This window comes from Streptomyces sp. NBC_01077 (assembly GCF_045162855.1).
GTDB lineage: Bacteria > Actinomycetota > Actinomycetes > Streptomycetales > Streptomycetaceae > Streptomyces.
The window spans coordinates 2,389,932-2,446,182 of sequence record NZ_CP108669.1; the positions used below are offsets into that span (position 1 = coordinate 2,389,932).

General features: G+C 72.9%; 52 protein-coding genes (2 of these 52 only partly in view). 20 read left to right on the plus strand and 32 right to left on the minus strand.

The window, feature by feature from the left end:
- The 3 genes from argB to argC all read right to left on the minus strand — a co-directional run.
- On the minus strand, positions 1–455 hold the start of the coding sequence (gene argB / locus OG462_RS10610; protein WP_406056713.1) for an acetylglutamate kinase. The gene continues 469 nt to the left of window position 1, outside the view; 455 of the gene's 924 nt are visible here — the first part of the coding sequence; its start codon is at positions 453–455; the stop codon falls past the left edge of the window.
- Complete coding sequence (gene argJ / locus OG462_RS10615) at positions 452–1,618, minus strand: bifunctional glutamate N-acetyltransferase/amino-acid acetyltransferase ArgJ (RefSeq protein WP_406056715.1); 1,167 nt, start codon at positions 1,616–1,618, stop codon at positions 452–454. The genes argB and argJ overlap by 4 nt, the downstream gene beginning before the upstream one ends.
- Before the next feature lie 88 nt (positions 1,619–1,706).
- The gene (gene argC / locus OG462_RS10620) at positions 1,707–2,735 is read right to left on the minus strand and encodes an N-acetyl-gamma-glutamyl-phosphate reductase (RefSeq protein WP_406056717.1); all 1,029 of its coding nucleotides are present in this window, start codon (positions 2,733–2,735) and stop codon (positions 1,707–1,709) included.
- A 249-nt stretch (positions 2,736–2,984) separates the two neighbouring features.
- Here argC and OG462_RS10625 point away from each other — a divergent pair, with 249 nt between their 5' ends.
- The 6 genes from OG462_RS10625 (at position 2,985) to OG462_RS10650 (ending at position 10,403) form a co-directional block, all read left to right on the plus strand.
- Complete coding sequence (locus tag OG462_RS10625; protein ID WP_406056719.1) at positions 2,985–3,872, plus strand: metalloregulator ArsR/SmtB family transcription factor; 888 nt, start codon at positions 2,985–2,987, stop codon at positions 3,870–3,872.
- The gene (locus tag OG462_RS10630) at positions 3,869–4,468 is read left to right on the plus strand and encodes a dihydrofolate reductase family protein (protein ID WP_406056721.1); all 600 of its coding nucleotides are present in this window, start codon (positions 3,869–3,871) and stop codon (positions 4,466–4,468) included. Before OG462_RS10625 ends, OG462_RS10630 begins: the two co-directional genes overlap by 4 nt.
- A gap of 172 nt (positions 4,469–4,640) precedes the next feature.
- Positions 4,641–6,095, plus strand: a complete 1,455-nt coding sequence (argG, locus tag OG462_RS10635; protein ID WP_406056723.1) for an argininosuccinate synthase — start codon at positions 4,641–4,643, stop codon at positions 6,093–6,095.
- A 296-nt stretch (positions 6,096–6,391) separates the two neighbouring features.
- Positions 6,392–7,726 (plus strand): M48 family metallopeptidase, encoded by a 1,335-nt coding sequence (locus OG462_RS10640; RefSeq protein WP_406056725.1) that lies wholly within the window; start codon positions 6,392–6,394, stop codon positions 7,724–7,726.
- Positions 7,727–7,812: 86 nt separating this feature from the next.
- A complete protein-coding gene (locus tag OG462_RS10645) occupies positions 7,813–8,640 on the plus strand; it encodes a sigma factor-like helix-turn-helix DNA-binding protein (RefSeq protein WP_406056726.1) in 828 nt (275 codons plus the stop codon).
- Positions 8,641–8,804: 164 nt separating this feature from the next.
- A complete protein-coding gene (locus OG462_RS10650) occupies positions 8,805–10,403 on the plus strand; it encodes an ABC-F family ATP-binding cassette domain-containing protein (RefSeq protein WP_406056728.1) in 1,599 nt (532 codons plus the stop codon).
- A 135-nt stretch (positions 10,404–10,538) separates the two neighbouring features.
- Here the strand turns inward: OG462_RS10650 and OG462_RS10655 are convergent, their stop codons facing one another.
- Positions 10,539–10,958 (minus strand): MerR family transcriptional regulator, encoded by a 420-nt coding sequence (locus OG462_RS10655; protein ID WP_406056730.1) that lies wholly within the window; start codon positions 10,956–10,958, stop codon positions 10,539–10,541.
- A gap of 41 nt (positions 10,959–10,999) precedes the next feature.
- Positions 11,000–12,019 (minus strand): MDR family NADP-dependent oxidoreductase, encoded by a 1,020-nt coding sequence (locus tag OG462_RS10660; RefSeq protein WP_406056732.1) that lies wholly within the window; start codon positions 12,017–12,019, stop codon positions 11,000–11,002.
- Positions 12,020–12,149: 130 nt separating this feature from the next.
- On the opposite strand from OG462_RS10660, the gene OG462_RS10665 reads away from it, so the two are divergent.
- On the plus strand, positions 12,150–12,554 hold the full coding sequence (locus OG462_RS10665) for a VOC family protein (protein WP_406056734.1): 405 nt from the start codon (positions 12,150–12,152) through the stop codon (positions 12,552–12,554).
- Between the two features lie 92 nt (positions 12,555–12,646).
- Here OG462_RS10665 and OG462_RS10670 read toward each other — a convergent pair whose 3' ends face one another.
- The 4 genes from OG462_RS10670 to OG462_RS10685 form a co-directional block, all read right to left on the minus strand.
- Positions 12,647–13,813, minus strand: coding sequence for a methyltransferase (locus tag OG462_RS10670; protein ID WP_406056735.1), 1,167 nt, complete (start codon positions 13,811–13,813; stop codon positions 12,647–12,649).
- A gap of 147 nt (positions 13,814–13,960) precedes the next feature.
- Complete coding sequence (locus tag OG462_RS10675) at positions 13,961–14,536, minus strand: histidine phosphatase family protein (protein ID WP_406056737.1); 576 nt, start codon at positions 14,534–14,536, stop codon at positions 13,961–13,963.
- Between the two features lie 69 nt (positions 14,537–14,605).
- Complete coding sequence (locus OG462_RS10680) at positions 14,606–15,058, minus strand: GNAT family N-acetyltransferase (RefSeq protein ID WP_406056739.1); 453 nt, start codon at positions 15,056–15,058, stop codon at positions 14,606–14,608.
- Positions 15,059–15,171: 113 nt separating this feature from the next.
- The gene (locus OG462_RS10685; RefSeq protein WP_406056741.1) at positions 15,172–16,608 is read right to left on the minus strand and encodes a PLP-dependent aminotransferase family protein; all 1,437 of its coding nucleotides are present in this window, start codon (positions 16,606–16,608) and stop codon (positions 15,172–15,174) included.
- On the opposite strand from OG462_RS10685, the gene OG462_RS10690 reads away from it, so the two are divergent.
- Both OG462_RS10690 and OG462_RS10695 read left to right on the plus strand, forming a co-directional pair.
- Positions 16,607–17,641, plus strand: a complete 1,035-nt coding sequence (locus OG462_RS10690) for a DMT family transporter (RefSeq protein ID WP_406056743.1) — start codon at positions 16,607–16,609, stop codon at positions 17,639–17,641. The two genes, OG462_RS10685 and OG462_RS10690, sit on opposite strands and share 2 nt — an antisense overlap.
- Before the next feature lie 102 nt (positions 17,642–17,743).
- Positions 17,744–17,947 (plus strand): DUF1918 domain-containing protein, encoded by a 204-nt coding sequence (locus tag OG462_RS10695; RefSeq protein ID WP_406056745.1) that lies wholly within the window; start codon positions 17,744–17,746, stop codon positions 17,945–17,947.
- A gap of 13 nt (positions 17,948–17,960) precedes the next feature.
- Here the strand turns inward: OG462_RS10695 and OG462_RS10700 are convergent, their stop codons facing one another.
- Positions 17,961–19,220 carry a glycoside hydrolase family 10 protein gene (locus tag OG462_RS10700; protein WP_406056747.1) on the minus strand — a complete coding sequence of 420 codons (1,260 nt, stop codon included), beginning with the start codon at positions 19,218–19,220 and terminating at the stop codon, positions 17,961–17,963.
- A gap of 196 nt (positions 19,221–19,416) precedes the next feature.
- On the opposite strand from OG462_RS10700, the gene OG462_RS10705 reads away from it, so the two are divergent.
- Positions 19,417–20,277: a 3-hydroxybutyryl-CoA dehydrogenase gene (locus OG462_RS10705; RefSeq protein WP_406056749.1), complete on the plus strand. Its 861-nt coding sequence runs from the start codon at positions 19,417–19,419 to the stop codon at positions 20,275–20,277.
- 106 nt (positions 20,278–20,383) lie between these two features.
- Here the strand turns inward: OG462_RS10705 and OG462_RS10710 are convergent, their stop codons facing one another.
- From OG462_RS10710 to infC, 10 genes are all read right to left on the minus strand, one after another.
- Positions 20,384–20,914 carry an NUDIX domain-containing protein gene (locus OG462_RS10710; RefSeq protein WP_406056751.1) on the minus strand — a complete coding sequence of 177 codons (531 nt, stop codon included), beginning with the start codon at positions 20,912–20,914 and terminating at the stop codon, positions 20,384–20,386.
- Positions 20,915–20,976: 62 nt separating this feature from the next.
- Positions 20,977–22,317, minus strand: a complete 1,341-nt coding sequence (locus tag OG462_RS10715) for a transcriptional regulator (RefSeq protein ID WP_406056753.1) — start codon at positions 22,315–22,317, stop codon at positions 20,977–20,979.
- 330 nt (positions 22,318–22,647) lie between these two features.
- Positions 22,648–23,715: a PP2C family protein-serine/threonine phosphatase gene (locus OG462_RS10720; protein WP_406056755.1), complete on the minus strand. Its 1,068-nt coding sequence runs from the start codon at positions 23,713–23,715 to the stop codon at positions 22,648–22,650.
- A 287-nt stretch (positions 23,716–24,002) separates the two neighbouring features.
- A complete protein-coding gene (pheT, locus tag OG462_RS10725; RefSeq protein WP_406056757.1) occupies positions 24,003–26,531 on the minus strand; it encodes a phenylalanine--tRNA ligase subunit beta in 2,529 nt (842 codons plus the stop codon).
- On the minus strand, positions 26,531–27,658 hold the full coding sequence (pheS, locus tag OG462_RS10730) for a phenylalanine--tRNA ligase subunit alpha (RefSeq protein ID WP_406056759.1): 1,128 nt from the start codon (positions 27,656–27,658) through the stop codon (positions 26,531–26,533). The genes pheT and pheS overlap by 1 nt, the downstream gene beginning before the upstream one ends.
- 177 nt (positions 27,659–27,835) lie before the next feature.
- Positions 27,836–29,098 (minus strand): ATP-binding protein, encoded by a 1,263-nt coding sequence (locus OG462_RS10735; RefSeq protein WP_406056761.1) that lies wholly within the window; start codon positions 29,096–29,098, stop codon positions 27,836–27,838.
- An 81-nt stretch (positions 29,099–29,179) separates the two neighbouring features.
- Entirely contained in the window at positions 29,180–30,019 is an 840-nt protein-coding gene (locus OG462_RS10740) for a TrmH family RNA methyltransferase (RefSeq protein ID WP_406056762.1), read from the minus strand.
- Between the two features lie 215 nt (positions 30,020–30,234).
- Positions 30,235–30,621 (minus strand): 50S ribosomal protein L20, encoded by a 387-nt coding sequence (rplT, locus tag OG462_RS10745; RefSeq protein ID WP_024760684.1) that lies wholly within the window; start codon positions 30,619–30,621, stop codon positions 30,235–30,237.
- A gap of 106 nt (positions 30,622–30,727) precedes the next feature.
- Positions 30,728–30,922 carry a 50S ribosomal protein L35 gene (gene rpmI / locus OG462_RS10750; protein ID WP_030316087.1) on the minus strand — a complete coding sequence of 65 codons (195 nt, stop codon included), beginning with the start codon at positions 30,920–30,922 and terminating at the stop codon, positions 30,728–30,730.
- A 124-nt stretch (positions 30,923–31,046) separates the two neighbouring features.
- Positions 31,047–31,760, minus strand: coding sequence for a translation initiation factor IF-3 (gene infC / locus OG462_RS10755; protein ID WP_406066456.1), 714 nt, complete (start codon positions 31,758–31,760; stop codon positions 31,047–31,049).
- Positions 31,761–32,116: 356 nt separating this feature from the next.
- On the opposite strand from infC, the gene OG462_RS10760 reads away from it, so the two are divergent.
- A complete protein-coding gene (locus tag OG462_RS10760; RefSeq protein WP_406056765.1) occupies positions 32,117–32,503 on the plus strand; it encodes a DUF1844 domain-containing protein in 387 nt (128 codons plus the stop codon).
- Positions 32,504–32,658: 155 nt separating this feature from the next.
- Here the strand turns inward: OG462_RS10760 and OG462_RS10765 are convergent, their stop codons facing one another.
- From OG462_RS10765 to OG462_RS10775, 3 genes are all read right to left on the minus strand, one after another.
- Positions 32,659–33,390, minus strand: a complete 732-nt coding sequence (locus OG462_RS10765) for an SseB family protein (RefSeq protein ID WP_406056766.1) — start codon at positions 33,388–33,390, stop codon at positions 32,659–32,661.
- A 110-nt stretch (positions 33,391–33,500) separates the two neighbouring features.
- Complete coding sequence (gene mycP, locus OG462_RS10770; RefSeq protein ID WP_406056768.1) at positions 33,501–34,667, minus strand: type VII secretion-associated serine protease mycosin; 1,167 nt, start codon at positions 34,665–34,667, stop codon at positions 33,501–33,503.
- Positions 34,664–35,614: a hypothetical protein gene (locus OG462_RS10775; protein ID WP_406056770.1), complete on the minus strand. Its 951-nt coding sequence runs from the start codon at positions 35,612–35,614 to the stop codon at positions 34,664–34,666. Before OG462_RS10775 ends, mycP begins: the two co-directional genes overlap by 4 nt.
- 241 nt (positions 35,615–35,855) lie before the next feature.
- On the opposite strand from OG462_RS10775, the gene OG462_RS10780 reads away from it, so the two are divergent.
- The 3 genes from OG462_RS10780 (at position 35,856) to fabV (ending at position 39,129) form a co-directional block, all read left to right on the plus strand.
- Positions 35,856–36,023, plus strand: a complete 168-nt coding sequence (locus OG462_RS10780; RefSeq protein ID WP_406056772.1) for a hypothetical protein — start codon at positions 35,856–35,858, stop codon at positions 36,021–36,023.
- 498 nt (positions 36,024–36,521) lie between these two features.
- Positions 36,522–37,724 (plus strand): amino acid deaminase/aldolase, encoded by a 1,203-nt coding sequence (locus OG462_RS10785; RefSeq protein WP_406056774.1) that lies wholly within the window; start codon positions 36,522–36,524, stop codon positions 37,722–37,724.
- A 193-nt stretch (positions 37,725–37,917) separates the two neighbouring features.
- The gene (gene fabV, locus OG462_RS10790) at positions 37,918–39,129 is read left to right on the plus strand and encodes an enoyl-[acyl-carrier-protein] reductase FabV (protein WP_406056776.1); all 1,212 of its coding nucleotides are present in this window, start codon (positions 37,918–37,920) and stop codon (positions 39,127–39,129) included.
- Here fabV and OG462_RS10795 read toward each other — a convergent pair.
- The 4 genes from OG462_RS10795 to OG462_RS10810 all read right to left on the minus strand — a co-directional run bounded on the left by OG462_RS10795 (position 39,084) and on the right by OG462_RS10810 (position 44,149).
- Complete coding sequence (locus OG462_RS10795) at positions 39,084–40,382, minus strand: HAD family hydrolase (protein ID WP_406056778.1); 1,299 nt, start codon at positions 40,380–40,382, stop codon at positions 39,084–39,086. The genes fabV and OG462_RS10795 overlap by 46 nt on opposite strands.
- Positions 40,383–40,515: 133 nt before the next feature.
- On the minus strand, positions 40,516–41,337 hold the full coding sequence (locus OG462_RS10800; protein WP_406056780.1) for a 3-oxoacyl-ACP reductase: 822 nt from the start codon (positions 41,335–41,337) through the stop codon (positions 40,516–40,518).
- Between the two features lie 6 nt (positions 41,338–41,343).
- Positions 41,344–42,699: an aldehyde dehydrogenase family protein gene (locus OG462_RS10805; RefSeq protein WP_406056781.1), complete on the minus strand. Its 1,356-nt coding sequence runs from the start codon at positions 42,697–42,699 to the stop codon at positions 41,344–41,346.
- A gap of 85 nt (positions 42,700–42,784) precedes the next feature.
- Complete coding sequence (locus OG462_RS10810) at positions 42,785–44,149, minus strand: glutamine synthetase family protein (protein WP_406056783.1); 1,365 nt, start codon at positions 44,147–44,149, stop codon at positions 42,785–42,787.
- Positions 44,150–44,238: 89 nt separating this feature from the next.
- Between OG462_RS10810 and OG462_RS10815 the strand changes: the two genes are divergently transcribed.
- From OG462_RS10815 to OG462_RS10825, 3 genes are all read left to right on the plus strand, one after another.
- Positions 44,239–44,967, plus strand: coding sequence for a FadR/GntR family transcriptional regulator (locus OG462_RS10815; protein ID WP_406056785.1), 729 nt, complete (start codon positions 44,239–44,241; stop codon positions 44,965–44,967).
- Between the two features lie 117 nt (positions 44,968–45,084).
- Positions 45,085–46,539, plus strand: a complete 1,455-nt coding sequence (gene eat / locus OG462_RS10820) for an ethanolamine permease (RefSeq protein ID WP_406056787.1) — start codon at positions 45,085–45,087, stop codon at positions 46,537–46,539.
- A gap of 59 nt (positions 46,540–46,598) precedes the next feature.
- The gene (locus tag OG462_RS10825) at positions 46,599–47,300 is read left to right on the plus strand and encodes a gamma-glutamyl-gamma-aminobutyrate hydrolase family protein (RefSeq protein ID WP_406056789.1); all 702 of its coding nucleotides are present in this window, start codon (positions 46,599–46,601) and stop codon (positions 47,298–47,300) included.
- 61 nt (positions 47,301–47,361) lie between these two features.
- Here OG462_RS10825 and OG462_RS10830 read toward each other — a convergent pair whose 3' ends face one another.
- Positions 47,362–48,816, minus strand: coding sequence for a purine-cytosine permease family protein (locus OG462_RS10830; RefSeq protein WP_406056791.1), 1,455 nt, complete (start codon positions 48,814–48,816; stop codon positions 47,362–47,364).
- Between the two features lie 69 nt (positions 48,817–48,885).
- Here OG462_RS10830 and OG462_RS10835 point away from each other — a divergent pair, with 69 nt between their 5' ends.
- Positions 48,886–49,563, plus strand: coding sequence for a TetR/AcrR family transcriptional regulator (locus tag OG462_RS10835; protein WP_406056793.1), 678 nt, complete (start codon positions 48,886–48,888; stop codon positions 49,561–49,563).
- 103 nt (positions 49,564–49,666) lie between these two features.
- Entirely contained in the window at positions 49,667–51,295 is a 1,629-nt protein-coding gene (locus OG462_RS10840; RefSeq protein ID WP_406056795.1) for an amidohydrolase, read from the plus strand.
- A 34-nt stretch (positions 51,296–51,329) separates the two neighbouring features.
- On the opposite strand, the gene OG462_RS10845 is transcribed toward OG462_RS10840, so the two are convergent.
- The gene (locus OG462_RS10845; protein ID WP_406056797.1) at positions 51,330–52,328 is read right to left on the minus strand and encodes a LysR family transcriptional regulator; all 999 of its coding nucleotides are present in this window, start codon (positions 52,326–52,328) and stop codon (positions 51,330–51,332) included.
- 70 nt (positions 52,329–52,398) lie between these two features.
- Here OG462_RS10845 and OG462_RS10850 point away from each other — a divergent pair, with 70 nt between their 5' ends.
- Positions 52,399–53,571 (plus strand): TDT family transporter, encoded by a 1,173-nt coding sequence (locus OG462_RS10850; RefSeq protein WP_406056799.1) that lies wholly within the window; start codon positions 52,399–52,401, stop codon positions 53,569–53,571.
- Here OG462_RS10850 and OG462_RS10855 read toward each other — a convergent pair.
- The 3 genes from OG462_RS10855 to OG462_RS10865 form a co-directional block, all read right to left on the minus strand.
- Complete coding sequence (locus tag OG462_RS10855; protein WP_406056801.1) at positions 53,498–54,238, minus strand: helical backbone metal receptor; 741 nt, start codon at positions 54,236–54,238, stop codon at positions 53,498–53,500. The two genes, OG462_RS10850 and OG462_RS10855, sit on opposite strands and share 74 nt — an antisense overlap.
- Positions 54,235–54,786: a helix-turn-helix domain-containing protein gene (locus OG462_RS10860; protein ID WP_406056802.1), complete on the minus strand. Its 552-nt coding sequence runs from the start codon at positions 54,784–54,786 to the stop codon at positions 54,235–54,237. Before OG462_RS10860 ends, OG462_RS10855 begins: the two co-directional genes overlap by 4 nt.
- Before the next feature lie 175 nt (positions 54,787–54,961).
- Positions 54,962–56,251, minus strand: the 3' portion of a protein-coding gene (locus OG462_RS10865; protein ID WP_406056804.1) for an ABC transporter permease/substrate binding protein. Its footprint extends 522 nt past the window's final position; 1,290 of the gene's 1,812 nt are visible here — the last part of the coding sequence; its start codon lies beyond the right edge, outside the window — the gene reads right to left on this strand; the stop codon is at positions 54,962–54,964.

Below are 56,251 nucleotides of genomic sequence, written 5' to 3' on the forward strand. Positions count from 1 at the left end.
ACGACCGGCCTGTGCCGGGTGGCGGTGATGGTGTGGGCGTCCTCGCCGGTGAGACCGACGGCGAGCGGGCCGTGCTGGTTGAGCAGCCCGACGAGCTCGCGCTGGACCTGGCCGGCGAGGACCATCCGTACGACGTCCATGGCGTCCTCGGTGGTCACCCGCAGGCCGGCCTTGAACTCGCTCACGATGCCGTGCCGGTCGAGGGCGGCGCTGATCTGCGGGCCGCCGCCGTGGACGACGACCGGCTTGAGGCCGGCCTGGCGCAGGAAGACGACGTCCTGGGCGAAGGCGGCCTTGAGGTCCTCGTCGATCATGGCGTTGCCGCCGAACTTGATGACGACCGTCTTGCCGTTGTGCCGCGTCAGCCAGGGCAGGGCCTCGATGAGGATCTGGGCCTTGGGGAGCGCCTTGTGCTTGCGGGTCGTGCTTTCCGCCGGATCCCTGGGGTCGCTCATGACGAGTACGCGCTGTTCTCGTGGACGTAGTCGGCGGTGAGGTCGTTCGCCCAGATGACCGCGGACTCGGTGCCGGCGGCGAGGTCGGCGGTGATGGTGACCTCCCGGTAGCGCATGTCGACGAGTTCGCGGTCCTCGCCGACGGAGCCGTTCTTGCAGACCCAGACGCCGTTGATGGCGACGTTGAGCTCGTCGGGCTCGAAGGCTGCCTGCGTCGTGCCGATGGCGGAGAGCACCCGGCCCCAGTTGGGGTCCTCGCCGTGGATGGCGCACTTGAGGAGGTTGTTACGGGCGATGGACCGGCCCACCTCGACGGCGTCGTCCTCGGTGGCGGCGTTGATCACCTCGATACGGATGTCCTTGCTGGCACCCTCGGCGTCGCCGATGAGCTGGCGGGCGAGGTCGTCGCAGACCTCCCGTACGGCCTCGGTGAACGCGTCCTGCGCCGGGGTGACGCCGGAGGCGCCGGAGGCGAGGAGGAGGACGGTGTCGTTGGTGGACATGCAGCCGTCGGAGTCGACCCGGTCGAAGGTGACGCGGGTGGCGCCCCGGAGCGCGCTGTCCAGGCCCTCGGCGTCGACGTCGGCGTCGGTGGTGAGGACGACGAGCATCGTGGCGAGGCCGGGGGCGAGCATGCCCGCGCCCTTGGCCATGCCGCCGACCGTCCAGCCCTCCTTGGTGACCACCGACGTCTTGTGGACGGTGTCGGTGGTCTTGATGGCGATGGCGGCCTTCTCGCCGCCGTGCTCGGAGAGTTCGGCCGCGGCCTTCTCGACGCCGGGGAGGAGCTTGTCCATGGGGAGCAGGAGGCCGATGAGGCCGGTGGACGCGACGGCGACCTCGCCGGCGCCGACGTCCGTGCCCTTGGCGCTGAGGACCTCGGCGACCTTCTCTGCGGTGGCGTGGGTGTCCTGGAAGCCCCGGGGGCCGGTGCAGGCGTTGGCGCCGCCGGAGTTGAGGACGACGGCGGTCAGCTCGCCGTCGGCGAGGACCTGCTGGGACCAGACGACGGGGGCGGCCTTGACGCGGTTGGAGGTGAAGACTCCCGCGGCGGCGCGGCGGGGCCCGGTGTTGACCACGAGGGCGAGGTCCGGGTTGCCGTTCTGCTTGATCCCGGCGGCGATGCCCGCTGCCGTGAATCCCTTCGCTGCGGTGACGCTCACTGTGCTTCTCCGTTCGCTTCTCCGCCCGCGCGGCGCAGCGGTGCGGGCTTCGTCCTCGTCTGCGGACCGGTGGCCGAGCGTGCGTCGCTCACGGCGCGACTCCGATCGTGGAAAGTCCTGTGTCCTCGGGGAGCCCGAGGGCGATGTTCATGCTCTGTACCGCGCCGCCGGCGGTGCCCTTGGTGAGGTTGTCGATGGCGCTGATCGCGATGATCCGGTTCGCCGCCGCGTCGTACGCGACCTGTACCTGAACGGCGTTGGAACCGTAGACGGACGCCGTCGCCGGCCACTGCCCCTCCGGGAGCAGGTGGACGAACGGCTCGTCCGCGAAGGCCTTCTCGTACGCGGCCCGTACGGTTTCGGCGGTGACGCCCGGCTTCGCGGTGGCGGTACAGGTGGCGAGGATGCCGCGGGGCATCGGTGCCAGGGTCGGCGTGAAGGAGACGGTGACCCGCTCCCCCGCCGGTCCGCTGAGGTTCTGGATCATCTCGGGCGTGTGGCGGTGGCCGCCGCCGACGCCGTACGGGGACATGCTGCCCATGACCTCGCTGCCGAGCAGGTGCGGCTTGGCCGCCTTGCCGGCGCCGGAGGTCCCGGAGGCGGCGACGATCACGGCCTCGGGCTCGGCGAGCCCGTTCTCGTACGCGGGGAAGAGCGCGAGCGAGACGGCGGTCGGGTAGCAACCGGGCACCGCGACCCGCTTGGACCCCTCAAGGGCGGTGCGGGCACCCGGCAGTTCGGGGAGCCCGTACGGCCAGGTTCCGGCGTGCGGGGAGCCGTAGTACGTCTCCCAGTCGGCGGGCTCCTTGAGCCGGAAGTCGGCGCCCATGTCGACGACGAGGACGTCCGGGCCGAGCTGCTCGGCGACGGCGGCGGACTGGCCGTGCGGCAGGGCGAGGAAGACGACATCGTGCCCGGCGAGCTCGTCGGCGGTGGTGGGCACGAGGACGCGGTCGGCGAGCGGCAGCAGGTGGGGCTGAAGGGCCCCGAGTCGCTGGCCGGCGTTGGAGTGGCCGGTCAGGGCGCCGATCTCCACGTGGGGGTGGGCGAGAAGCAGACGCAGGAGCTCTCCGCCCGCGTATCCGCTCGCACCCGCCACTGCTACTCGTACCGTCATCGAAACCCTCCTCATGGATGGCATGACTATACGTGTCGTCGCAGTTTTATGCAACGACGTGCGGTGAGCGCCGGCCCCGCAGGCGCGCCCGGAGGTGCGACCCGCCCTCCACCTCCATTTTGGCGCGCGCCCGCCTTTCGCTCACGCCCGTCGCGGGACGCCGCGCCGCGCGACATCAGGCTGCTCACATCGGGCGGGAGCCCTTATATTCCTTGACAGGAATATTCTCTGCAGAGAATACTTGCCCTCATGGACGACGCCGACCCCCTCCTCGCCGCACTGGCCGACCCGGCCCGCTGGCGGCTCGTACGCCTGCTGGCCGAGCGGCCCCGCCCGGTCGGCGTCCTCGCCCAGCTCGCCGAGGCGCGGCAGCCGCAGACGACCAAGCATCTGCAGACGCTCGAGCGGGCCGGTGTCGTCACCTCCCAGCGCTCCGGGCAGCGCCGGGTCTACGCCCTCCGGCCCGGCCCCCTGCGGGATCTGGCGGCCGCGCTCGGCCGACTCGCCGACACCGCAGAGGAGGCCGGCGGGTCGCGTGAGACGTACGAGCGTTACGGGCTCAGCCTCGCGAGCGAGCGGCTGGCGGCGGAGGAGCCGGGATGGGCGGACGATCGGTCGTTCCGGTTCCACCGGTCACTGACCGGCGGGCCCGAGGCGGTCTGGCGGCACCTGACCGAGACCGCCCTGCTCACCCACTGGTGGACACCCGACGACCTGCGCGTCTCCGAGCTCGTCTTCGAGGCCCGGCCGGGCGGGCGCATCCTCCTGGAGTACCGCGACGCCGAGGACACCGAGGGGACCGACCCGGCCGCCGGCCGGGGGGAAGGTGTCGTCGACACCGCACACCCCGGCGAGCGACTCGCCTACCGGCTCTCCCCCCGCCTGCCCGACGGCAGCCCCGCCTTCACGGCCCACGTCGACTTCGACCTCCGGCCCGCCGACACCGGGACCGGCTCCGGCACGGACCTCGACGTCCGCTACCGGATCACCGACAGCACGGTCGACTCCGCCGACTTCATCGCGGGCATCGAGATCGGCTTCGGCCAGAGCCTCGACAAGCTCGTCACCGCCGTCGGCGCAGCTCACGGCACGACTCCCCCAGCAGCCCGCACCGAAGGAAAGCAGGCACAGCCATGACCAGCCCCACCGGACGCAAGGTGACCGCCAACATCGCCCTGACCCTCGACGGGCGCTACAACGGCCCCGGCGGGCCGGGAGACATCTCCGCGATCCTCCCGTACGCCACCACCGAGGTCGCCCGGAACCACCTCACCCGCATCTGGGAGAACGCGACGACCGCGCTGCTCGGCCGCGTCAACGCCGAGGGTTTCCTGGGGTACTGGCCGACGGTCGCGGCGGACGAGAACGCCGACCCGCGCGACCGCGGATACGCGAAGTGGCTCGTCGACACGGAGAAGGTGGTCCTGTCGACCACCCTCGCCGAAGCCCCGTGGGAACGCGCGCGCGTGGCGAACGCCCCGGCCGCCGATGTCGTCGCCGAGCTCAAGGCCGGCGGCGAGGGCGACATCCTGGTCAACACCAGCCCGAGCATCACCAAGGCACTCCTCGCCACGGATCTGATCGACCGGCTGCACCTGCTGATCTGCCCGGAGATCGCCGGGGGCGGGCAGCGGCTCTTCGACGACGGCCTGCCCGGCTCGCGATGGAAGCTCACCCGCCAGGAGACCGGCGAGCTGGGCGAGACGGCCCTGGTCTACGACCGGGTGCGCTGAGCGCCACGACGGCGCATGCTGGCCCTACGACCGACAGTCATGCGCGTCGGGCCGACGGAACAGCGTGCCGGGCCCGACGGAACGGGCCCCACGGGGTGCCGGACGAGGCGATTCCACACTCGCCCACCGGCACCCCTTTGCATGACCATGCGAGATGATGCATACTCTTCCTATGTCCAAGGTCCTCACCTCCCTGCCCGCCGGCGAGCGCGTCGGCATCGCCTTCTCCGGCGGCCTCGACACCTCCGTCGCGGTCGCATGGATGCGCGACAAGGGCGCCATCCCGTGCACCTACACCGCCGACATCGGCCAGTACGACGAGCCCGACATCGCCTCGGTGCCCGGCCGCGCCAAGACCTACGGTGCCGAGATCGCGCGCCTGGTCGACTGCCGCGCAGCGCTGGTCGAGGAGGGTCTTGCCGCACTCACCTGCGGGGCGTTCCACATCCGCTCCGGCGGCCGCGCCTACTTCAACACCACCCCGCTCGGCCGGGCCGTCACCGGCACCCTCCTCGTCCGGGCCATGCTCGAGGACAACGTCCAGATCTGGGGCGACGGCTCGACCTTCAAGGGCAACGACATCGAGCGGTTCTACCGCTACGGTCTGCTCGCCAACCCGCACCTGCGGATCTACAAGCCCTGGCTGGACGCGGACTTCGTGACGGAGCTCGGCGGCCGCAAGGAGATGTCGGAGTGGCTGGTCGCCCACGACCTGCCGTACCGCGACAGCACCGAGAAGGCGTACTCCACCGACGCCAACATCTGGGGTGCCACCCACGAGGCCAAGACGCTGGAGCACCTCGACACCGGCGTGGAGACCGTCGAGCCGATCATGGGCGTGCGGTTCTGGGACCCGTCGGTCGAGATCGAGACCGAGGACGTCACGATCGGCTTCGCGCAGGGCCGGCCGGTGTCCATCAACGGCAAGGAGTTCGCCTCCGCCGTCGACCTCGTCATGGAGGCCAACGCCATCGGCGGCCGCCACGGCATGGGCATGTCGGACCAGATCGAGAACCGGATCATCGAGGCCAAGAGCCGTGGCATCTACGAGGCGCCCGGCATGGCCCTGCTGCACGCGGCGTACGAGCGGCTGGTCAACGCGATCCACAACGAGGACACCCTCGCCCAGTACCACAACGAGGGACGGCGCCTCGGCCGGCTGATGTACGAGGGCCGCTGGCTGGACCCGCAGGCGCTGATGGTGCGGGAGTCGCTCCAACGCTGGGTCGGCGCGGCCGTCACCGGCGAGGTCACGCTGCGGCTGCGGCGCGGCGAGGACTACTCGATCCTCGACACGACGGGCCCGGCGTTCAGCTACCACCCGGACAAGCTGTCCATGGAGCGCACCGAGGACTCGGCCTTCGGGCCGGTGGACCGGATCGGCCAGCTCACGATGCGGAACCTCGACATCGCCGACTCCCGCGCCAAGCTGGAGCAGTACGCGGGCCTCGGCCTGCTCGGCACCGGCAGCCCCGCGATCGGTGCCGCCCAGGCGGCCGCGACCGGTCTTATCGGCACCCTGACGGAGCTTCCCGAGGGTGGCGCGGAGGCCATCGCGTCCCGCGGCGAGGCCGCCGACGAGGACGAGATGCTGGACCGCGCCGCGATGGAGTTCGGCACGGACTGACCCACCCCTGTCGAGCACGGCACTCGCCACCCCCGTCGAGTGCCGTGCTCGCCCCCGTCGAACGCCACGCTCGGCACCCCCGTCGAACGCCACGCTCGGCACCCCCGTCGAGCGCCACGCTCGGCACCCCCGGAAGGCCGGCTCGACGTCCCCCGCGTCGAGCCGGCCTTCCGTTGTCCCGGCCCCTTGCCTCCCCCGCACTCCCCCCGGAAATAATGCGCGGGGCTCCGCTTGCGGAGACAGGATGATCAGAAGGGGGCGGAGCCGTGAACGGCCCGCCCCGGGGGGAGTACGGAATGACAGAGACGGCACCCGCTGTCGCGACGGCGGTACGGGACTGCCCCGAGTGCGGCGCCCACGTGGCGGACGGCGGGCGGTACGTCACCTGGTGTGCCGCGTGCGACTGGAACGTGGACCCCGAGGTGCGGGACGAGGAGACGCCGGGGCGCGTCGAGCGGCTGCGGCGGCGCCTGGCCCGGCGGGACGGGGAGCAACTCCTCGCCGAACTCACGGAACTCGGTGAGCCCCAGGATTCCGGGGCACGCGGCGAATCCGCCGCGCACCGGCCCACGTCCCGGCGCGGGGTGGCCGGCGGCCTGGCCGTGGGGCTCGCGGTGGCGGTGCACGGCGTGACCCTCGCGCTGCTCGCGGGCGGACTGTGGCTGATCGTCGCGTGCTGGGGCGAAGGCTTCCTGCCTGCCTTCGGGGCCCTGGCGCTCGGCCTCGCCGCCGTGCTCCGGCCCCGGTTCAGCAGCCTCACGAAGGCCGAGAAGCACCGGCCGGTCCTGCGCAGGCCGGACGCGCCCCGGCTCTTCGCCCTCCTCGACGAGGTCGCGGAGAGCGTCGGCACGACGGGGGTGGTCGCCGTGGTGATCGACGCCGACGCCAATGCCTCGGTCAGCACGTACGGCATACGGCAGCGACGCGTGCTCCACATCGGTCTCGGACTGTGGCAGATCCTGACCCCGCAGGAGCGCATCGCGCTCCTCGGCCACGAGTTCGGGCACTACTCCCACGGGGACACCCGGCGCTCCCTCCTCGTCGGGAACGCGTTCCACTCCCTCGGCACCTGGCGCTACACCCTGGCTCCGCAGCAGACCGAGAGCCTGATGGACCACTTCGTGAACCTGATGACCGCTCCGCCCCGGCTGCTCGTCGACGGCGTCCTCGTCGTCCTGGAGCATCTGACCCTGCGCGATGCGCAGCGCGCCGAGTATCTCGCCGACTCCGCCGCCGCGCGGGCGGCGGGCACGGAGGCGGCTGCCGCGCTCATGGACCGGCTCCTCATCGCCGGCAGCGTCGCCGGCGAACTCGCCCGGGAATCCGTGGCGGCGCGGACCCGTATCGGCGGCGCACGCCGCGAGGATCCGGCCGAAGGGCTGTGGGAACGCCTGGCCGCCCATGCCGCGTCGGTGCCCGAGCGCGAGTACGAGCGGCTGCGCCGGGTCGCGGAGCGGCGCGGGCACCAGGTGGACTCCACGCATCCGCCGACCCATCTCCGCCACCGGAGGCTGACGCGGGGCACGCGGGTCGAGGCCGGGATCGTCTTGGCCCCGCCGAGGGCCGTGGAGGTGGATGCGGAGCTCGCCGGGGCTCGGCTGACCATCGCCCGGGAGCTCGTACGGGGCTGACTCCACGACGGCGGCGGCCGGTTCTGTCACATCGCGGTGGGTCCTCACGTCAACGCGGTGAAGGAACCGACGAGGAGCGAGGCGCCATGCACGACGACACCTTTCCGACCGCCCTGGCCGGGCGTTTCGACGTCCACGAGGAGCAGTTGCGGCGCGTGGCCCTGCGCATGACGGGCTCGCCCGCCGAGGCCGAGGAGGCGCTCGCGGCGGTGCGGGCGGGGCTGGGACGGGACGACGGGGCGTCGCTACGGGTCTGGCTGACGGCACTGGTCGCTCAGGAGTGTGTGCGGGGGCTTCGGAAGCGGCCTGCGGGCGACGGGCCCGGCCGGCGGGGCGCGAGCGGTGACGCGACCGGGGCCGGGGTCGAATCCGTATGGCTCGCGCTGTTCTTCGTACTGGAGTCCCTGGGCACCGAGGAGCGGCTCGCCTACGTGCTGCACGACGTGTTCGGGCTGCCGCCGTACGAGACGGCGCGCATCACCGGTGGCTCCCCCGAGGAGGTGGCACGGCTCGCCCGGCGGGCCCGGGAGCGGGTCCGGGGGCACGGGGCGGCACGTACCGAAGGGGGCGCGGGGCGGCAGCGGGCGGTGGTGGAACGCTTCCTGGCCGCCGCACGCGCGCGTGACGCCCGCGTGCTCGCGGCCGTCCTCGACCCGGACGTGATCGCCTACTCCGAGCGGGGCCCGGTGCACGGCGCGCCGGCCGTCGCCGAGGGGGCGGCCGCGTTCGCGCGGTTCGCGGACGTGGCCCGGCCCGCGCTGGTCGACGGGGCCGTCGGGGCGGTCGCCTACGTCGACGGCCGGCCGGTCTCCGCCGTGGCGTTCACCCTGCGCCGGGACCGGATCGTCACCCTGTCCGTCACCACCGGGGAGGACCGGGTACGCGCGCTGGACCTGGCGTTTCCCGATGGGTGACGGGGCGTCGCCGGGCGGGGAGGGCGGGCTCGGGACGAAAGTCCGGTGCGCCGGGGCACCCTCCTCCGTTAGCGTCGGGAGCATGTCTATGCCCCGAATCTCCTAGCTGAGGACTCACTCCCACGCCACCCGTGTGTCCTCAAGCCTTTTCGGAGCGTTACTCCATGATCACCGTTCGTGGTGCCGACGTGCGCGTCGGCGCCCGGCTCCTGCTGTCCGGCGTCTCCTTCCACATCGCCCCCGGCGACCGGATCGGCCTCGTCGGCCGCAACGGCGCCGGCAAGACCACCCTCCTCGACACCCTCGCCGGGCTGCGCACCCCTGCCGCCGGCACCGTCACCCGCACCGGCTCCGTCGGGCATCTCGCCCAGGATTCGCGAGCCGCCGACCCCACCCTGACCGTCACCGACCGGATTCTCTCCGCGCGCGGCCTCGACCAGGCGGTCCGGCGGCTCGCCGAGGCCGCCCGCCGGCTCGGTGAGGCACCCGACGCGCGGGCGCTCGCCGCGTACGACCGGGCCGAGTCCGCCTTCGAGGCGGGCGGCGGCTACGCGGCCGAGGCGGAGGCCGCCCGGGTCGCCGCCGGCCTCGGGCTGCCCGCCGAAGTCATGGACCGGCCCGTCGGCCGGCTGTCCGGCGGCCAGAAGCGCCGGGTCGAACTGGCCAGGATCCTCTTCGCAGGTCACGGCCGCGACGACACCCTGCTGCTCGACGAGCCGACCAACCACCTGGACGCCGACTCGATCGGCTGGCTGCGTGGCCACCTCGCCGCCCACCGGGGCGGTCTCGTGTTGATCAGCCACGACGTGCGTCTCCTCGCCGACACCGTCAACCGGGTCTTCCACCTCGACCCGGCGCGCGCCGCGCTCGACGTCCACAACACCGGCTGGGAGGTGTACCTCGCCCAGCGGGAGTCCGACGAGCGGCGCCGGGTGCGCGAGCGTGCCAACGCCGAGCGCAAGGCGGCGGCGCTGCACGCGCAGGCGGACCGCATGAAGTCCCGGGTGGCGACGGCGACGACGGCCCGCAGCATGGCGCGTCGGGCCGACCGGATGCTCGCCGGGCTCGACCCGGCCCGCCAGGCCGAACGGGTCGCCCGCATCCGGCTGCCCGAACCCGCGCCCTGCGGCCGGATGCCGCTGGGGGCGGTCGCGCTCACCAAGGCGTACGGGGCGGGCCCGGTGCTCGACGGGGTGGACCTCGCCGTGGACCGGGGCAGCCGACTTGTCGTGCTCGGTCTCAACGGGGCCGGCAAGACGACCCTGTTGCGGCTCCTCGCCGGGCAGGAGACCCCCGACGCGGGACGGGTCGTGCGCGGGCACGGGCTGCGGCTCGGCTACTTCGCCCAGGAGCACGACACGCTCGATCCGGGCCGTACGGTCCGGGAGAACCTCGCCGACGCGGCTCCGCATCTGACGGACGGCGAGGTACGGGCGGTCCTGGGCGCGTTCCTGTTCCGGGGCGACGACGCGGACAAGCCGGCCGGGGTGCTCTCGGGCGGCGAGAAGACCCGCCTCGCGTTGGCGGCCCTGGTCCACTCGGGTGCGAACGTCCTGCTCCTGGACGAGCCCACGAACAACCTGGACCCCGCCTCCCGCGACGAGGTCCTGGCCGCGGTGGGCACGTACCCGGGCGCGATCGTGATGGTCACGCACGACGAGGAAGCACTCGACGCCCTGCGCCCCGAGCGGGTCCTGCTGCTGCCGGACGCGGACGAGGACCTGTGGAGCGAGGAGTACCGGGGGCTCGTGGGCCTGGCCTGACGGCCGGCCCGAGGTCGGCCGGGCGTGATCGGCGGGTCGTGCGTGGTCGGCGGCCCGGTCGGGATCGGCGGAGCGGCCAGTCGGTCGGCCGGGCAGTCGGTGGGCCCGTCGGCTCGGCCCGGCCCGGCACGGCCGTCAGCCCGGTGCGACCGGGAGGGCGGCCTGCCTCGCCAGGCCGGTGCCGGGCGGTGGGGCCGAGCGGGACGCCAGTTCGTCGCGCAGCCGCGTGAGACGGGCGATCTCCTCGTCGAGGGCCGCGATCCTGCGGCTCACGACCGGGGACGCCTGGACGCAGACGCCCTCCGGGACCTGGCGGGAGCGCAGTGCCGCCACGTCCAGGAGGGGCAGGCGGTCCACGCACGCGCGTACGTCCTCGATCGTCAGGCCGAGGGCGAGGAGTTCGCGCACGACCCGGACGCGCGCCACGTCGTCCGGGCCGTAGCGCCGCTGGCCGGTCGGGGTGCGGACCGGTGGCGGGAGGAGTCCGCGCTGCTCGTAGAAGCGCAGGGCCCGGGGTGTGGTCCCCGCCGCCGCTGCCGCGTCACCGATCCGCATACCGCCCTGCCCTCCGTCGTCTCCGGCACTCCCCGGTCACGTCACACCAACTCGACCACGACCGCGCCGAGATGGCGTCCCCGCATCACCTCACGCAACGCCTCGGCGGCCCGTTCCATGCCCGCCACCCGTACGTGCGGGAAGGTGATCGACCCGCCCCGGAGCCAGTCGCCGAAACGGGCCCGCCACTCGCCCTCCGTCTCCGGGTGGTCCAGCGGGCTGAAGCCGCGCAGTGAGATCCGCTTGAGGACGAGGGGGTACGAATCGAGCTCCACGCGCGCGGTGGCTCCGGTCCCCTCGGGGTCGAGCTGTCCGGAGAGCGCGCCGACGAGGACCCCTCGGGCCCCGGGGCGGGCCGCCGTGACCGCTGCGCTCAGCTGCTCGCCGCCGACCGTGTCGAGGATGACGTCGAGGCCTTCCGGCGCGGCCTCGGCGAGTTGCGCGGCGAACGGCACGTCCGAGCCTCGGACGAGCGCCGCGTCGTAGCCGAGTTCGGCGACGAGCCGCTCGGCCTTGGCCGGCGACCCGGTGCTGCCGATCACCCGGCCCGCGCCGAGGAGCCGGGCGATCTGCCCGGCCATCGTCCCGACGGCGCCGGCGCCGCCGGTCACGAGGACCGTGTCCCCCGCGCGTACCTCCGCGCCCCGGGTGAGGGCCGCGTACGCCGTCCAGCCCTGCGAGAGATGGGCGACCGGGTCGGGCAGGTCCTCGCCGAGCGGCGTGCAGGAGCCCACCGGCACGCACGCGTACTCGCGCCAGCCCTGCCAGTGGGAGACGAGCTCTCCGGGGCGCGGACCACCGTCGGACGCGTTCGACACGACCTCGCCGACGGCCGCGCCGAAGAGCGGGTCGCCCGGCTCGACGGGCGGGAAGGGAGCACCGGCGACACCGCCGCCGATCAGGGTCCGCAGCGCGGCGGAGACCGCGAACCAGCGGTTCCGAACGAGGACTTCGCCGGGCGCGGGCACCGGGCGCTCGGTGCGGACGAGGTCGAGGTGCTCGGGTCCGGGGAGGCCGTGAACGGGACGGTTGCGCAGCCGGATCTCGCGGTGGGTGGCCATGGGGTGCTCCAGGAGGAGGGGATCGGGTCGGCCGGACCGTAAACCCTGACCCGCACGTCAGGGTCAAGTCCGTGGAGGGCGGGGGAGATCCCGGAGGCAGGATCGACGGAGCAGCACCTAGCCTGGAGACATGATCATCGATGCGCTGACCCGGGTACGGGTCGCCCGCCCCTCGCGGGACCTGGCCGCCGCCGAGCGGTTCTACGTCGACGGGCTCGGGCTCGACGTGGTGTGGCGGAGCACCGAGCGGGTGCCGGGCAAGCACGATCTGCTCATGGTCGGGCCCGCGGACGGCAGCTGGCACTTCGAGCTGACCCGTGATCCCGAGCGTCCGCTGGAGCCGGCCCCAACCGTCGACGACCTGTTCGTGGTCTATCTCGGGGCGCCCGTGGAGGAGGAGCAGGTGGAGCGGCTCCTCGCCGCCGGCGGGACGCGGGTGGCGGCGCACAACCCGTACTGGGACGAGTACGGCGTGACCGTCGCCGATCCCGACGGGTACCGGCTCGTCCTGTGCTCCCGCACCTGGGGCAGATGACGGCGGGGCGCGGCCCGAAGGCCGCGCCCCGTCCGAAGGATCGGTGGCAGGTCCAGGGCCTGTCCGACCCTGATCTGCCGGACGGGCCGGCCCTAGGCGGCGGTCCGCACCGCGCGCAGGACCACGAACTTGGCGTCGCTCGCGACCAGTTCGCTGTTGCCGAAGATGCGGCGGAGCGTGACGTGGTAGCCGAGGTGGCGGTTGCCGATGACCCACAGTTCGCCGCCCGGCCGCAGCGCGTGCCGCGCGTCGGTGAACATCCGGCGGGCCGTACGGTCGGTGGTGGCCTGGTGGGTGTGGAACGGCGGGTTGTTGAGGACGAGGTCCACCGAGCCGGCGGGCAGGTCGGAGAGCCCGTCGCCGACGATGAACTCGGCCTTGCGTCGGTCGCCCACGTGGGTACGGAAGTTCTCCTCGGCCGAGGCGACCGCCTGGTACGACTCGTCGGTGAAGACCAGTTCCGCGTCGGGTTCGTGGAGGGCGATGGCGAGGCCGACCACGCCGTTGCCGCAGCCGAGGTCGGCGACGCGTGCCCTGCCGATGCCGCCGGGCAGGTTCGCGAGGAGGAAGCGGGTGCCGATGTCGAGGCGGTCGGCGCAGAAGACCCCGGCGTGGTTGGTGACGGTCAGACCGGGGAGCCCGGGCGCGGGTGTGTCCGCCGGGAGGTCGTACCGGTGCGGCCAGGGGTTCGGGCGCGGGGTGATGGCGGGGTCGGGCGTGGTGTCGATCAGCCGCGCCTTCTTCACCGCGAGCGAGGTACGGGTGGGCCCGAGGATCCGCTCGAAGAGCCGCAGGGTGGAGGTGTGGATCTCCTTGACCATGCCGGTGCCGATGATCACGGTGCCCTCGTGCACGGCGGGTGCGAGCCGGTGCAGCTGGTCCTCCAGGAGCGCGAGGCTCTTGGGGACGCGGACGAGGAGGACGTCGATCCGCTCGGGCGGCGGGTCCTGGGTGGTGAGGAGCCGGACGGCGTCCGGGGCGGCCCCGGCGCGCGCGAGGTTGGCGCGCGTGGCCTGCCGGCCGAGGTACGAGTCGGAGATCTGGACGAGCTCTCCGGGGCCGGCGGCCTGGAGTGCGGTGACGAGGGCTCCCCAGCGGTCGCCGAGGACGGCGACGGTGCCGGACAGGTCGGTACCCTCCTCGGCCAGCCGGCCCAGGAGGTACTCGTCGGACGCGTCCCAGGCGCGCAGCTGATCGCGCGGGTCCTCGGGATGGCGGGTCAGCGTGAAGGCGCCCCATGACGTGGTCAAACGGTTCATCGTGCTCTCAGGCTAGCCGGTCGCGGGCACTCTCTCCCCCCGCCACGTGCTCGCCGGCGGCAACGACGGGTCCCTCCCTGAGGCCGGCGAGGAGGCTCCGGGCGTTCGCGGGGCCCGCACCCGGCCGCCGCGCCGCGGGATGACGGGTCAGTGGAGGGCCGCGCCGAGCTGGAGGTGCCAGAGGCCGGGGCGGCCGGTGAGGGTGACGGTGGAGAGGGGGCGGACGTCGACGTTCCAGTACGTGGCGGGTGGCGCCTTCAGGGCGTACACGAGGGCGGCCCGTACGACGGAGGGCTCGGCGACGGCGACGATGGCGCCGTCGTCGGCGGGGCGGGTGTCGAGCCAGTTCCCTATCCGGGTGATGAAGGCGAGGAGCGGTTCGCCGCCGTGCGGGGCGGTACGGGCGTCGGTGAGCCAGGCGTCGACGGCGGCCGGTTCGAGGGCGGCGACCTCGGCGAGGGTCAGGCCGCGCCAGCGGCCCATGTCGCAGTCGCGGAGCGCGGGCTGGGCGAGGGGCGCGTAGCCGAGGGCGGTGCCGGTGGCACGGCTGCGCGGCGTCGGGGAGCAGTAGCGGAGTTCGGCCGCGCCGAGCGGGACGAGCGCGGGCGCGGCCTGCTGCACCTCGTACCAGCCGGCCTCGTCCAGTGGCCGGTCGTCGTCGAAGCGTTCGGCGAGCAGGGAGGAGCTGCGTGCCGCCGTGACGAGCGTCACCCGAAGACCCATGGGCGCGATCGTGAGGCCGAAGGCTCCGCAGGTCAAGGGGTCATTCCCCGGGGCCGGAGGGGCTCCGGTTCACTGCTGCCCGAGAGCCATCCACTTGTCCGGATTCTGTAGTGGCGTGAAACCGACCTTCTCGTACACACCGTGCGCGTCGGCGGTGGCGAGCATGATGCGACGCAGTCCGTACGGCGCGAGACGGTCGCGGACGGCGGTGACGAGCGCGGTGCCGAGGCCTGTGCCGCGGGCCGGGCGGTCGACGTAGACGTCGCAGAGCCAGGCGAAGGTGGCGTAGTCGGTGACGACGCGCGCGTAGGCGGCCATCTCACCGGTCTCGCGGACGTAGGCACCGAGGTTGAGTGACGCCGCGATGGCCCGGTCCTGCTTCTCCCGAGGTCGGCCGTGGGCCCAGTAGGAGTCCGTGGACAGCCAGTGGTGCACGCGGGCGGCGTCGATCCGTGCCGGGTCGGCTGAGATCTCGTACGCCCCGTGCATGACGGGGGTGTCCGTGGTCGTGCTGTCGCTCATGGCCGAAGCGTTCCAGTGACTCCGGGTCTTGTCAGGTGAATTTGCCGGGGGCCGGGTACCCGACGGGACCGGGCTGGGACGGGCGAACTCCCCGGGCGGCCCGTCCCCGGCGCTCAGGCGGTGAGTTCGTCGACCGCCGCCCGCAGGCGGCGCACGCCCTCCGCGATCTCGGCGGGGCCCGCGACACCCGCGAAACTCAGCCGGATGTGCCCGGCGGGGGGTTCGGCGCAGAAGTACGGGCGGCCGGGGGCCGCGGCCACGCCGGTCCGCAGGGCGGTGGCGAGGAGGGCGGCTTCGGGGACGTCGTCGGGGAGGCGCGGCCAGAGGTGGTAGCCGCCGTAGGGAATGTGCGGCAGGGCGAACGTGGGCAGCCGGTGGGCGACCGCCCCGGCCAGCACGTCCCGCCGGCTCTTGAGCTCCTGCGCGACGGCCCGCAGATGGCGATGCCAGGCGGGCGAGCCGACGAGTTCGAGCGCGGCCTCCTGGAGGGGCCGCGGGACGAAGAAGCTGTCGACGACCTGGATGGCGCGGAGGCGTTCCAGGACGGGGCCCCGGGCGGCGAGGGCGCCGACCCGCAGGTTGGGCGAGGTGACCTTGGTGAGCGAGCAGACGTGGACGACGACGCCGTCGGGGTCGTCGGCGGCGAGCGGGGCGGGGAGCGGCGGCGCGTCCTCGTGGACGAGACGGCGGGCGAAGTCGTCCTCGACGACGAAGGCTCCGGCGGCCCGGGCGATACGCACGACCTCACGGCGCCGCTCGGGGGCGAGTACCGCGCCTGTCGGGTTCTGGAAGAGGGGCTGGCAGACGAAGACCCTGGCCCCGGTGGCGCGGAACGCGGCTTCCAGGAGCTCGGGGCGGACTCCGTCGGCGTCGACGGGTACGGGGACGGGGCGCAGTCCGGCGGCGCGGGCGACGGCGAGCATGCCCGGGTAGGTGGGCGACTCGACGAGGACGGGGGTGCCGGGTGGGGCGAGGGCCCGCAGGGCGGTGGTGATGGCGGACTGACCGCCGGCGGTGACGAGGAGGTCGGCGGCCGTGATGCTGCCGCCGATCTCGCGGGCGAACCACTCACGCAGCTCGGGCAGGCCGTCGGTGGGCGGCCTGCCCCAGGCGCCGGGGCGGCGTCCCGCTCGGGCGAGGGCGTCGGCGAGGGCCCGCTCGGGCTGGAGGGAGGGGTGGAGGTAGCCGCCGTTGAACTCGATCACACCGGGCGGCGGCGTGGCCAGCGTGACGAGGACGCCGGAGGCGTCGACGGCCCGGGGAACGAGTTCGGTGGCGGTGTCGGCGCTGAGGGCGACCTCCTGCCAGGAGGTGTCGCCCACGACGGGGGTGGCGGCGCGGGGCTCGGCGCGGAAGGCGCCGGCCCCGGGGCGGGTGACGACGAGCCCCTCGGCGGCGAGCTGTGCGAGGGCCCGGGTGACGGTCACCGGGGAGACCCGATAGCGCTCGACGAGTGCGCGACTGGACGGCAGCTTTCCACCTGGCGAGTAGCGGTTCAGTTCCGCCCTCAATGAATGTGCCAGTTCCGCGACACTGCTACGCTCGGTCATGAGAGCACAGGATAGCGCTACCGCCCCCATGACGATAGCGGTCGCCACGACGGACGGAAGCGGCGCCGGCCATGACGGAGGCGTCACCCGTCACGACGGAGGCACCCGCGCCGGAAGCACCTCCGCCGCGGCCGCCCCGGCCGGCTCCACCGACGCGAGCGGCAGCCGCACCGACCCGCTCCCCCGTGGCACCCTGCTCGCCCTCCTCGGCGTGGTCTGCTTCTCGCTCACGTTCCCGTCGACCGCCTGGGGCCTGGAGAGCTTCGGCCCGTGGTCCCTCGTGGCCGTGCGCTCCATGCTCGCCGCCCTCATCGCGGGCGCGTTCCTCCTCGTCGGCCGGGTGCCGCTGCCGGAGCGGCGCCACTGGGCGGGCATCGCCGTGGTCGCCGGCGGTGTCGTCATCGGCTTCCCGCTCCTGACGACCCTCGCCCTGCAGACCTCCACCACCTCGCACGCCGCCGTCGTCGTCGGCCTGCTGCCGCTCACCACGGCCACCTTCGCCGCGCTGCGGACCAAGCGCCGGCCGTCCCGTACCTTCTGGTTCGCCGCCGCGTCCGGCGCGGTCGTCGTGCTCGCCTTCACCGTCCAGCAGAGCGGCGGGGCCGTGTCGAAGGGCGATCTCTACCTCTTCGGCGCGCTCCTCGTGTGCGCGGCCGGCTACACCGAGGGCGGCCGGCTCGCCCGGCTCATGCCGGGCTGGCACGTCATCGGCTGGGCCCTGATCCTCTGCCTGCCGCTGATGGCGGTCGGCTCGGCTGTGGCACTGGCCGTGGAGCCGGTCCATCTGAACGCCCACGGCGTCATCGGCCTGGCCTGGGTCGCGGCCGGTTCCACCTTCTTCGGTCTGTACGTCTGGTACCGGGGCATGGCGTCGATCGGCATCCCCAAGGCGAGCCAGCTGCAGCTCGCGCAGCCGCTTCTCACCTTGATCTGGTCGGTCGTCCTGCTCGACGAGACCCTGCCGCCGGCGGCCCCGATCGCGGCGGTCGCGGTGCTCGTCTGCATCGCCGTGACCCAGCGGGCGAAGAGCTGACGCGACGGATCGGGGTGACTCACGTCACAATGGCAGACATAGACTCCGAACAGGACAGGTCCGCACAGGACGAACAAGCCCGGTCGCGAGGAGGTCACCCCGATGCAGGCGAACGTGGGCGACAAACTGCTGGTGCACGGACGGACCGTCGGTCACCACGACCGTACGGCCGAGGTCCTTCAGGTACTGGGGGAGAACGGCATGCCCCCGTACCGCGTCAAGTTCGACGACGACGGTCACGAGGCCCTGATGTCGCCGGGCCCCGACACCGTCGTACGCCATCACCCCGAGGCGGGCATGAGCTGAGCCGATCTCCGGATCAGCCCTGCCCCCGCGCCCGGACCCTGGTCGGGTAGTGATCGGCCACCACGGTGGTCATCGCCCCGATCGGGTCCGACGCGACCTCTTCGGCGGCGAAGAAGCAGTGGCCGCCGACCGTCGCGTAGGCGGCGGCCAGCTCCAGGTGCCGTGACAGTTCCTTCGGGTCCTGCCAGGCGGCGGGCTGGGCGGGGTCGCCCGCCTTGTAGAGCGCCTCGCCGATGTAGAGGCCGACACCGGTGCCCCGTACCACCGCGTCCCACCAGGGCAGCAGTTTGGCGTAGTCGGCGGCGGGCAGGCCGATGTTCCAGTACAGCTGAGGTACGACGTGGTCGACCCACCCCTCCCGGATCCACTTCCGGGTGTCGGCGTACAGATCGTCGTAGGTCTGGACACCGGCGCGGGTCTCCGAGCCCTCCGGGTCGGTCGCGATGTTCCGCCAGACCCCGAAGGGACTGACGCCGAAGGTCACGTGCGGCTTGATGTCCTTGATACGGGCCGCCATCTCGGAGACCAGCAGATCGGTGTTGTTCCGCCGCCAGGACGCCTTGTCGGGGAAGTCCTCGCCGTACCGCGCGTACGCCTCGTCGTCGGCGAAGACCTGCCCGGCCACCGGGTACGGATAGAAGTAGTCGTCCCAGTGCACGGCGTCGATGTCGTAGCGCCGCAGCGCGTCGAGCATCGCGTCCTGGACGAATCGGCGGACTTCCGGCAGCCCGGGGTTGTAGTAGAGCTTCCCGCCGTAGGGCAGCACCCACTCGGGGTGGCGCCGGGCCGGATGGTCGGCGACGAGCCGGGTCGGGTCCGGGTGGTTCGCCACTCGGTACGGGTTGAACCAGGCGTGCAGTTCGAGGCCCCGCGCATGGGCCTCCGCGACGGCCGTGCCCAGCGGGTCCCACCCGGGGTCGCGGCCCTGCGTCCCGGTGAGGAACTGCGTCCACGGCTCGTACGGCGAGGGCCAGAGCGCGTCGGCGGTCGGCCGGACCTGGAGGACCACCACGTTGAGCCGGCGCTCGACGGCGGTGTCCAGCAGGGCGACGAGCTCGGCGCGCTGCTCCGCGGCGGTCAGGCCGGTACGGGAGGGCCAGTCGCGGTTGGCGACCGTGGCGATCCACACACCCCGGAACTCGGACCGGGGATCCGGTCTCGCGGGCGACGCCGGCCCGGCGGCCGCGGCCGTCCCCGCGCCTGCCTCCGGCCCCGCGGCCGCCGCCGCTCCCCCGCCCGTCCCCGAGAGCGCCGCACCGGCCGCCCCCGCCACGAATCCTCTTCTGCCGATAGGCCGCACTTGTACCCCCCTTGTGTCGGATACGTCACACCCACCCGGACAGCATGCCCGCCCCGGACGATCGATCATCGGTTAATGAGCGGTAACGTCGTGGGGTCGAGGCGGACGCACCGGAATCACACGGGCCCCGCCGCCAGAGAAGAGCGAAAGGCACGAGGTGACGGACTCCATGGCCGACATTGAGCGCGTCGGAGTGGTGGGCTGCGGCCAGATGGGCGCGGGCATCGCAGAGGTGTGTGCCCGGAGCGGCCTTGAGGTGAAGGTCGCCGAGACCACCGGCGAGGCGCTGGAGCTCGGCCGCACACGGCTCTACAACTCGCTGGCGAAGGCCGCCGAACGCGGCAAGATCAGTGAGGAGGAGCGGGACGCGACGCTCGCCCGCCTCAGCTTCACCACCGACCTGGGCGAGTTCGCCGACCGCGACCTCGTCATCGAGGCCGTCGTGGAGAACGAGCAGGTCAAGACCGAGATCTTCCAGGTCCTCGACCAGGTGATGACCCGGCCGGACGCCATCCTGGCCTCGAACACCTCCTCCATCCCGCTGGTGAAGCTGGCCGTGGCGACCTCCCGCCCGGACCAGGTCATCGGCATCCACTTCTTCAACCCGGCCCCGGTGCAGAAGCTCGTCGAGCTGATCCCGGCCCTCACCACCTCCGAGGGCACGATCAGCCGGGCCCAGGCCTTCGCGGAGAAGGCCCTCGGCAAGCACGCGATCCGCGCGCAGGACCGCTCGGGCTTCGTCGTCAACGCGCTGCTCGTGCCGTACCTGCTCTCCGCGATCCGGATGTTCGAGTCGGGCATCGCGAGCCGCGACGACATCGACAACGGCATGGAGTTCGGCTGCGCCCACCCGATGGGCCCGCTGAAGCTCTCCGACCTGATCGGTCTCGACACGATCGCCTCGATCGCCGACTCGATGTACACCGAGTTCAAGGAGCCGCTGTACGCCGCTCCCCCGCTGCTCCAGCGCATGGTGGACGCGGGCCGGCTCGGCCGGAAGACGGGCTCGGGCTTCTACCCGTACGCCTGATCTCCCGCGCTGCTCCCCGCACGTCCGGACGGCCCGTACACACGCACAGGTACGGGCCGTCCGGCATGTCCGCGGCCAGGTGGCCCGGCGTGTCACCGCCGGGAGGTCAGCCGAGCCGCAGGTGGTGGAGCATCAGCAGCCCGGCGGCCATGTTCGCGGCCGGGATCTCGCCCCGGGCGATCATGTCGGGGACCTGTTTCAGCGGCACCCAGGCTCGCCGTGAGGATTCGAAGGCGTCCTCGGGCGGTCCCGTGTACGTGGCCCGCTCCGCCCAGTAGAGGTGGTGGCGGGCGTCGGTGAGACCGTTGGACGGCTCCACGGTGAGGAGATGGCGCAGCGGCCCCGGCCGCCAGCCGGTCTCCTCCTCCATCTCGCGGGCGGCCGCGGCTTCGATCTCCTCGCCGTCCTCGACGACACCGGCGGCCAGCTCCCAGCCCCAGCTGTCGGTGATGAAGCGATGGCGCCAGAGCATCAGGACTTCGTCGGCCTCGTTGACGGCGGTCGCGACGGCGACCGGGCGGAGCCGGATCAGATAGTGGTCGAGGTGGCGGCCGTCCGGGAGTTCGACGTCCGCGAGGTTCACCCGGAACCAGCGATTCTCATAGACAGAGCGTTCGCTCAGTTTCGTCCACTGCACGTTCTTGCCACCTTCCGACTGGTCGGTGCTTGTTTGGTGGCAATATCGCAGCAGTTCGTGGCTCACAGGGGAACGCGTAGCGCCCCGTCAATGAGAGCCGCCGCCTCCCGGGCGTCGCCTCCGCCACTGGCGAGGAGGCGCTCCCGCACCTGCCGCAGCCGGTCGCGCAGCCGTCGCGACTCCATCCCCCGCGCTCGCTCGGTCATCTCCACTGCCGTACGCGCCGCCGCGTCGGCCTCCCCCTGCCGCAGTTCGATCTGGCACAGCATGGCGAGCCGGTGCACCCGGCCCCGGTCGTGCGAGGGCGTCCCGACCGCCATCGACGCGTGCTCGTGGGCCGCGGCGAGATCACCCAGACTGAGCAGGGCCTCGGCGACCTGGACGTTGACGAGTCCAGGCTGGACATAGCCCGTCTCGGCGGGCTCGTCCCCCGGGCTGATCCGCTCCGCCGCGGTCTCCGCCCGCCGGATGCAGGCCAACGCGGCCGCCCCGTCGCCCAGATGCGCGTACGCCTTCGCCTGCATCGCCGTCAGATCGGCGGCGAGCGCCGGGGTGATCTGCCGCCCGGCCGTCCGCAGCGCCGCCTCCGCGAACGCCACCGCCTGCCGGTACTCCCCCATGAACAGCGACTGGTTGACGAGGAGCGCGATCACATAGGCGCCGAGTCCCCGGTCCCCGCTCGCCTTCGCGAGCCGCAGCGCCTGATGGAAGTAGCGCTGGGCGAGACCGTGTGCGTCGGCGTCGTACGCACAGATGCCGGCCACCGCGACGAGTCCGCCGGTCGCGCGGTGCAGCCGCCGCCCGAGGGCGTCGCTGTACGAGCCCCGCAACAGCGGCGCGGTCTCGGTGGTGAGGAAGCCGACGATCCGGGCGCGGGTCGCGATGCCCCCGGCCTTGCGGTACATCTGCTCGTAGTGGGACCGGGCGGCGCTCAGCACGGTGATGTCGGCGGCGGAGACCGTCGTCCGGCCGCTGCGGGAGACGTCCACGTCCTCCGGCGGGTTCTCCCACTCCCATACCGGCATCACCGCCGGGGTGCCGGTCACGGCGGGCGCGGCGACTATGTGCGGCCGCTGCTGCTCGTCGGAGCGCCACAGGGCGGCCGCCCGCTCCACGAACCCGGAGAGCGGCGAACCGACCGCGGGCACGGGCCCGTCCGGCATCCCGAAGCCGATGTCGTCCAGGGTCACCTGCCGGTGCAGGCGTGCGGCGAGCACCTCGCAGATCAGGTCGGGGACCTGGCCGCGCGGCCGCTGGCCCTTCAACCAGCGGGCCACGGCGGTGTGTTCGTAGCGCAGGGTGAGACCCCTGGCCCGGCCGGCCCGGTTCACATGGGCGGCGAGGCCGGCGTTCGAGACGCCCGCTTCGTCGAGCAGGGCGTCGAGCAAGGTGTTGGGCTGCATGACCGCTCCGGTCGCTCGGCTCGAGCTCGGTGAACTCAGCGTAGCGGTGGCCGAATTCGTACGGGACGAACCAGTACGGAGAACTCCCTTCGGTTCACCTCGCACAGGAGGATTTCGCACGGGGTGTGAATGAAGTACTCGTTCTTCCGGTCCGCGTACTCTGCCGTGCTCGTCCCGGTACCGCTTGACTGTGCTTCTCGCCGCAAGGCGATGACCGGGCCGCCGGCTCCCCCCTCAAACAGTGCGGCCGCCCGGTCCGTGTCGCCCGCCCCGCTGATCTGCCCGACACTCCGTGGCGGGGCGGGCGACGCCGGCCCCAGCCCCCTCCGCTCAACAGTGGGAGGAGGGGGCGGGCCGGGGGCGGCGCAGCCCGGGTTCGGCGGGCTGCGCCGGCACCCGGACACGGTCGTTGCGTACGACGAGCAGCGCGACGTCGTCGGTGAGACGGCCACCCGTGTGGTGCAGCAGGGCGGTGTGGACCCGGCGGACCAGCGCGGCGGGCGCCTCGCCGCACATTCCGGCCAGCGCGGTGTCGAGCGCGAAGAACCGGCCCCGGTGGTCGCGGGCCTCCTCGGCGCCGTCGGTGTGCAGGACGAGCGTCTCGCCGGGCATCAGCCGGGCCGCCGTGTACGGCGTGAGGGCGGCGGGCAGCGGCAGGACCCCGAGCGGGGGCAGCGGGTCGCCGACGGGGAGCCGGTCCACCGTCCGCCCGAGGCGGTACGGGCCGGGGTGGCCGCAGTTGAGCACGGAGAGCCGCCCGTCGGCCCGGACCTCCAGAAGCAGCAGGGTCACGAACTCCTCCGCCGCCGGATGCTCGGGCGCCGACCCGGCCCGCGCCGGATGCTCGTCCCGTGCCCGCTCCCGCAGATGCCGCTCCAGGGCCCGCTCAAGACGCCGCAACACCCCGCCCAGCTCGGCTTCGTCATGGGCGGCCTCGCGAAAGCTTCCGAGCACGGCCACCACCGCACCGAGCGCGGCGAGACCGTGCCCCCTGACGTCCCCGATCACGATCCGCACCCCGTACGGGGTGGCCACCGCCTCGTACAGATCCCCGCCGACGGACGCGCCACGGGAGGCGGACAACTGCCCGGCGGCCAGCGCGAGTCCGTCGAGACGGGCGGGCGGCGGGCGCAACAGCACCTGCTGGGTGGCGACCGCGACGGCTCGCACGAGCGCCAGCTCCCGCGCGAGCCCACGCCGCAACCCGAGCACAAGCCCGATGCCGACGGTGAGAAAGACGACACTGGTGGCGATCCTCATCGGCAGCCCGGGCTGCCGGGCCAGCGGACAGCCGAACTTCCATGCCACGGCCACCGCACCCCACACGGTGGGAAGAGCGAGCGGGGCCAGCCGGCGGAGCCGGGAGCCATCGGAGACCAACGACCTCGTACGGATCATGCACGGCCCTTCCCGAGCCCCGACAGCGCCCGAAGGCCCTGCGGCCCACAGGTCCGCCCCTGCGGCCGCGTCGATTCTGCCGACCGCGCACCCCACCACGGAACACCCCCCGACGATCTCACCCGAAGGAGTGAGCACCCCCGGCGCGCCGCCCTCCGCCAGGGCTCCGCCACGCGCACGCGTAGTCGGATGCCGGTCGCGCGTACGTCTCTTCGGGTGCCGGAAACGACGGAGGGCCGCCCCGGGGAATCCCGGGGCGGCCCTCCTCGTGCTGTTCCGCTAGGCGCTCAGGCGCCGCGCAGGACGGCGCCCGTGCGCTCGGACGCCAGGGCCACGGCCGCGTCGCGGGCCGTGGTGGCCTCGTCGACCGTGAGGGTGCGGTCCGGGGCGCGGAACTTCAGGGCGTACGCCAGGGACTTGGTGCCCTCGTCGAGCTGGTCGCCGGTGTAGACGTCGAACAGCCGGATGGACTCCAGGAGTTCACCCGCGCCCTCGGTGAGGGCGGCCTCGACGTCGGCGGCCGGGACGTTGCCCGCGACGACCAGGGCGACGTCCTGGGTGGCGACCGGGAAGGAGGAGATACGGGGGGCCTTGAGCGGGCCCTCGTTCGCCTTCTCCAGGAGGTCCAGGTCGATCTCCATCGCGCAGGCGCGGGCCGGCAGGCCGAACGCCTTCACCACGCGCGGGTGGAGCTCGCCCGCGTGGCCGACGAGGACCTTCTCGCCGTCCACCTCGACGTGGAACGCGGCGCAGCGGCCCGGGTGCCACGGGGCGTGCTGGTCGGCGCTGATGATCAGCTCGACCCCGGCCTCGGCGGCCACGGTCCGGCCGGCCTCGACCGCGTCCGCCCAGTCGGACGGACGGCCCTTGCCCCACCAGCCGGCCTGCTCGCGCGCACCGGCGAGGACGACGGCGGCGCGGCGCGGCTGCGCGGGCAGCACGGCGTTGACCCCGGCGATCTCCTCGTCGGTGGGACGGCGGTCGACGGGCAGCCGGACGGCGACGCCCGGCTGTCCCTCCGGCCGGAAGACCAGACCGGTCTCGAAGAGGGCCAGGTCGTGGCTGCCCCGGCTGTCGTTCCGACGGAGCGCGCCGAGCAGGCCCGGCAGCAGCGTCGTACGGAGCGCGGGCTCCTCGTCCGAGAGCGGGTTGACCAGCTTCACGAGCCGACGACGGGCGTCGTCCGCGTCGAGGCCGAGGTTGTCGAGGGCCTGCTCCCCGATGAACGGGTAGTTCAGCGCCTCGACGTAGCCGGCGCCGGCCAGGGCGCGGCCGACGCGGCGGTGGACGCGCTGGCTCTCGGTGAGCCCGCGGCCGGCCGGGGGCCTCGGCAGCGTGGAGGGCAGGTTCTCGTAGCCCTCCAGGCGGATGACTTCCTCGGCGAGGTCGTTCGGCGCGTTGAGGTCGGGGCGCCACGACGGCACGGTGACGACGAGCTCGTCCTGGCCGTAGACGTCGCAGCCGACCTCCTGGAGGCGGCGGACGACGGTCTCGCGGCCGTAGTCGACGCCCGCGACCTTGTCCGGGTGGTTCGCCGGCATGGTGATCGTGCGCGGCGCGGACGGGGCGCTGATCTCGGTGACGCCGGCCTCGGCCGTGCCGCCCGCGAGCAGCACGAGCAGGTCGACGCAGCGCTGGGCCGCGGCAGCCGCTGCCTGCGGGTCGACGCCGCGCTCGAAGCGCTTGGACGCCTCGGAGGACAGCTTGTGGCGGCGTGCGGTGCGGGCGATCGAGATCGCGTCGAAGTGCGCGGCCTCGATGACGACCTCGGCGGAGCCGGTGACGATCCCGGTCTCCGGGTCGATGTCCGGGTCGGCGATCTCCGTGTTGGCGCCGCCCATGACACCGGCGATGCCGATCGGCCCGCGGTTGTCGGTGATGACCAGGTCCGCGGCGTCGAGGACCCGGACGGTGCCGTCGAGGGTGGTGATCTTCTCGCCGGCCTCGGCGCGACGCACTCCGATGGGGCCGTCGAGCCGGCCGCGGTCGTAGGCGTGCAGCGGCTGGCCGAGCTCGAGCATCACGTAGTTCGTGACGTCGACGGCGAGCGAGATCGGGCGCATGCCGGCCTTCTGGAGGCGGCGGCGCAGCCAGATCGGGGACCGGGCCTCGGGCTGCAGGCCGACGACGGTGCGCGCGGTGAAGCGGTCGCAGCCGATCGGGTCGGTGACCCGGACCGGGTAGCCGTACGAGTTCGGCGCGGGCACGTCGAGGAGCGCCGGGTCGCGCAGCGGCAGACCGTACGCGGTGGCGGTCTCGCGGGCGACACCGCGCATCGAGAGGCAGTAGCCGCGGTCCGGGGTGACGGCGATGTCGAGGACCTCGTCGTACAGCTCCAGGAGCTTCGTGGCGTCGATGCCGATCTCGAGCTCCGGCGGCAGCACGATGATGCCGTGCGTGCCGTCGTCGCCCATGCCGAGCTCGTCGCCGGAGCAGATCATGCCCCGGGAGACACGGCCGTACGTCTTGCGCTCGGCGATCCGGAAGTCACCGGGGAGCACGGCGCCGGGCAGGGCCACGACGACCTTGTCGCCGGCGGCGAAGTTCCGGGCGCCGCAGATGATCTCCTGGGGCTCGCCGGTGCCGTTGGCCTGGCCGACGTCGACGGTGCAGAAGCGGATGGGCTTCTTGAAGTCCGTCAGCTCCTCGATGGTGAGGACCTTGCCGACCACCAGCGGGCCGGTGAGGCCGGCGCCGAGCTGCTCGACGGTCTCGACCTCGAGGCCTGCCGAAATGAGCTTGGCCTGGACGTCGCGGCCGGTCTCCGTCGCCGGCAGGTCGACGTACTCCCGCAGCCAAGAAAGCGGGACCCGCATCAGATCTCCATCCCGAACGGCCGGGTGAACCGGACGTCACCCTCGACCATGTTTCGCATGTCGTCGACGTTGTGGCGGAACATCAGCATCCGCTCGATGCCGAACCCGAAGGCGAATCCGCTGTACTTCTCGGGGTCCACACCGCAGGCGACGAGCACCTTCGGGTTGACCATGCCGCAGCCGCCCAGCTCGATCCAGCCCTCGCTGCCGCAGGTGCGGCAGGGGCGGTCCGGGTTGCCGACGGACTCGCCGCGGCAGACGTAGCAGAGCATGTCCATCTCGGCGGACGGCTCGGTGAAGGGGAAGAAGTTCGGGCGGAGCCGAGTCTTCATGTCCGGGCCGAAGAGCGCCTGGACCATGTGGTCCAGGGTGCCCTTGAGGTCGGCCATGGTCAGGCCCTCGTCGACGGCGAGCAGCTCGATCTGGTGGAAGACCGGGGTGTGCGTGGCGTCGAGCTCGTCGGTGCGGTAGACGCGGCCGGGGCACACGACGTAGACCGGGGGCTCCCGGTCGATGAGGGTGCGGGCCTGGACCGGCGAGGTGTGCGTCCGCAGCACGACACCGGACTCGTCGCCCGTGGTGCCTTCCGGCCCCTCGACGAAGAAGGTGTCCTGCATCTGGCGCGCCGGGTGGTCCGGGACGAAGTTGAGGGCGTCGAAGTTGAACCACTCCGCCTCGACCTCGGGACCCTCCGCGACCTCGTACCCCATGGAGACGAACACGTCGGAGACGCGCTCCATGAGCGTGGTCAGCGGGTGGCGGGCGCCGGCCGGGACGCGGTCGTACGGCAGCGTGACGTCGACGGCCTCGTCGACGAGGACGCGGGCGTCACGCTCGGCCTCCAGCTCCGTCTGGCGGGCGGCGAGCGCCTTGGAGACGATGCCGCGGGCCTGGCCCACGAGCTTTCCGGCGGCGGCCTTGGCCTGCGGGGGCAGGGCGCCGATCTCCCGGTTGGCGAGCGCCAGCGGCGAGGTGCCGCCGGTGTGCGCCGTCTTCGCGTGTGCGAGCGCGTCGAGGTCGCCCGCGGCGGCGAAGGCGGCGAGCGCCTCGTCCCGCATGCGCTCGATCTCTTCCGGTTTCAGTGCCTCGACCTCAACCGGGTCGTACGACTTATTGGGTGCGGACATCTCTTCCCGTGCTTCCGTTGGCTTGGCTGGGCGGCCCCGCTCGACGTCAAGGGCGCAAACGTGCCAAAGGACGAGTCTAACGGGGTGGGGGGATGCGAATGAGCCCGTGGGCAGCCCGGACGGCTTTCGATCTCGCCTGATCCTGTCGGATTCCTGTCGGATTCCTGTCGGATCTCGTCAGATGAGATGGGCCGGGGTGCCGACGGGCAGGATAAATCGGAACTCGGCCCCGCCTCGGGGGCCCCTTCCGACGGTGATGGTTCCGCCGTGGGCCTCGACGACGCCCTTGACGATGTAGAGGCCGAGTCCGGTGCCGCCGCGTTTGCTGCCCCGCCAGAAGCGGGTGAAGACGCGGCTCATCGACTCCTCGGGGATACCGGGGCCCTCGTCGCTCACGGTGACCTCCGTCCCCTCTTCTCCGTCGTCGCCCGTCCTGGCGGGTGCCACCTCGATGGTGACGGTTCCGTCCCCGTGGCGCACCGCATTTTCGAGGAGGTTCCCGAGGATCTGGTCGATCTTGTCGGGGTCGGCCCAGAGCGCGGGCAGCTCGGGCCTGATCCGCACGAAGAAACGGTCGGGGGACTGGCCTCCGGTGGTGTGCACCTGCACGTGCCTGCCGACGGCAGCGGCGATGTCGACGGGCTGGCGGCGCACTTCGAGCCGGCCCGAGTCGATCCGGGAGATGTCGAGGAGCTCGGCGATGAGCCGCTTGATACGGCCCGCGTCGGCGTCGACGGTCTCCAGCATCAACCGCTTCTGCTCGTCGTTGAACCGCTCCCACTTGCCGAGGAGGGTGGCGGTGAAGCCCTTGACGGAGGTCAGCGGGGAGCGCAGTTCGTGGGCGACGGTGGCGATGAGCTCGGCGTGGCTGCGCTCGGTACGGCGGCGCGCCTCGGTGCCGCGCAGGCAGACCACGACCCGGCGGACCGGCCCGGTGGGGCGCTCGCGGACGTACCGGGCGGAGACGAGGACCTCACGGCCGCCGGGCAGCAGCAGATTGCGCTCGGGCTGGCCGCGGCGGGTGGCGAGTCCGCCGTACGGGTCGGTCAGGGCCCACCAGCGGCGTCCCTTGAGGTCTTCGAGCGGCAGCGCCTGGTCGAGGGGGAGGCCGAGGGCCCGGTCGCCGGGGACGGCGGTGATACGACTGGCGGCGGCGTTGAAGCAGACGACCCGGCCGGTCTCGTCGGCGACGACGAACCCGTCGGGCAGGTCGTCGGGATGGACCCCGGCGAAACCGTCGGCGTCGCCCGGGCCGGACCGCTCCCCCGCGTCCGGCGCGACGACCGCGGCGGGGTCGGACTGTGCACGGACGTCCGGCGCGACGGGCTCGGCGGGGCCGGCCGGCTCCTGGGTGTCCGCCACGTCCACCTGGCCCGGTGGTTCCTGGGCGTGCGGCCCGGCGCTCCGTGCCTGTGCGGGACTGTCCGTGCCGACCGTCATCCCCGTACCCCACCCCTCCGTGTAGCGCAGTGGGCCCCCGAGTGCGTCACTCTACTGGGCGGGGAGGGCGGAATGGACCCCTCAGGCGGAGGTTCGGGGCCGCTGGGCCCGGGCGGAGGCGTACAGGCAGACCGCGGCGGCCGTGGCGAGGTTGAGGCTCTCGGCCTTGCCGTGGATCGGGACGCGGACGACGGCGTCGGCGAGGGCCCGGGTCTCCTCGGGCAGTCCCCAGGCCTCGTTGCCGAAGATCCACGCGGTGGGGCCGCCCATGGTTCCGGCGTCCAGCTCGGCGTCGAGGTCGTCCTGACCGGCCCCGTCGGCCGCGAGGATCCGTACGCCCGCGCTCTTCAGTCCGGCGACGGCCTGCTCGACGGGGACACCGACGGCGACCGGCAGGTGGAACAGGGAACCGACCGAGGCGCGGACGGACTTGGGGTTGTACAGGTCGACGGAGGCGTCGGTGAGGACGACCGCGTCGGCGCCGGCCGCGTCGGCGCAGCGCAGCACCGTGCCGGCGTTCCCGGGATCGCGTACGTGGGCGAGGACGGCGACCAGCTTGGGGTGGGCCGCGATGATCTCGTCGAACGGCGAGTCGAGGAACCGGCAGACACCGACGAGCCCCTGCGGGGTGACGGTCTGGGAGACCTCGGCGAGGACGGCGTCGGAGGCGTGGTGGACGCGGGCTCCGGCGGCGAGGGCGGCGTCGATGATGGCGCTGTAGCGCTCGGCGGCCTCGACGGTGGTGAAGAGCTCGACGAGCGTGGGCTCTCCGGTGGAGCCGCGGTGCTCGACGGCCTCGCGGACGGCCTGCGGGCCCTCGGCGATGAAGAGGCGGTCCTTGCCCCGGAAGTTGCGCTTGGCGAGCCGCCGGGCGGCGACGACGCGCGGGGAACGCGGGGAGATCAGCTCGGGGGTGACCATGAGGTGCGGCGGTTCTCTCTTCGGTGCCGGGTGGCTACGGGATCCGGGGCTCGGTGGCCGGTTTCATCGGCCGGGGCGGCGGCTTCGGGCCGGGGCGGCGGCCTCGGGCCTGTGGGGCCCACCTCCACCGAACACCTTCCAGGGGGCAGACGCACCCGGACCCGCCGACGCGTGCGCGCCTGCGGGTCCGGGCAGAGGTACTGCGGCCTGGAAGATCAGGCGGCGGCCTTCGGGGCGTTGACGTCGGCCGGCAGAGCCTTCTGCGCGACCTCGACCAGCGCGGCGAACGCGTTGATGTCGTTGACGGCCAGCTCGGCGAGGATCTTGCGGTCCACCTCGATGTTGGCGGCGTTCAGACCCTGGATGAGGCGGTTGTACGTCATGCCGTTCTGACGGGCAGCGGCGTTGATGCGCTGGATCCACAGACGGCGGAAGTCGCCCTTGCGCTTCTTGCGGTCGTTGTAGTTGTAGACCAGAGAGTGGGTGACCTGCTCCTTGGCCTTGCGGTACAGGCGCGAGCGCTGACCGCGGTAGCCGGAGGCCGCCTCGAGGATCGCCCGGCGCTTCTTGTGGGCGTTGACTGCCCGCTTGACGCGTGCCACTTGTTAACTCCTTGTAGCGGGGTCGTGGTGGTCCTCACACGACCCGAAAAACGGATGGAACCCGGTCTTGGCCGGATGCCCTCGTCGCCGAGGGCGGGAGATCAACTCAGATGCCCAGCATCTTCTTGATCTTGGCGGCGTCACCCGGGGCCATCTCGGCGTTGCCGGTGAGGCGACGCGTCAGCTTGGACGACTTGTGCTCGAGCAGGTGGCGCTTGCCGGCGCGCTCGCGCAGGATCTTGCCGGTGCCGGTGACCTTGAAGCGCTTCTTGGCACCGGAGTGCGTCTTGTTCTTCGGCATCGCGCCGTATCTCCTCGTCAGTGGCGCTCCCCACCGGTGCGGGCACCGGAGATCCGGGAGCGTCAATTCTTCGTTTGGTGGTTCCGGGCGGGGCCCAGGGCTGCCTGGTTGGCAGCCCGTCGGGTCACGCCTCGGGGGTCTCGGCCGGGGCTTCCGCCTCGGCCTCGACGACGACCGGAGCTTCAGCAGCCTCGGCCTCGACGACCGGGGCCTCGACGGCCTCGGTCTCGGTGACCGGAGCCTCGGACGTCTCCTCGGAGGTGACGCCCTGACGCTCGGCCTTGCGTGCGGCCTGGGCCTCACGCGCCTCGGCCATGGCCTCGGTCTTCTTCTTGTGCGGGCCGAGAACCATGATCATGTTCCGGCCGTCCTGCTTCGGGTTGGACTCGATGAAGCCAAGCTCCTCGACGTCCGACGCCAGCCGCTGCAGCAGCCGGAAACCAAGCTCGGGACGGGACTGCTCACGACCACGGAACATGATCGTGATCTTGACCTTGTCACCCTGCTTGAGGAACCGGACGACGTGACCCTTCTTGGTGTCATAGTCGTGCGGGTCGATCTTCGGCCGGAGCTTCATCTCCTTGATGACCGTGTGCGCCTGGTTCTTGCGCGCCTCACGGGCCTTCATGGCCGACTCGTACTTGAACTTCCCGTAGTCCATGAGCTTGCACACGGGCGGACGGGCGGTCGCCGCTACCTCGACCAGGTCGAGGTCGTACTCCTGTGCGAGCTCCAGGGCCTTGGCAAGCGGAACAATCCCGACCTGCTCGCCGCTGGGTCCGACAAGTCGCACCTCGGGAACGCGAATCCTGTCGTTGATGCGGGGCTCGGCGCTGATGGATCCTCCTCGGTAGCACCACGCGACCGCCTGGCGGACGGACGCGCATGTCTGTTTCTGTGAGACCAACCGAGCCGGCACATGAAAAAACGCCCCGGACGGGACACAGGCGGGGCTCCATGGAAATACCGGAGCACCGCCGCGATCAACCGCGGGGCGCACATCGGGCGGCTCCATCGTCCGTACGGAACGATGGTCGCCACCTGACCGGTGACCCGCCGCCCGTGAGGGCGATCAGGTGGGAGTACGGAGCCTCCACTTGTGGGCCGGGCACACAGGTGTCCGGCCGGTCATTACACAAGGTTAGCAGGACCCGGCGGTCTCCGCTAACCGAGGACCGGCATATCGTATGAGGCATGAGCGAGACGCCCCAGAACGAGTCCCCGGACTCCCACGACTCCGTTGAGTCCCCCGACTTCGACGCCATGACCCGCGACATCGCGGAGGTCCCCGCGGTCGAGGTGATCGTGACCGTCGCCGTCAACCTGATGAGCGCCGCCGCGGTGAAGCTCGGGCTCACCGAGGAGGGCGACAAGTACAAGGACCTCGACGAGGCCCGCAAGCTGGTGCACGCACTCGCGGGCCTGCTCGACGCCGGCGCGACGGAGGTCTCCTCCTTCCACGCGGCTCCCCTGCGGGACGGCCTGAAGTCCCTCCAGCTCGCCTTCCGCGAGGCGTCCCTGATCCCGGACGAGCCGGGCCAGGGTCCGGGCGAGAAGTACACGGGGCCGGTGTACGGCTAGGGCTTCGGTCGGGGTACGGGGGTCGCCCCCCCCCGGAAGAGAACAGCCACGGGGCCGGTGCACGGCTAGGACTTCGGTCGGGGCTACGGGGGTCGCCCCCGGAAGAGAACAGCCACCGGGCCGGTGTACGGCTAGCCCCTCGCCCCTCTGTTCAGTTACCGCTTTACGTAGAAGGGCTCGCCGGGAGGCGTGGCCGAGGCCGGCAGGATTGCCAGGTCGAGGCCTCGCACCAGGCGGGCCCTCAGTGTTTCGTCGGCGGCCAGGGCGCGGGCCACGCGCTGGGCGGCCTCCGCCGGGGAGCCGCCCTCGGCAAGGACCAGGGCGAGGGTGCCGTCTGCCGCGCCGGGGCCGAGGTGGGCGCGGAGCACCGCGGGCTCGGCGGCGACGGCGGCCCGTACCGCTTCCCGTACGGCGGGGTCGTCGAGCGGGTCGGCGCTGGTCCGGCCCTCGGCGAGGGCGAGCAGCGCCGGTCCGGTCAGCTGGTACGGCACCGGGCCGGCGAGGTCGAGGACGACCGTGTCGGCCTTCTCGTGCGCGGCCGCCTGGAGCGCCTGGTGGAGCGGGACGGCCACGGGCCGGGCCTCGGGGTCCCACAGGGCGAGCGAGGCGATCGAGGTGAAGGCGGGCAGGGCGCGCCGGTCACCGGCCGTGAGGGTGGGGACGGCCATGTCGCTGGTCTTCTCGCGGCGCAGGCCGTTCTCGTCGGTCTCGACCTCGCCGAGGACGGCGACCACGGGGACGAGCAGCCGGGCCTCCCGCAGTGCGTCGAGGACGGGGCCGTGGGCGGTTCTGTCCTCCGCCCAGGCCGCGAGGGCCGCGGCGAGCCGCGGGTCGGCCGTGCCGTCGTCGTCGGAGAAACCGGGGTCCGGGATGTTCTTGAGCGCCACGCACCGAGCCTAACCGCCGGGCGGGAGCGCTCGGCCCGCCGGGTCCCGGGCGGTGTCTGTCCGATCAGGCCGGATCAGCCGCGAGCCCGGCCCGATCCGCACGACGTCCCTCAGTGGGTCCGGTGGGCGCGTCTCAGCACGACGGCGGTGAGGAGGAGCAGGGCGCCGAGGCCGCCCGCGAGGGGGGCGAGCAGCCCGATGGGGCGGCTCTCCTCGACGGCGGGGAGCGGTCCCGGGCCGAAGTACCGGCCCTGGTAGCCGGTGACCGTGTTCTTGGGGTCGGCGCCCTTGATCTTCGCGCCGGCTTCGATCGCGGCGGCCGGGTCGACCGTCCCGTACCCCTTGGCGTCGCTGCGGCCGCCCTTGGGCCGGTTGCGTGCGGTGTCGATGAGGAGCCGCTTGACCTGGGCCGGGGTGAGGTCGGGGTGCGCGGCGCGGACGAGGGCGACGGCCCCGGAGGCGAACGCGGCGGCGGCGCTGGTGCCCCAGCCCTCGTAGTAGCGGCGGTCGGGGTCGGCGATGGCGATGTCGACACCGGGGGCGCTGATGGTGGCGTACCAGCGGCGGGTGGAGAAGGAGGCGTGGGTGCCGTAGCGGTCGACGGCGGTGACGGCGATGACGCCGGGGTAGGCGGCGGGGTACGAGATGTGGTCGCCCTTCTCGCCGCCGTTGCCGGCGGAGGCGACGACGGAGACGCCCTTGGCGAGCGCGTACTGGACGGCGGCGTCCTCGCCGGCGTCCGGGTGGGCGGACTTGGAGTCGTCGCCGAGGGAGAGGTTGATGACGTCGGCACCGTGGTCGGCGGCCCAGCGGATGCCTTCGGCGAGGGCGGTGCCACGGGTCTTGCGGGCCTTGTCGCGGGACTTGTCGGTGCCTTCGAGGATGACCCGGACGGGGAGGATCCTGGCGCCGGGGGCGATGCCGAGGACACCGTCCCCGCCGTCGGGACCGTGGCCGTGCCCGGCGATGATCCCGGCCATGGCGGTGCCGTGCCGGGCCCAGGCGCGGTCGCCCCGGGAGGCGCCGAAGCCGATCAGGTCACGGCCGGTGAGGACCGAACCCTCGAGGTCGGGGTGCTGGGCGTCGACGCCGGTGTCGAGGACGGCGACGGTGACGCCCTCGCCCTTGGTGGTCCGCCAGGCCTCCGTCGTGTGCATGGCTTCGAGGCCCCACTGGCGGGCCCGGATGGTGTCGGCGTACGCGGGCGTGGTGGTGGCGGGCAGGACGGCGAAGGCGGTGGCGAGGAGGACGGCCGCGGGGGTACGGAGGCGGGTCACCGGGCGTTCTTCTCCTTCGCCGGCGGGGTGACGGCCGTGCGCAGCAGCTGCTCGAAGCGCACCGTGATGTTCTTGGCCTCGTGGCCGAGGCCGGACTGCGCGGTGGCGTCGGTACGGCCCGCCGTCATGGCGCGGTCGGCGGGCTGCGGGGCGTCGACGACGCGGCCGTCGGCGAAGCCGGAGACGGCGGTGACGACGACGGGGAGGTCGGTGGGGGCGTTCAGCCACCAGCTGGTGCGCTGCTTCGTTCCGAAGCGGGCTGCGACGGTGCCGGGGCCGGGGAGTGCCGGGGGGACGTCCAGGCCGAGGCGGGTGGTGAGGCCCTGACCGAGGGTGCGCTGCGTGGCGGCGTCGGTGCGGGTGAAGACGAGGCCGACGGTGATCACGCTGCTGGCGGTGGCGTCGGTGTACGTGGCGCGCAGGACGCGCTCGCAGCCGAGCGGCCGGAGGGCCGCGAGGAGGCCCTTGGCCAGGACGGCGGGCGAGCAGGCGGCGTCCGGGGCGACGACGATCCGGGTCCACGTGCGTGCGGAGGCACCGGGGCCGGCGCCGGGGCCGGGGAGGGTGCGGGGGAAGAGGGTGTCGACGGGGGCGTTGTGCCAGAGGTCCTTGGCCTCGGTGAACCCGGCGGGTTCGGTGGGCTCCCCGGGCTCGGCGGCCGCCAGCCACAGGCCGGCGAGCGCCCCGCCGATGAGCCCGATCCCGAGGACGGCACAGACGCCGACGGCGACGGCCCGACCGGTCCGCCGCTCCCGCACGGGCCGGAGCCGTGTGGTGGTCTCGACGGGAGTCTCGGGCGGCAGGGCGCGGAGGGCGCCGGAGGCGCCGTAGCCGTGGGCGGGGCCGGACGACGGACCGGCGCTCGGGGCGGGCTGCGCCCACGCGGCGGCGGGGGCGGTGGTCGGCGCGAGAGTGGTCCGGCGGGGTGCCGCACCGGCGGCGGGCACCGGCCGGGACGACGAAGTCGCGGACGTCGGGGCCGCCACTTGACCGGGCGCGGGGCGGGCCGGAGCGACCGGACCGGGCGCCGTGCGGGACGGAGCAACCGGACCGGGCGCAGGGCGGGCCGGAGCAACCGGACCAGGCGCAGGGCGGGCCGGAGCCCGGAGGTCGGACGACGTCTGCGGCTGCGGCGGCAGAGCCGCGGGCATCGGCACCCCGGAACCCGTCGCAGGGCGAGAGGGAGCCGTGGGAAGTGTCGCGGGCCGGGGAGGAGTCCCGGGGCCGGACAGCGGACGGGCCGGAGCGACCGGGCCGGGCGCGGGGTTCGACGACGCCGGGGCGGCGGAGCCGGGCGCCGGGTACGACGGCGTCGCAGGCGCCGGGGCGGCGGAGCCGGGCGCCGGGCGCGCCTGAGCCGGAGGTATCGGCACTCCGGAACCTGTCGCGGGGCGGGGCGGAGCCGAAGCCGAAGGGAGCGTCGCGGGTCGGGGCGGAGTCCCGGGGCCGGACAGCGGACGGGCCGGAACCACCGGGCCGGGAGCGGGAGTGCCCGGTGCCGAAGCCACGAAATCCGCCGCCGGGCGCGGTGGATTAGTCGGGCCGGACGGCGGGCGTGGCGGAGCCGCTGGTGCCGCAGGCCCCGAGGCCGCCACCGGGCCCGCCGTGGGAGGCGGATCCGTCGGCCGGATCGCCCTCAGTCTCGTGGTCGTCTCCACCGCGAGCGGTTCCGTGTCCGGCGGGGGCGGTGGGAGCAGGGCGTCCGTGATGCGGGAGGTCGTGCCGGGGCGCTGTTCGCCGGTCATCCCCGTCCCCCCGCTCGTGTCGACAATGCCCGTCACTCTACGGGCTGTTCCGCCTGGTACGGGAACCCAGGGGCTACCCACCCGTAAACCTGTCTGGCAAGCTCGGGCCATGACTCCCCGTGCCGCCGACCGGGCCCGATACGACCGGGCCACCGCTCATCTCGACGCGCCCGTGGCGATCGTCGATCTGGAGGCCTTCGACGCCAACGCGGCGGACCTCGTGCGCCGGGCCGGCGGCAAGCCGGTCCGGGTCGCGAGCAAGTCCGTGCGGTGCCGGGCGCTCCTGGAGCGGGTGCTCGCGCGAGAGGGTTTCGCCGGGATCATGTCGTTCACGCTCGACGAGTCGCTGTGGCTGGCCCGGGCCGGATTCGAGGACGTGCTCCTCGCCTATCCGTCGGCGGACCGCACCGGGTTCGGTGAGCTGGCGCGTGATCCCAAGCTGGCCGCCGCCGTGACCGTGATGGTCGACGACGTGGCGCAGCTGGACCTGATCGACGCGTCCCGCGCGGGCGGGACGGAGGAGGTCCGGGTCTGTCTGGAGCTGGACACGGCGCTCAGTCTTCTCGGCGGCCGGATCCGGGTCGGCGCCCGCCGTTCCCCGCTGCGGGAGCCCGCGCAACTCGCGGAGCTGGCCCGTTCGGTGGCGCGGCGCCCCGGGTTCCGGCTGGTCGGGATCATGGCGTACGAGGGGCATGTCGCGGGGGTCGGGGACGCGGTCGCGGGCCGGCCGCTGCGGTCGCGGGTGATCCGGCTGATGCAGGCGGCGGCCCGCAGGGAGCTGGCCGAGCGCCGGGCGGCCGTGGTGCGTGCCGTACGGGCCGTGGCGCCGGATCTGGAGTTCGTGAACGGCGGCGGCACCGGAAGCGTGCAGCACACGGCCGCCGAGGACGCGGTGACGGAGATCGCCGCGGGTTCGGGGCTCTTCGTGCCGCGTCTCTTCGACAACTACACCTCGTTCAGCGGGCGCCCGGCCGCCCTGTTCGCGCAGCCGGTCGTCCGCCGTCCGGGGGTGGGGGTGGTGACCGTCCTCGGCGGCGGTTACCCCGCGTCCGGGGCCGCGGGGCCCGACCGGCTCCCCGTGCCGTATCTCCCGGAGGGGCTGACGTACGACCCCCAGGAGGGTCCCGGCGAAGTGCAGACCCCACTGCTCGGCTCCCCGGCCGACGATCTGCGGATCGGTGACAAGGTGTGGTTCCGGCACGCGAAGGCCGGTGAGTTGTGCGAGCGCTTCGACCAGCTCCGGCTGATCGAGGGTGACCGGATCACGGCCACCGTGCCGACCTACCGGGGGGAAGGGCAGACCTTCCTCTAGCGGTGTGCGGCTGGTGAATCCCTTGGCCTCTCCGGCCTCGGTGTGCGGCTGGTGAATCCCTCCAAGCCCGGCCGGGCATCCTTGTGCCGGTCAAGATCACCGTGTGCGTCCGGGCGGCCGCAGACTTGCGGGACGGGGTGGCCCGAGACGGCCGCCTCGTCCTTGTAGTGACGACACCCTGGGGGAACACACCGTGAGCGAACGCGTCATCGCGCCCAAGAGCCGGGGCTTCCTGTTCCTCGACTCCCACCCCGACGGCTGCGCCCGGCTGGTGGACGAGATGTGGCAGGCCGTCCCCGCTCCCGTGGCCGCAGCCCCCGCCGGGGGCGAGGGGCCGGTGGCTCTCGTCATCGGCTCCTCCGCCGGGTACGGCCTGGCCGCCACGATCGCGGGCCTGGCCCGGGTCGGTGTCCGCGGCATCGGCGTGTGCTTCGAGAAGGCGCCCGCGCGGCGCACCGGCACGGCCGGCTGGTACCGCACCGCTGCCACCGCCCGCCTCGCCCGCGAGCACGGCCGGGACATGGTCTTCCTCAACGGCGACGCGTTCAGCGACGCGATGAAGGAGCAGGTCGCCGACCTCCTGGCCGAGCGGTTCGGGGGGCGGCTCGACTTCCTGATCTACTCGGTGGCCGCGCCTCGCCGTACCGACCCGGACACCGGCGACGTGTACGCCTCGGTGCTCAAGCCGATCGCCTCGCCGTACACCACCAAGACCCTCGTCTTCGACGACTCCGGTGCGCCCGAGGTGAAGGAGGTCACCACCGCGCCGGCCGAAGGCGACGACATCGAGCAGACCGTGGCGGTGATGGGCGGCACCGACTGGGAGCGGTGGATCACCTTCCTGGCCGACCGGTCCCTGCTCGCAGAAGGCTTCACCACCGCCGCCCTGTCCTACATCGGCTCGCCTCTCACCGCGGCGATCTACCGGCAGGGCACCATCGGCGCCGCGAAGGCCCATCTGGAGGCCACCGCCCGCACGTTGGACGAGCGCCTCGGCAAGACCCTGGGCGGCCGGGCCGTGACCTCGGTCAACGCCGCCGCCGTCACCCAGTCCTCCACCGCCATCCCCGGCATCGCCCTGTACGTGGGGCTGCTGCGCGGCGTCCTCGGCGACGGCATGGTGGCTCCGATCGGTCAGCTGGTGGAGCTGTGGGACCAGCTGACCGGCGCCCGCCCCCTCGACCTCGACGACGAGGGCCGGGTCCGCCTCGACACGTGGGAACTCGGCCCCGCCGTGCAGGACGCCGTCGCCGCGCGCTGGTCCACCGCCACCAGTGACACCATCACCGGGCTCGCCGACCTCGACTGGTTCGGCGACGAGGTCCGGCGCCTCTACGGCTTCTCCGTCCCCGGCATCGACTACACCGCCGCCGTCGAGGCCGACGTCCCCTGGCCCACCGCCTGAATCTTCTGGAAGACGGTGTCCCGCTGGTCCGGGATCACCGTGCCGTCGGCGCGGCGGACCGGTTCCGCCGCGCCGTCGCCCGCCGTGTACCCCGTCGTGGCGCAGGGGTACGGGGTGGCCTTCTGCCGCTTGGGCTCGATGAACATGGGGTTGACGACCCAGCGGCCGTCGCCGTTCTCGTACGCCCGGCACATGAGTTCGTTCTTGTTGCGGTTGAGGACCAGGCGCAGGCCTGTGGCATCGCGCAGGAACGAGATGTCGGTGTCGGAGTCGCCCGCGGCGAACACCTGTCGCCGGGAGGCGGGCTGTACGCGCTCGGCTGCGGGGCCGCGGACGCCGAAGATCTCCTGATTGATCCAGCAGCGCTTGCCGTCGATGTAGGTGATCATCGCGTCCTCGCCGTCCCGGACCGTGCCGCAGCCCTTGAGGTGGGCGGTGAGGCGGCCGTGCTCGGTGGTGTTGCGGATGCCGAGGGCGTGGGAGGGGTCCACACCGACGCCCTTCGCCCAGACGTCGACGACGGGTTCGGGTGAGGCGGAGACGATCCAGACATCGAAGCCGGCGGCCTGGAGGGTACGGATCAGGTCGCGCTGCTGCGGGTAGTAGCGGACCCAGCCGGTGACCTGGGCGCTGCCGACGCGCTGGGTGGCACCCTGCGGGGCGGCGAGGTTCTCGGCGCGGGCGGCGGCGGCGAAGGACGCGACCTGGCGGGTGGTCCAGCCGCGCAGGAGCTGGGCGAGCCAGGCGTACTGGGGCTCCATGCGGCGGTGGTCGTAGCCGGCGAAGGCGGTCTTCCCGCCGGTGGTGGTGCCCGAGCCGTAGACGGCGAGGAGCTCGTCGGCGCAGCGGGTGTCGGTGGCCGTGGGGAGGGTGCGTACTCCCGTGGGACAGGCTTCGCCGAGGGCGGTGGCGGCCTCGGGGGTGAGGTAGCGGCTGGTGGTGGACCAGTCGTCGTGCCGGGGCGGGCGGATGCGGTCGTTGCGGAGGAGCCAGTAGAAGGTGGCGTCGCCGACGTCGTTCTTGATGACGGTGTTGTCCCAGTCGAAGACGGCGACGGGGTTCTTTCCTCTGTCGTCGCAGTGGTCGGCGATCAGCGCGTCGATGCGCGCCTTGTTCTCGCCGTACCAGCCCTCGGAGATCTTCAGGGTGGGGCATCCGGCGGGTTTCGCCTCGGCCTGGGTGGCGGAGACGAGTCCGGTCGTCGCGAGGACGAGGACGGCGGCGGCCGCGGAGGTACGGAGTCGCTGGTTCATGATCACTCTCCTGTCGGGACTGTTCGGGGCTCTCCGTGTTCGTGACTGTTCGGGACTGTCCGGGACACGGAACAGCCGGGCGCCTTGCGACGCCCGGCTGCCGGGTGGGGGGGGGTGGGGGTGTGGCGGCGGTCTAGAGCGGGGTCACGTACGCCCCGGCGATGCCTCCGTCGACGAGGAAGTCGCTGGCGTTGACGAAGGAGGAGTCGTCGCTCGCGAGGAAGGCGACGGCCGCGGCGATCTCCTCGGGCTCGGCGAAGCGGCCGACCGGGATGTGGACCAGGCGGCGCGCGGCCCGCTCGGGGTCCTTGGCGAACAGCTCCTGGAGCAGCGGGGTGTTCACCGGCCCGGGGCAGAGGGCGTTGACGCGGATGCCCTCGCGGGCGAACTGCACGCCCAGCTCGCGGGACATCGCGAGCACGCCGCCCTTGGAGGCGGTGTACGAGATCTGGCTGGTGGCCGCGCCCATGATCGCGACGAAGGAGGCGGTGTTGATGATGGAGCCCTTGCCCTGGCGGCGCATGTACGGCAGGGCGGCCTTGCAGCACAGGTAGACCGAGGTGAGGTTGACGTCCTGGACGCGCTTCCAGGCCTCCAGGCCGGTCTCCAGGATGGAGTCGTCGTCGGGGGGCGAGATGCCGGCGTTGTTGAAGGCGATGTCGACGGAGCCGTATGTGTCGAAGGCTGTCTTGAACAGCGCCTCGACCTGCTCGGGGTCGGTGACGTCGACCTGGACGAAGGTCCCGCCGACCTCCTCGGCCGCGGCCTTGCCGGCCGTCTCGTCGATGTCGCCGCAGACGACGTTGGCGCCCTCGGAGGCGAGGCGGCGGGCGGTGGCGAGGCCGATGCCGCTGCCGGCTCCGGTGATGACGGCGGTACGGCCGACGAGCCGGCGGCAGACGGGGGTCTGGGGGGTACCCCCAGGAGAGGTCACAGTCTCTTCGGTGCTGGTCATGTGTGCTCAGGCCTCCGTGCTGATGAAGACGTTCTTGGTTTCGGTGAAGGCGGTCAGGGCGTCGGGGCCGAGTTCGCGGCCGAGGCCGGACTGCTGGTAGCCGCCGAACGGGGTCCAGTAGCGGACGCTGGAGTGGGAGTTGACGGAGAGGTTGCCGGCCCGGACCGCGCGGGAGGCGCGCAGGGCGCGGCCGACGTCCCGGGTCCAGAGCGAGCCGGACAGGCCGTACTCGGTGGCGTTGGCGAGGCGGATCGCGTCGGCCTCGTCGTCGAAGGGGAGGACGACGGCGACGGGTCCGAAGATCTCCTCGACGGCGCAGGGCGCGTCCTCGGACAGCCCGGTGAGGACGGTCGGCGGGAACCAGAACCCGGGGCCCTCGGGGGCCTTGCCGCGGATGCCGGCGAGGTCGTCGGTGACGTAGGAGCGGACGCGGTCGAGCTGGGACCGGGAGATGAGCGGGCCCATCTGGGTGCGCTCGTCGGCGGGGTCGCCGACGACGATCTCCTCGATCGCGGGGGTGAGCAGCTCCATGAAGCGGTCGTACGCGCTCCGCTGGACGAGGATGCGCGTACGGGCGCAGCAGTCCTGGCCGCTGTTGTCGAGGAAGGCCATCGGAGCCGCTGCCGCCGCCGCCTCGATGTCCGCGTCGGCGAAGACGATGTTGGGGCTCTTGCCGCCGAGTTCGAGGGTGACCCGCTTCACCTGGTCGGCGCACTTCGCCATGATCGACTTTCCGACCCTCGTGGAGCCGGTGAAGACGATCTTGGCGACGCCGGGGTGTTCGACGAGGGCGTTGCCCGCGACCGGGCCGGTGCCGGGGAGGACCTGGAAGAGACCTTCGGGCAGGCCCGCCTCCAGGGCGAGTTCGGCGAGCCGGAGCGCGGTGAGCGGGGTGGTCTCGGCGGGCTTGAGGAGGACGGCGTTGCCGGCGGCGAGGGCGGGTGCGGTGGCCCAGGCGGCGATCGGCATGGGGAAGTTCCAGGGGGCGATGACGCCGACGACCCCGAGCGGTTCGAGGATCGTGATGTCCAGGCCGCCGGCCACCGGGATCTGGCGCCCGTTGAGGCGTTCCACTCCCCCGGCGGCGAAGTCGAGGAGGTCGCGGACGTTGCCGGCCTCCCAGCGGGCGTTGCCGATGGTGTGCCCGGCCTCGGTGACTTCGAGCCGGGCCAGTTCCTCGACGTGCTCGTCGACGACGGCGGCGAAGCGGCGGAGCAGCCGGGCCCGGTCGGCGGGCGCGGCGGCGGCCCAGCCGCGCTGGGCGGCGGCGGCCCGTGCGACGGCGGCGTCCACGTCGGCCGGGGTGGCGGCGGGGACTGTGGCGACCAGCTCCTCGGTCGCCGGGTTCAGTACCTGGAGCAACTCGTTCCTCTCAGCGATGTTCGTGTCAGAGGGGTTCGTGTCTGGGGCGTTCGCGTGAGCGACGTTGACGTGAGTGACGTTCGCGTCAGTGGCGTTCGAACGAGCGGCGCAGTTCCCAGTCCGTCACGGCCGCGTCGAAGGCGTCGAGTTCGACGCGGGCCATGTTGCGGTAGTGCGCGACGACTTCGTCCCCGAAGGCGGCCTTGGCGATCTCGCTGGTCTCCCACAGCTCGGCGGCCTCGCGCAGGGTGGGGGGCACGTGCGCGTACTCGGCGGTGTAGGCGTTCCCGGTGCAGGGCTCCGGGAGTTCGAGCTGCTGCTCGATGCCGTACAGGCCGGCGGCGACCAGACCGGCGACGGCGAGGTACGGGTTGACGTCGCCGCCGGGGAGGCGGTTCTCGAAGCGGGTGGAGCGGCCGTGGCCGACGACCCGGAGCGAGCAGGTGCGGTTGTCATGGCCCCAGGCGACGGCGGTGGGCGCGAAGGAGCCGGGCTGGAACCGCTTGTACGAGTTGATGTTGGGGGCGTAGAGGAGGGAGAAGTCACGGAGGGCGGCGAGCTGTCCGGCGAGGAAGTGCCGCATGGTCGCGGACATGCCGTGCGCGTCGTCCCCGGCCATCACGTTCCGTCCCTCGGCATCCTGGAGGGAGAGGTGGATGTGGCAGGAGTTGCCCTCGCGCTCGTTGTACTTCGCCATGAAGGTGAGCGAGAAGCCCTCCTGGGCGGCGATCTCCTTGGCGCCCGTCTTGTAGACGGCGTGTCCGTCGCAGGTGACGAGGGCCTCGTCGTACTTGAAGGCGATCTCGTGCTGGCCGGGGTTGCATTCGCCCTTGGCGGACTCGACGGTGAGTCCGGCGCCGGTCATCTCGTTGCGGATGCGGCGCAGGAGGGGTTCGATACGTCCGGTGCCGAGGACGGAGTAGTCGATGTTGTACTGGTTGGCGGGCGTGAGCCCGCGGTAGTTCGCGTCCCAGGCCTGCTCGTAGCTGTCCTTGAAGACGATGAACTCGAGTTCGGTGCCGACGTGGGCGGTGAAGCCGTGCTCCGCGAGGCGCTCCAGCTGGCGGCGGAGGATCTGGCGGGGCGCGGCGACGACGGGGGTGCCGTCGCCCCAGGCGAGGTCCGCGGTCACCATGGCGGTGGCCTCGTTCCAGGGGAGGCGGCGGAGGGTGGTGAGGTCGGGATGCATCGCGAAGTCGCCGTAGCCGCGGTCCCAGGAGGACATCGCGTAGCCGTCGACGGTGTTCATCTCGGTGTCGACGGCCAGAAGATAGTTGCAGCCCTCGGTGCCGTGGCCGAGTACTTCGTCCAGGAAGAACGGGGCGGCGAACCGCTTGCCCTGGAGCCGCCCCTGCATGTCGGGGAAGGCCAGGACGACGGTGTCGATCTCGCCGCTCGCGACGAGGGCACGGAGCTCCTCGACGCTGAGCGGGGGTTTGCGGTCTGCCACGGGATTGCTCCTCCTTCGGCCTGCCGGAAGCCATAAGGTATTGCGGAAGACCATTGCTTGGGAAGTGCTGACGAAGGGGAATCGAGAACGTGGCCAGTACGAGTGAATCGGCGGACCGGCTGACGCCCGTGCTGCGGCCGGTCCGGGCGGGCAACGGCTTCGAGGAGGCCCTGGAGCAGATCCTCCAGGTGGTACGGCTCGGACTCGTGCCCGACGGGGAGCGGCTGCCCGCCGAGCGGGAGCTGGCCGACCGGATGGGGATCAGCCGGGTGACCCTGCGCGAGGTCCTCAAGGTCCTCCAGGAACAGGGGCTCGTGGAGAGCCGGCGCGGCCGCTACGGCGGAACGTTCGTGCTGCCCCGCGTCCAGACCGCCGACGAGGACGAACTGCGCCGCCGGATCGCCACGGTCGACATGGAGGACACCCTGCGCTTCCGCGAGGTCCTGGAGGTCGGCGCCGCCGGGCTCTGCGCGGCCCACGGTCTCGACGCGGCGGGCGCCGAGCGGTTGCGGACCGCCGTGGCGGCCACGCAGGACGCCCCGCTGGCCGATTACCGCCGCCAGGACACCCTGCTCCACCTCACCCTGGCGGAGCTCTCCGGCTCGCCGACGCTCACGGCACAGTACGCCGCCGTCCGGGCGACCGTGAACGATCTGCTCGACTGCATCCCGCTGCTCGTACGCAACCTGGAGCACTCGCAGCACCAGCACACCGCCCTGGTGGAGGCGGTCCTCGACGGGGACGCGGACGCGGCGCGCGAGGTGATGCGGGAGCACTGCTCGGGGACGGCTGCACTGCTGCGGGGGTTCTTGACATGAGACGGGCGTCCCCGGGTACGTAACCCGAAAGTAACGCACGGGGGTTGCGCTCCCACGTCGACACCGCAAAGGTATGGCTCCAATCCATTGGGCCCGTTGCGGGGAGCTGACGCTGCCATGACGCTCGAAGAAACATCCGGGAGCACCGGGAGCACCACCCCACCGAAAGACGACTATCTGGAGCGCCGCGCGCTGCGCCGCGGCAGCGCCGGGTGGCTGCTGCTCACCGGGCTCGGCGTCGCCTACGTCGTCTCCGGGGACTTCTCCGGCTGGAACATCGGCCTCTCGAAGGGCGGCTTCGGCGGACTCGCCATCGCCACCGTCCTGATGGGCGCGATGTACGCCTGTCTGGTCTTCGCCCTCGCCGAACTCTCCGCCATCCTGCCCACCGCGGGCGGCGGTTACGGCTTCGCCCGCCGGGCGCTCGGCACCTGGGGCGGGTTCCTCACCGGCACCGCGATCCTCATCGAGTACATCCTGGCGCCCGCCGCGATCTCCATCTTCATCGGCGACTACGTCGAATCCCTCGGCCTCTTCGGCCTGGAGTCCGGCTGGCCCGTCTATCTGGTCTGCTTCGCGCTCTTCATCGGGATCCATCTGTGGGGCGTGGGCGAGGCCCTGCGCTTCAGCCTCGTCGTGACGGCCATCGCGGTCGCGGCGCTCGTCGTCTTCGCGCTCGGCGCCCTCACCGACTTCCACGTCGACGGACTGAACGACATCCCGGTCGACGGCGAGGCGTTGGGGGCCAACTCGTGGCTGCCGTTCGGTCTGCTCGGGATCTGGGCCGCGTTCCCCTTCGGCATGTGGTTCTTCCTCGGCGTGGAGGGCGTGCCGCTCGCCGCCGAGGAGGCGAAGGACCCGGTGCGGTCGATGCCGAAGGCGCTCGCGATCTCCATGGGCATCCTGGTGCTGCTCGCCGTGATGACCTTCTTCGCCGCGACCGGGGCGCGCGGTTCGGCCGCCGTCCAGGAGGCGGGGAACCCGCTGGTCGTGGCGCTCCAGGGCGACGGGGACCCGACGGCGCTCAGCCGGTTCGTGAACTACGCGGGCCTCGCCGGTCTGGTCGCCTCGTTCTTCTCCCTCATCTACGCCGGCTCGCGCCAGCTGTTCGCCCTCTCCCGCGCGGGCTACCTGCCCCGCTTCCTCTCCCTCACCAGCCGCCGCAAGTCGCCGTACCTGGGACTCCTCATCCCGGGCGCGATCGGCTTCGCGCTGGCGGCGGGGACCGGGGACGGGGCCCGGATGCTGAACATCGCCGTGTTCGGCGCCACCATCTCGTACGCCCTGATGGCGCTCTCCCACATCGTGCTGCGGCGCCGCGAGCCGGGGCTGCACCGGCCGTACCGCACACCCGGCGGCATGGTGACCTCGTCGGTGGCCTTCGTCCTCGCTCTGTCGGCCCTGGTCGCGACCTTCCTGGTGGACCGGACGGCGGCCTTCATGGCACTGGGGGTGTACGCGATCGCCCTCGCCTACTTCGCGTTCTACAGTCGACATCATCTGGTGGCCAGGGCGCCCGAGGAGGAGTTCGCGGCGCTCGCGGCCGCCGAGGCCGAACTCGCACGCGACTGACATTCCCGTACCCGCCCCGTACCCGACCTCGTACCCCCCGCTCTCCTGGAGGACGTTCCGTGTCCAAGCCGCTCATCGGCGTGACCACCTACCTGGACCAGGCCCGCTGGGGCGTGTGGGACATGCGGGCCGCGCTGCTCCCCGCGCCGTACCCGCGGCTCGTGCAGGAGAGCGGGGGGCTCGCGGTGATGCTGCCGCCGGACGGACCCGAGGCCGCCGCGGCGGTCGTGGCCCGGCTCGACGGACTGGTGATCGCGGGCGGGGCGGATGTGGAGCCCGTACGGTACGGGGCCGAGCTCGACGCCCGTACCGGCCCGCCGGCCCGGGAGCGGGACGCCTGGGAGCTGGCCCTGATCGACGCGGCCCTGGCCTCCGGGACCCCGTTGCTCGGCATCTGCCGGGGCATGCAGCTCCTGAACGTGGCCCTGGGCGGGACCCTGATCCAGCACGTGGACGGGCACGTCGAGGCGGTCGGGGTGATCGGCCGGCACGCGGTGAAGCCGGTGCCGGGGAGCCGGTTCGCCTCGCTGGTCCCCGAGCTCACCGAGGTCCCGACCTACCACCACCAGGCCGTGGACCGGCTCGGCGCGGGGCTCGCGGCCTCGGCGCACGCGGAGGACGGCACGGTGGAGGCGGTCGAGCTGGCCGCCCCGGCCTGGGCCCTCGGCGTCCAGTGGCACCCGGAGATGGGCGAGGACCTGCGCGTGATGCGGGGGCTCGTGGAAGCGGCGACGGCGTCAGGCACGGTGGGGCGCGCCTGATGGTGGTGTGTCGCGGCTGACGGAGGTGCGTCGCGGCTGACGGTGGTGCGTACAGCTCTGCTCAGACGGCCGTGCGGGCGGCGCGCACGGTGCGGTCGTTGCGCATGAGGAGGGCGTAGAGGGCGGCGGCGACGCCCATGCCGACGGGGAGCGAGAGGTCGACGCCGTCGAGGGCGGCGGCGATCGGACCCGTGTAGAGGGTGTTGACGCAGAGGGCCGCCGCGGTGACACCGGCGACGAGGGCGAGCGCACCGGCCGGGTTGACGCCGGCGGTGTACCAGAAGGGGCTGCCGGGGGTCTCGTCCGAGAGCGCGAGGCCGTCGTAACGGCACCGGCGCAGCAGGACGTCGGTGGCGTAGACCGCCATCAGCGGGCCGATCAGGACGATGATCATCTGGAGGGCGTTGCTGACGGTGTCCAGGAAGTTGGAGACGAGCAGCCCGTAGAGGGTGAGGGCGACGGCGACGGCCCCGTCGAAGAGGACGCTGACGGAGCGTCGGATGCGGAGGCCGACGGCCTGGAGCGCGAGTCCCGCGCTGTACGCGGTCAGGGCGTTGATGGCGATGGTGCCGAGGACCAGGGCGAGCAGGAAGACCGGGACGAACCAGCCGGGCAGGATCTCCTGGAGCGCGGTCTGCGGGTCGGTCATGTCGACGGCGGTGGCGGCGAAGGCGCCGAGCGAGCAGACGACGACGCTGGGCAGGAAGGCGCCGAACGCGGTCCAGCCGATGATCGCCTTCTTCGAGGCCGTACGGGGCAGGTAGCGGGAGAAGTCGGCGCTCGTGGTGTACGAGAGCGGGCCCGAGGCGATCATCGCGGTGCCGGCGAGGAGCAGGGCCCACAGGTCGGCTCCGCCGAGCGGCTCGGCGGGGGCGTGCGAGAAGTCGGCGTGCCGCAGGACGGCGAACGCGACGACGGTGAACACCCCGGCGAGGACCAGGGTGATCGGCAGGTACAGCTTGATGATCAGGCCGTGCCCGTAGACGCTGATGACCAGTGTGAGCGCGGCGATGACCACGATGACCGCCACCTGGACGGGGGTGCCGGCCGTGATGCCCGCCTTCTCGACGAGCGCGAAGGCGGCGGTCGCGGCGGCGGCCAGGTTGAGCGCGAAGTAGCACACGGAGACCAGCCAGCCGCCGACCGCGTTGTTGACGCGGTTGCCGATGACGCCGTACACGGCCCGGGTGATCACCTCGCTGGGTGCGCCGGCGGCCGGTCCCGAGGTGGCGAGGAGGCCGGGGAGCAGCCAGAGGAGGTTGCCCACGACGATCACGGCGACGGCCTGCCAGAGGCTCAGGCCCATCAGGACGAGGGCGCCGCCGACGACCAGGCTGAGGTAGTTGACGTTCGCCGCGGCCCATACGGAGAAGAGCTCACGGGGGTGTCCGTGGCGCTCGGAGTCGGGGATGTGATCGATGCCGTGGGCCTCGATCCGGCCGGGCCGGTCCGTGGCCGACGGGGTGACCGATGCGGCCCGGGAGCCTGGGAGCGGGTCGGGGATCGTGGAAGCCATGCGGCCCTCCGGATGCGTGTGGTGCCCACCTGGTTGCTTATTGGTCGCACACTCAATAGCATCGCGGTTATGCCGTCAAGCGTCCAGCGCAAGAGAGTTCGGAAAACACCCGAAGCCCGGCGGGCGGAGATCGTGGAGACCGCCGCACGCGTGGCCCTGACCGAAGGGCTCGAGTGCGTCACCCTGCGGCGGATCGCCGAGGAGCTCGCCGTACGACCCGGTCTGATCAGCCACTACTTCCCCTCGGCGGAGGATCTGGTGGGCGAGGCTTTCAGTGTGGCCGCCACCGGCGAACTCGACTCGCTGCTCCCCGCCGAGCGCCCCCACGGGACCCCCACGCAGTACCTCGCGCGCTACTTCGCGCTCTCCGCGGGCGAGGCGTACGACGACATCAGCCGCCTCTGGATCAACGCCCGGCACCTCAGCCGCTACCGGCCCGTCCTGCGCGACCGGGTCGCCGAACAGGAACTCGCCTCCGACGACCGCCTGGAGCAGCTGATCCGCGAGGGCGTCGAGCGGGGCGAGTTCCGCACGGACGACCCTCGCGCCACGGCCATCCAGATCCTGGTCGTGCTCGACGGCCTCGGCGCCCATGCCAACACCGACCGGAGCAACCGCCCGGAGGCCGTGCTCCGCCTGCCCCTCACCACGGCGGAACGCGAACTCGGCCTGCCGCCCGGCTCGCTGACCGACGTACCGGCGCCGGCCGAGCCGTCCGCCGTGACGCCGCCGGCCGAGCCCTCCTGACCGACGACCGCCGACCGCCGCCCCACCACCGGCCGAGCCCGCCTGACCATCCCTCTGCGTCGAGGCCTGCGGGCCTCTCCCCCGTCCCCTTCCAGGAGCCACCGTGCGCACCCGACTCGTCCTGCTCTCCGCCCGTCTGCTCGACCCCGGCACGGGGGCGTTCCTGCCGGAGACCGCGCTCGCCGTCTCCGACGACGGCCGGATCGCCGCCCTGGGCGACGACCGCGAGATCCGCGCGCTCGCGGGACCCGCCACCACCGTCGTGGACCTCAAGGGAGCCGTCGTCACCCCCGGCCTCGTCGACGGGCACCTGCACCCGGTGACCGGTGCCGAACTGACCCACGGCCTCGACCTGTCGTACTGCACCGACCTCGACGACGTACGCGAGGCCCTCGCCCGCGAGGTCGGGAACCTCGGCCGGGGCGACTGGCTCTTCGCCTGGGGCCTCGACCCGAACGTCTTCGGAGACCGGCCCGTCGGCATCGCCCCGTTCGACTCCGTACTCGACGGGATCCCCGCCTTCCTGCTGCTCTTCGACGCCCACTCGGCGCTCGCCAGCCGGCGGGCCCTCGCGCTCGCCGGGGTCGACGGGCCCCGCACCTTCGACCAGGCCTCGGCCGAGGTCGTCTGCGACGCCGACGGGCGCCCGACCGGACTGCTCCAGGAGGACGCCGCCTGCGAGCTGGTCGAGCGGGTCGCCCCGCGCCCGACGCCCGAGGAGAGCCGGGAGCGGCTCGCGGCGGTGCTGCGGTCGATGGCGGCGGCCGGGCTCACCGGCGGTCACGCCATGGATGCCAACGGCGCGAGCCTCGCGCTGTACGGGGAGCTCGACGCGGCCGGTGAACTGGCGCTGCGGCTCCGGGTGGCCCCCTGGTGCCAGCCCGGCACCGACGCGGACGGCGTACGGGCCCTCATCGCGCAGCAGGGCGCGGGCGGGGCGCTGTGGCAGGTCGCGGGCGTGAAGCTCTTCATGGACGGGACCATCGACAACGGCACCGCGTGGCTGGAGCGTCCCGACTACCACGGCGAGTCCACGCACGCGTTCTGGCCGGACCCCGCCGCGTACACCCACATCATCGGGGAGCTGCACCGGGCCGGGATCGCGACCGCGACGCACGCCATCGGCGACGCGGCCGTCCGGTACGCCCTCGACGCCGTCGAGAAGGCGCGCACGGCCGGCGGGAGCGAGGTGCGGCACCGGGTCGAGCACATCGAGACCGTGCCGGACGACACCCTGCGCCGCTTCGCGGACCTGGGCGTGCTCGCCTCCATGCAGCCGACCCACTGCTGCGACTTCACCCGGGCCGACCACACCGACAACTGGTCGCGCCGCCTCGGCGAGGAGCGCGCCTCGCGCGCGTGGCGCTGCCGGGACCTGGCGGACTCCGGGGCCACGGTGGTCCTCGGCTCCGACTGGCCGATCGCGCCGTTCCCGCCGCTCGGCGTGATGGCCGGGGCCCGGCACCGGCGCCCGAGCCGCGACCTCGGCCAGGCGCCGCACGGTCCCGAGCAGGCACTGACGGCGCTGGAGGCGCTGCGGGGCATGACGACGGCGGCGGCGTACGCGGCGGGCGAGGAGCACGAGGCGGGCCGTCTCGCGCTCGGCTTCCGTGCCGATCTGACGGTCTTCGCGGACAGCCCGCTGACGACGGCGGCGACGGACCTCCCGGACCTGCCGGTGCTGCTCACGGTCCTGGACGGTCGGATCACGCACCGGGCGGCGGGGGTCTGAACCGCCCGTGCGCCCCGCCCCCTGCCCCTGTCGTTCAGCCCGTCGGGCGGGCGCGGGTCAGGGAGAGCAGGTCCCGGGCCGGGCCCGTCGGGCGGTGGCCGGCGGGCCAGACGGCCCGGAGGTCGCGGCGCAGCCGGACCCCCTGGACGGGGATGGCGACCAGCCGGCGGGAGGCCAGTTCCTCGGCGATCGCGAGTTCGCTGAGGACGGCCGGCCCGGCCCCGCTCACCGCGGCGGCCTTCACCGCGGTCGTGGAGGCGAGTTCGAGGAGCGGCTGCGCGAGGCCGCCGTGGCCGGAGAGCGCCGAGTCCAGGACCTGCCGGGTGCCGGAGCCGCGTTCCCGCAGGACCAGCGGGGTCGCCGCCAGCTCCGCCGGGTCCAGCGGGCCTCGGCGGCGGGCCCACGGGTGCGAGGGGGCGGCGACGATCGCGAGCCGGTCGTGCGCGACGACCACCCCGTCGAGGCCGTCCGGCACCGCGAGTCCCTCCACGAAGCCGATGTCCGCCTCGTTCGCGAGCAGCCGTTCCGCGACGACCGCCGAGTTTCCGGCCTGGAGCGACACGGCCGTGTCGGGGCGCTCGGCGCGCAGCGCGATCAGCCAGCCGGGCAGCAGGTACTCGGCGATCGTCATCGACGCCGCCACCCGCAGCCGGGAGTCCCGCCGCCCGCGCAGCGCCTGGGCGCCCGCGTCGAAGGCCTCGGCCGCCTCCACGATCCGCCGCGCCCAGTCGGTGACGAGCGCACCCGCGTCGGTGAGCCGTGAGCCGCGCGGCGAGCGGTCGAGCAGGGCCACGCCGAGCTGCCGCTCCATCGAGCGGATGCGGCTGCTGGCGGCGGGCTGGGTGATGCCGACCTCGCGGGCGGCGGCGCCCAGGCTCCCGTGCCGGGCTACGGCGAGAAGCAGTTCGAGCGCACCGAGATCCGGGACCCGGTGGTGGAGCTGGGCCTTGACCTCGGCGCCGTACGCCTCGGCCCGGCGCCCACCCGCGGACTGCTCCCCGTGCTGATCCCCGTACCGCTCCCTGCTGCTCATAAAGCCAGCTTATGACGTCATAGCCGCAAGATCCCTGGTGGGGGCCGAGGAATCGGACGACGGTGGAGCCATGGCAAGCCTCGCACCTCCCCTTTCGGCCGTCCGCGCCACCACCCCCGGCGCCCGGCCGGCCGCCTCTCCGGCCCGTTCTGTCCGTCACCTCGGACCCAACTGGTACGCCTCCGTGATGGGTACCGCCATCGTGGCCAACGCCGGCGCCGGCCTCCCCCTGGACCTCCCGGGACTCCGTACCGTCTGCGCCGCGGTCTGGGCGCTGTCCCTCGCGATGCTGCTCGTCCTGGTCTCCGCCCGCACAATGCACTGGATCCACCACCGCGACCAGGCCCGCGCCCACCTCCTGGACCCCGCCATGGCGCCGTTCTACGGCTGTCTCTCGATGGCGCTGCTCGCCGTCGGCGGCGGCGCGATGATCGTGGGCCAGGACTGGATCGGGCTCCCGGCGGCCGTGGCCCTCGACACCGTCCTGTTCACGGTCGGTACGGTCGTCGGCCTGGCGGCCGCGGTGGGCATCCCGTACCTGATGGTCGTGCACCACCGGATCGAGAGCGCGTCCCCGGTGTGGCTGCTGCCGGTCGTCGCCCCCATGGTCTCCGCCGCCCTCGGCCCGCTGCTCGTGCCCCATCTGCCCGCCGGGCAGGCCCAGGAGACCCTGCTCCTCGCCTGCTGGGCGATGTTCGGCGTCAGCCTCCTCGCGACCCTGGTCATGCTGCCGCTGGTCTTCGGCCGGCTCGTGACCGGCGGCCCGCTGCCCCTCGCGCTCACCCCCACCCTCTTCCTCGTCCTCGGCCCGCTCGGCCAGTCGACGACCGCCGCGAACAAGTTCGCCGACGTGGCCCCGGGCGTGCTCCCCGCCCCGTACGCCCACGGCTTCGCCTCCTTCGCCGTCCTCTACGGCGTGCCCGTCATGGGCTTCGCGCTGCTGTGGCTGGCGCTCGCCGGGGCGATGGTGCTGCGGGCACGCCGGCGGGGCATGGGCTTCGCGATGACCTTCTGGGCGTTCACCTTCCCCGTCGGGACGTGCGTGACCGGCGCCGAGGGACTCGCCCAGCACACCGGGCTCGCGGCCTTCCGGTGGCTGGCGATCGGCCTGTACGTGCTGCTCGTCGCGGCCTGGCTGGTGGCCGGCTCCCACACCGTGCGCGGCCTCTTCAGCGGTGCGCTGCTCGCAGGGCCCGCGCCAGTGCCCGCGGCGCTTCCGCCAGCGACGGCCCGTACCAGGTGAGATGCCGCCCGTCGACGAGGGCGGCGGCGGTCCCGGGGAACGCCTCGGGGCCGTCCTCGCGCGTGAAGCGGTACGGCTCGTCGGGCAGCACGACCATGTCGGGCGCGGCCGCGCGCAGCTCGTCGAGCGGGAGGCGCGGGTAGCGCTCCGGGTGGTCGGCGTACAGGTTGCGGACCCCGAGGCGGGCGAGCAGATCGCCGGCGAAGGTGTCGCGGCCCAGGACCATCCAGGGGCGGCGCCAGATCGGCACGACGGCCGTGTACGTCTCTTCCGGGGCCACCGTCGCCCACGCCGCCTCGGCCTCGTCGAGCCAGCGGGGCCGCCGGGGCGCTCCGCAGGCCGCGAGGACCCGCTCCAGCTCGCGCAGGCCCTGGTCGAGGGTGCGGATCTCGGTGACGAGGACGTCGATCCCCGCGGCCCGCAGCTCGCCGAGGTCGGGGGCGCGGTTCTCCTCCTCGTTGGCGAGGACGAGGTCGGGGCGGAGGGCGGTGATCGCGCGGACGTCGGGGTTCTTGGTGCCGCCGATCCGTACGACGTCGAGGTCGGCGGGGTGACTGCACCAGTCCGTGGCGCCGACGAGAACGCCCGGCGCGGTGACGGCGACGGCCTCCGTCAGGGAGGGCACGAGGGAGACGATCCTCCTCACCGTGCCACGACCCGCCGTCATTCCTCTTCGGCCTCGACGTGCTCGGCGACGGCGACGACCAGCAGGCGGGTGCCCGCTTCGGTGGCCCGCCAGCGGTGACGTACCCCGCCCGAGAGGTAGAGCGTGTCGCCGCGGCCCAGCCGGTACGCGCGGCCCTCGGCCTCGACCTCGGCGGCGCCGTCGGCCACGTACAGCAGCTCGTCGTTCCGGTGCTGGAACTCGCGTCCCGCGTCCTGCTCGCCGGTGAACTCCAGGGCGTGCAGCTGGTGGCGGCCGCGGACGACCGCCCGTACGCCCGGGGGCAGGGCCGGGGAGCGCTCCGCCGCCCGTACGACGTCGACGGTGCGGGAGGCCTCGGCGGCGGCGAGGAGTTCGCCGGCCGTGGTCTCCAGGGCCTCGGCGACGAGTTCCAGGGAGCGGTGGCTGGGTCTGGCCCGGTCGTTCTCGACCTGGCTGAGGAAGGGCACGGAGAGACCGCTGCGGGAGGAGACGACGGCCAGGGTGAGCTGGAGCGCTCTGCGTCGCCTCTTGACGGCCGCGCCCACGCGGGGTGATTCCTTCTCATCCATGTCGGCTCCCTCCCTCGTGCCTCGTGCGTACCCGTACCGGGCGGTTACCTGAACCTTACGCAGCTTTGGGGCGGGGTTTCGCGTCGTGACGAAAAGGGGTGGTCGCCGAACACGTTCGGCGACCACCCCTTTTCGGACAGGAACCGCTCACCGGTCTCCGTCCGTCGTCGTGCGGCTACTGCGGGGCGAGCTTCTCGGCGAGCCCCGGGTTGCTGTCGAGCCAGCTGCGGACGGCCTGCTGCTCCTTGCCCTTGCCGGTCTCCTGGATGACGGCTTCGAGGTCGGTGAGCTGCTTCTCGGTCAGCTCGAAGTTCTTCAGCCAGGCGCCGACCTCGGGGTTCTCGGCGGCGAAGCCCTTACGGGCCAGGGTGTGGACGCCGTCGCCCTCGCCCCAGGAGCCCTTGGGGTCGGCGAGCTTCTTCAGGTCCTGGGCGGAGTAGGCCCAGTGCGGGGACCAGAGGGTGACGACGACCGGTTCCTTGCGCTCGTACGCGCGCTTCAGCTCGGCGAGCATGCCGGGCGTGGAGCCGTCGACGACCTCGTACTCGCCCTCCAGGCCGTACTCCTTGAGGACCTTGTCCTTGAGGATGCCCATCATTCCGGCGCTGGGCTCGATGCCGACGATCCGGCCCTTGAACTGTCCGGCCTTGCCCTTGAGGTCGGCGAGGGAGTCGACGCCCTTCACGTACGAGGGGACGGAGAGCTCCAGGGAGGTCGGGCCGTACCAGGAGCCGAGGTCCTCCAGCTTGTTCCGGTACTTCTTCCAGTACTGCTCGTGGGTGACGGGGAGCCAGGCGTCGGTCTGGAAGTCGAGCTGACCGCCGGCCAGGCCCGTGTAGAGGGCGCCGGCCTCCAGCTGCTTGGTGTCGACCTCGTACCCCCGGCGCTCCAGGAGTTCCTTCCAGAGGAACGTGGAGGCGATGCCCTCGTCCCAGGGGATGTAGCCGATGCTGATCTTCTTGCCGTGACCGCCGCCGGGACCGGAGGCGGTGGTGGAGCTCGCGCCGCCGGAGCCGAGGAAGCCCGTGCCGCCGGCGACGAGGGCGAGGACGACGACGCCGACGAGGGCGGTGACGGGCTGCGGACGATGGGCCCACAGCTTCGCCCCGGGCCGCTTCGCGCTCAGCGCGGCGCGGGCCTTGGCGGCGGCGCGGCGGCCCAGCGGGGAGACCTGGCGGCCGAGGGCCCCGGTCATCCGGTCCAGGTACATGGCGAGGACGACGATGGAGATGCCGGCCTCGAAGCCGAGGCCGATGTCGACGTTGCCGATGGCGCGGTAGACGGCGCCGCCGAGCCCGCCGCCGCCGACCATGCCGGCGATGACCACCATGGACAGGCCGAGCATGATGACCTGGTTGACACCGGCCATGATCGTCGGCAGCGCGAGCGGGAGCTGCACGCGAAGGAGCGTGTTGCGCGGGGTCGTGCCGAAGGCCTCGGCGGCCTCGACGAGTTCGCCGTCGAC

What these genes read in the sequence shown, in the direction of transcription:
- argC (WP_406056717.1), bottom strand. Translation starts at nt 2,735, where the DNA reads ATGACGGTACGAGTAGCAGTGGCGGGTGCGAGCGGATACGCGGGCGGA.
- OG462_RS10625 (WP_406056719.1), top strand. Translation starts at nt 2,985, where the DNA reads ATGGACGACGCCGACCCCCTCCTCGCCGCACTGGCCGACCCGGCCCGC.
- OG462_RS10630 (WP_406056721.1), top strand. Translation starts at nt 3,869, where the DNA reads ATGACCAGCCCCACCGGACGCAAGGTGACCGCCAACATCGCCCTGACC.
- argG (WP_406056723.1), top strand. Translation starts at nt 4,641, where the DNA reads ATGTCCAAGGTCCTCACCTCCCTGCCCGCCGGCGAGCGCGTCGGCATC.
- OG462_RS10640 (WP_406056725.1), top strand. Translation starts at nt 6,392, where the DNA reads ATGACAGAGACGGCACCCGCTGTCGCGACGGCGGTACGGGACTGCCCC.
- OG462_RS10645 (WP_406056726.1), top strand. Translation starts at nt 7,813, where the DNA reads ATGCACGACGACACCTTTCCGACCGCCCTGGCCGGGCGTTTCGACGTC.
- OG462_RS10650 (WP_406056728.1), top strand. Translation starts at nt 8,805, where the DNA reads ATGATCACCGTTCGTGGTGCCGACGTGCGCGTCGGCGCCCGGCTCCTG.
- OG462_RS10655 (WP_406056730.1), bottom strand. Translation starts at nt 10,958, where the DNA reads ATGCGGATCGGTGACGCGGCAGCGGCGGCGGGGACCACACCCCGGGCC.
- OG462_RS10660 (WP_406056732.1), bottom strand. Translation starts at nt 12,019, where the DNA reads ATGGCCACCCACCGCGAGATCCGGCTGCGCAACCGTCCCGTTCACGGC.
- OG462_RS10665 (WP_406056734.1), top strand. Translation starts at nt 12,150, where the DNA reads ATGATCATCGATGCGCTGACCCGGGTACGGGTCGCCCGCCCCTCGCGG.
- OG462_RS10670 (WP_406056735.1), bottom strand. Translation starts at nt 13,813, where the DNA reads ATGAACCGTTTGACCACGTCATGGGGCGCCTTCACGCTGACCCGCCAT.
- OG462_RS10675 (WP_406056737.1), bottom strand. Translation starts at nt 14,536, where the DNA reads ATGGGTCTTCGGGTGACGCTCGTCACGGCGGCACGCAGCTCCTCCCTG.
- OG462_RS10680 (WP_406056739.1), bottom strand. Translation starts at nt 15,058, where the DNA reads ATGAGCGACAGCACGACCACGGACACCCCCGTCATGCACGGGGCGTAC.
- OG462_RS10690 (WP_406056743.1), top strand. Translation starts at nt 16,607, where the DNA reads ATGAGAGCACAGGATAGCGCTACCGCCCCCATGACGATAGCGGTCGCC.
- OG462_RS10685 (WP_406056741.1), bottom strand. Translation starts at nt 16,608, where the DNA reads ATGACCGAGCGTAGCAGTGTCGCGGAACTGGCACATTCATTGAGGGCG.
- OG462_RS10695 (WP_406056745.1), top strand. Translation starts at nt 17,744, where the DNA reads ATGCAGGCGAACGTGGGCGACAAACTGCTGGTGCACGGACGGACCGTC.
- OG462_RS10705 (WP_406056749.1), top strand. Translation starts at nt 19,417, where the DNA reads ATGGCCGACATTGAGCGCGTCGGAGTGGTGGGCTGCGGCCAGATGGGC.
- OG462_RS10715 (WP_406056753.1), bottom strand. Translation starts at nt 22,317, where the DNA reads ATGCAGCCCAACACCTTGCTCGACGCCCTGCTCGACGAAGCGGGCGTC.
- OG462_RS10720 (WP_406056755.1), bottom strand. Translation starts at nt 23,715, where the DNA reads ATGATCCGTACGAGGTCGTTGGTCTCCGATGGCTCCCGGCTCCGCCGG.
- pheT (WP_406056757.1), bottom strand. Translation starts at nt 26,531, where the DNA reads ATGCGGGTCCCGCTTTCTTGGCTGCGGGAGTACGTCGACCTGCCGGCG.
- pheS (WP_406056759.1), bottom strand. Translation starts at nt 27,658, where the DNA reads ATGTCCGCACCCAATAAGTCGTACGACCCGGTTGAGGTCGAGGCACTG.
- OG462_RS10735 (WP_406056761.1), bottom strand. Translation starts at nt 29,098, where the DNA reads ATGACGGTCGGCACGGACAGTCCCGCACAGGCACGGAGCGCCGGGCCG.
- OG462_RS10740 (WP_406056762.1), bottom strand. Translation starts at nt 30,019, where the DNA reads ATGGTCACCCCCGAGCTGATCTCCCCGCGTTCCCCGCGCGTCGTCGCC.
- rpmI (WP_030316087.1), bottom strand. Translation starts at nt 30,922, where the DNA reads ATGCCGAAGAACAAGACGCACTCCGGTGCCAAGAAGCGCTTCAAGGTC.
- OG462_RS10760 (WP_406056765.1), top strand. Translation starts at nt 32,117, where the DNA reads ATGAGCGAGACGCCCCAGAACGAGTCCCCGGACTCCCACGACTCCGTT.
- OG462_RS10785 (WP_406056774.1), top strand. Translation starts at nt 36,522, where the DNA reads ATGACTCCCCGTGCCGCCGACCGGGCCCGATACGACCGGGCCACCGCT.
- OG462_RS10795 (WP_406056778.1), bottom strand. Translation starts at nt 40,382, where the DNA reads ATGAACCAGCGACTCCGTACCTCCGCGGCCGCCGCCGTCCTCGTCCTC.
- OG462_RS10800 (WP_406056780.1), bottom strand. Translation starts at nt 41,337, where the DNA reads ATGACCAGCACCGAAGAGACTGTGACCTCTCCTGGGGGTACCCCCCAG.
- eat (WP_406056787.1), top strand. Translation starts at nt 45,085, where the DNA reads ATGACGCTCGAAGAAACATCCGGGAGCACCGGGAGCACCACCCCACCG.
- OG462_RS10830 (WP_406056791.1), bottom strand. Translation starts at nt 48,816, where the DNA reads ATGGCTTCCACGATCCCCGACCCGCTCCCAGGCTCCCGGGCCGCATCG.
- OG462_RS10835 (WP_406056793.1), top strand. Translation starts at nt 48,886, where the DNA reads ATGCCGTCAAGCGTCCAGCGCAAGAGAGTTCGGAAAACACCCGAAGCC.
- OG462_RS10845 (WP_406056797.1), bottom strand. Translation starts at nt 52,328, where the DNA reads ATGAGCAGCAGGGAGCGGTACGGGGATCAGCACGGGGAGCAGTCCGCG.
- OG462_RS10850 (WP_406056799.1), top strand. Translation starts at nt 52,399, where the DNA reads ATGGCAAGCCTCGCACCTCCCCTTTCGGCCGTCCGCGCCACCACCCCC.
- OG462_RS10855 (WP_406056801.1), bottom strand. Translation starts at nt 54,238, where the DNA reads ATGACGGCGGGTCGTGGCACGGTGAGGAGGATCGTCTCCCTCGTGCCC.
- OG462_RS10860 (WP_406056802.1), bottom strand. Translation starts at nt 54,786, where the DNA reads ATGGATGAGAAGGAATCACCCCGCGTGGGCGCGGCCGTCAAGAGGCGA.